This is a genomic window from Kovacikia sp. CALU 1929 (assembly GCF_056784235.1).
The window spans coordinates 57,672-114,526 of record NZ_JBXBCF010000063.1; the positions used below are offsets into that span (position 1 = coordinate 57,672).

At 50.6% G+C, this 56,855-nt stretch carries 54 protein-coding genes, 2 tRNA genes and 1 other annotated feature (2 of these 57 cut by a window edge); of the genes, 23 read left to right on the forward strand and 33 right to left on the reverse strand.

Features of this window, described 5'->3' with window-relative positions; all coding sequences use genetic code 11:
• The 3 genes from AC1S52_RS10835 to AC1S52_RS10845 all read right to left on the reverse strand — a co-directional run.
• Positions 1–74, reverse strand: the beginning of a protein-coding gene (locus tag AC1S52_RS10835; RefSeq protein ID WP_482029015.1) for an NYN domain-containing protein. The gene continues 1,285 nt to the left of window position 1, outside the view; 74 of the gene's 1,359 nt are visible here — the first part of the coding sequence; the start codon lies at positions 72–74; the stop codon falls past the left edge of the window.
• Positions 75–136: 62 nt separating this feature from the next.
• Positions 137–1,198: a DUF6765 family protein gene (locus tag AC1S52_RS10840; RefSeq protein WP_482029016.1), complete on the reverse strand. Its 1,062-nt coding sequence runs from the start codon at positions 1,196–1,198 to the stop codon at positions 137–139.
• A gap of 377 nt (positions 1,199–1,575) precedes the next feature.
• A tRNA-Phe gene (locus AC1S52_RS10845) sits at positions 1,576–1,648 on the reverse strand.
• A 170-nt stretch (positions 1,649–1,818) separates the two neighbouring features.
• Here AC1S52_RS10845 and AC1S52_RS10850 point away from each other — a divergent pair.
• Positions 1,819–2,583, forward strand: a complete 765-nt coding sequence (locus AC1S52_RS10850) for a DUF1350 family protein (protein ID WP_482029017.1) — start codon at positions 1,819–1,821, stop codon at positions 2,581–2,583.
• A gap of 122 nt (positions 2,584–2,705) precedes the next feature.
• The gene (locus AC1S52_RS10855) at positions 2,706–3,095 is read left to right on the forward strand and encodes a hypothetical protein (protein WP_482029018.1); all 390 of its coding nucleotides are present in this window, start codon (positions 2,706–2,708) and stop codon (positions 3,093–3,095) included.
• 121 nt (positions 3,096–3,216) lie between these two features.
• Here AC1S52_RS10855 and dnaK read toward each other — a convergent pair whose 3' ends face one another.
• The 4 genes from dnaK to pdxH form a co-directional block, all read right to left on the reverse strand.
• Positions 3,217–5,130, reverse strand: coding sequence for a molecular chaperone DnaK (dnaK, locus tag AC1S52_RS10860; RefSeq protein WP_482029019.1), 1,914 nt, complete (start codon positions 5,128–5,130; stop codon positions 3,217–3,219).
• A 311-nt stretch (positions 5,131–5,441) separates the two neighbouring features.
• Positions 5,442–5,993 (reverse strand): Hsp20/alpha crystallin family protein, encoded by a 552-nt coding sequence (locus AC1S52_RS10865; RefSeq protein ID WP_482029020.1) that lies wholly within the window; start codon positions 5,991–5,993, stop codon positions 5,442–5,444.
• 252 nt (positions 5,994–6,245) lie between these two features.
• On the reverse strand, positions 6,246–6,809 hold the full coding sequence (locus AC1S52_RS10870) for a DUF1499 domain-containing protein (RefSeq protein ID WP_482029021.1): 564 nt from the start codon (positions 6,807–6,809) through the stop codon (positions 6,246–6,248).
• A gap of 130 nt (positions 6,810–6,939) precedes the next feature.
• Positions 6,940–7,581, reverse strand: a complete 642-nt coding sequence (pdxH, locus tag AC1S52_RS10875; protein WP_482029022.1) for a pyridoxamine 5'-phosphate oxidase — start codon at positions 7,579–7,581, stop codon at positions 6,940–6,942.
• 240 nt (positions 7,582–7,821) lie between these two features.
• Here pdxH and AC1S52_RS10880 point away from each other — a divergent pair, with 240 nt between their 5' ends.
• Positions 7,822–8,835 carry a DNA-methyltransferase gene (locus tag AC1S52_RS10880; RefSeq protein WP_482029023.1) on the forward strand — a complete coding sequence of 338 codons (1,014 nt, stop codon included), beginning with the start codon at positions 7,822–7,824 and terminating at the stop codon, positions 8,833–8,835.
• Here AC1S52_RS10880 and AC1S52_RS10885 read toward each other — a convergent pair.
• The 3 genes from AC1S52_RS10885 to ppsA all read right to left on the reverse strand — a co-directional run bounded on the left by AC1S52_RS10885 (position 8,810) and on the right by ppsA (position 12,332).
• On the reverse strand, positions 8,810–9,079 hold the full coding sequence (locus AC1S52_RS10885; RefSeq protein ID WP_482029024.1) for a YciI family protein: 270 nt from the start codon (positions 9,077–9,079) through the stop codon (positions 8,810–8,812). The genes AC1S52_RS10880 and AC1S52_RS10885 overlap by 26 nt on opposite strands.
• Before the next feature lie 82 nt (positions 9,080–9,161).
• The gene (locus AC1S52_RS10890; RefSeq protein WP_482029025.1) at positions 9,162–9,662 is read right to left on the reverse strand and encodes a universal stress protein; all 501 of its coding nucleotides are present in this window, start codon (positions 9,660–9,662) and stop codon (positions 9,162–9,164) included.
• 228 nt (positions 9,663–9,890) lie between these two features.
• Positions 9,891–12,332: a phosphoenolpyruvate synthase gene (gene ppsA / locus AC1S52_RS10895; protein ID WP_482029026.1), complete on the reverse strand. Its 2,442-nt coding sequence runs from the start codon at positions 12,330–12,332 to the stop codon at positions 9,891–9,893.
• A gap of 435 nt (positions 12,333–12,767) precedes the next feature.
• Here ppsA and AC1S52_RS10900 point away from each other — a divergent pair, with 435 nt between their 5' ends.
• Together AC1S52_RS10900 and AC1S52_RS10905 are read left to right on the forward strand one after the other, a co-directional pair.
• A complete protein-coding gene (locus tag AC1S52_RS10900) occupies positions 12,768–16,094 on the forward strand; it encodes a response regulator (protein ID WP_482029027.1) in 3,327 nt (1,108 codons plus the stop codon).
• Positions 16,095–16,294: 200 nt separating this feature from the next.
• Positions 16,295–16,690, forward strand: coding sequence for a response regulator (locus AC1S52_RS10905; RefSeq protein ID WP_482029028.1), 396 nt, complete (start codon positions 16,295–16,297; stop codon positions 16,688–16,690).
• Positions 16,691–16,810: 120 nt separating this feature from the next.
• Here the strand turns inward: AC1S52_RS10905 and AC1S52_RS10910 are convergent, their stop codons facing one another.
• The 6 genes from AC1S52_RS10910 to AC1S52_RS10935 form a co-directional block, all read right to left on the reverse strand.
• Entirely contained in the window at positions 16,811–16,906 is a 96-nt protein-coding gene (locus AC1S52_RS10910) for a hypothetical protein (protein ID WP_482029074.1), read from the reverse strand.
• A 63-nt stretch (positions 16,907–16,969) separates the two neighbouring features.
• Positions 16,970–17,518, reverse strand: coding sequence for an NYN domain-containing protein (locus tag AC1S52_RS10915; RefSeq protein ID WP_482029029.1), 549 nt, complete (start codon positions 17,516–17,518; stop codon positions 16,970–16,972).
• A gap of 89 nt (positions 17,519–17,607) precedes the next feature.
• Positions 17,608–18,300: an energy-coupling factor ABC transporter ATP-binding protein gene (locus AC1S52_RS10920; protein ID WP_482029030.1), complete on the reverse strand. Its 693-nt coding sequence runs from the start codon at positions 18,298–18,300 to the stop codon at positions 17,608–17,610.
• Complete coding sequence (locus AC1S52_RS10925; RefSeq protein ID WP_482029031.1) at positions 18,297–18,566, reverse strand: UPF0367 protein family; 270 nt, start codon at positions 18,564–18,566, stop codon at positions 18,297–18,299. The genes AC1S52_RS10920 and AC1S52_RS10925 overlap by 4 nt, the downstream gene beginning before the upstream one ends.
• Before the next feature lie 141 nt (positions 18,567–18,707).
• Complete coding sequence (locus AC1S52_RS10930; protein ID WP_482029032.1) at positions 18,708–18,971, reverse strand: hypothetical protein; 264 nt, start codon at positions 18,969–18,971, stop codon at positions 18,708–18,710.
• 98 nt (positions 18,972–19,069) lie between these two features.
• Complete coding sequence (locus AC1S52_RS10935; protein WP_482029033.1) at positions 19,070–19,822, reverse strand: hypothetical protein; 753 nt, start codon at positions 19,820–19,822, stop codon at positions 19,070–19,072.
• A gap of 312 nt (positions 19,823–20,134) precedes the next feature.
• Between AC1S52_RS10935 and AC1S52_RS10940 the strand changes: the two genes are divergently transcribed.
• Positions 20,135–20,902 (forward strand): hypothetical protein, encoded by a 768-nt coding sequence (locus AC1S52_RS10940; protein ID WP_482029034.1) that lies wholly within the window; start codon positions 20,135–20,137, stop codon positions 20,900–20,902.
• Between the two features lie 96 nt (positions 20,903–20,998).
• Here AC1S52_RS10940 and acsF read toward each other — a convergent pair whose 3' ends face one another.
• On the reverse strand, positions 20,999–22,075 hold the full coding sequence (gene acsF, locus AC1S52_RS10945; RefSeq protein ID WP_482029035.1) for a magnesium-protoporphyrin IX monomethyl ester (oxidative) cyclase: 1,077 nt from the start codon (positions 22,073–22,075) through the stop codon (positions 20,999–21,001).
• Positions 22,076–22,544: 469 nt separating this feature from the next.
• Between acsF and AC1S52_RS10950 the strand changes: the two genes are divergently transcribed.
• Positions 22,545–23,246 (forward strand): NINE protein, encoded by a 702-nt coding sequence (locus AC1S52_RS10950; RefSeq protein ID WP_482029036.1) that lies wholly within the window; start codon positions 22,545–22,547, stop codon positions 23,244–23,246.
• Positions 23,247–23,391: 145 nt separating this feature from the next.
• Positions 23,392–24,099: a DevA family ABC transporter ATP-binding protein gene (locus AC1S52_RS10955; RefSeq protein WP_482029037.1), complete on the forward strand. Its 708-nt coding sequence runs from the start codon at positions 23,392–23,394 to the stop codon at positions 24,097–24,099.
• On the opposite strand, the gene AC1S52_RS10960 is transcribed toward AC1S52_RS10955, so the two are convergent.
• From AC1S52_RS10960 to AC1S52_RS10970, 3 genes are all read right to left on the reverse strand, one after another.
• Positions 24,085–25,560, reverse strand: coding sequence for a peptidoglycan DD-metalloendopeptidase family protein (locus AC1S52_RS10960; RefSeq protein ID WP_482029038.1), 1,476 nt, complete (start codon positions 25,558–25,560; stop codon positions 24,085–24,087). The genes AC1S52_RS10955 and AC1S52_RS10960 overlap by 15 nt on opposite strands.
• Before the next feature lie 245 nt (positions 25,561–25,805).
• Positions 25,806–26,714 carry a TlyA family RNA methyltransferase gene (locus AC1S52_RS10965; protein ID WP_482029039.1) on the reverse strand — a complete coding sequence of 303 codons (909 nt, stop codon included), beginning with the start codon at positions 26,712–26,714 and terminating at the stop codon, positions 25,806–25,808.
• Positions 26,715–26,737: 23 nt separating this feature from the next.
• Positions 26,738–29,125, reverse strand: a complete 2,388-nt coding sequence (locus AC1S52_RS10970; RefSeq protein WP_482029040.1) for a bifunctional serine/threonine-protein kinase/ABC transporter substrate-binding protein — start codon at positions 29,123–29,125, stop codon at positions 26,738–26,740.
• A 407-nt stretch (positions 29,126–29,532) separates the two neighbouring features.
• On the opposite strand from AC1S52_RS10970, the gene AC1S52_RS10975 reads away from it, so the two are divergent.
• On the forward strand, positions 29,533–29,808 hold the full coding sequence (locus AC1S52_RS10975; RefSeq protein ID WP_482029041.1) for a GlsB/YeaQ/YmgE family stress response membrane protein: 276 nt from the start codon (positions 29,533–29,535) through the stop codon (positions 29,806–29,808).
• Positions 29,809–29,943: 135 nt separating this feature from the next.
• On the opposite strand, the gene rplL is transcribed toward AC1S52_RS10975, so the two are convergent.
• The 8 genes from rplL to rplS all read right to left on the reverse strand — a co-directional run bounded on the left by rplL (position 29,944) and on the right by rplS (position 34,097).
• Positions 29,944–30,336, reverse strand: coding sequence for a 50S ribosomal protein L7/L12 (gene rplL, locus AC1S52_RS10980; RefSeq protein WP_482029042.1), 393 nt, complete (start codon positions 30,334–30,336; stop codon positions 29,944–29,946).
• Between the two features lie 119 nt (positions 30,337–30,455).
• The gene (gene rplJ / locus AC1S52_RS10985; protein WP_482029043.1) at positions 30,456–30,989 is read right to left on the reverse strand and encodes a 50S ribosomal protein L10; all 534 of its coding nucleotides are present in this window, start codon (positions 30,987–30,989) and stop codon (positions 30,456–30,458) included.
• A gap of 49 nt (positions 30,990–31,038) precedes the next feature.
• Positions 31,039–31,198 (reverse strand) — a sequence feature (ribosomal protein L10 leader region).
• A 64-nt stretch (positions 31,199–31,262) separates the two neighbouring features.
• A complete protein-coding gene (gene rplA, locus AC1S52_RS10990; protein ID WP_482029044.1) occupies positions 31,263–31,976 on the reverse strand; it encodes a 50S ribosomal protein L1 in 714 nt (237 codons plus the stop codon).
• A gap of 198 nt (positions 31,977–32,174) precedes the next feature.
• Positions 32,175–32,600, reverse strand: coding sequence for a 50S ribosomal protein L11 (gene rplK, locus AC1S52_RS10995; RefSeq protein ID WP_482029045.1), 426 nt, complete (start codon positions 32,598–32,600; stop codon positions 32,175–32,177).
• An 8-nt stretch (positions 32,601–32,608) separates the two neighbouring features.
• Positions 32,609–33,247, reverse strand: coding sequence for a transcription termination/antitermination protein NusG (gene nusG, locus AC1S52_RS11000; RefSeq protein ID WP_482029046.1), 639 nt, complete (start codon positions 33,245–33,247; stop codon positions 32,609–32,611).
• Positions 33,244–33,465, reverse strand: coding sequence for a preprotein translocase subunit SecE (secE, locus tag AC1S52_RS11005; RefSeq protein ID WP_482029047.1), 222 nt, complete (start codon positions 33,463–33,465; stop codon positions 33,244–33,246). The genes nusG and secE overlap by 4 nt, the downstream gene beginning before the upstream one ends.
• A 66-nt stretch (positions 33,466–33,531) precedes the next feature.
• Positions 33,532–33,604: transfer RNA gene (locus AC1S52_RS11010), tRNA-Trp, on the reverse strand.
• 130 nt (positions 33,605–33,734) lie between these two features.
• A complete protein-coding gene (gene rplS / locus AC1S52_RS11015; protein ID WP_482029048.1) occupies positions 33,735–34,097 on the reverse strand; it encodes a 50S ribosomal protein L19 in 363 nt (120 codons plus the stop codon).
• Between the two features lie 199 nt (positions 34,098–34,296).
• Here rplS and AC1S52_RS11020 point away from each other — a divergent pair, with 199 nt between their 5' ends.
• The 9 genes from AC1S52_RS11020 (at position 34,297) to AC1S52_RS11060 (ending at position 44,345) form a co-directional block, all read left to right on the forward strand.
• On the forward strand, positions 34,297–35,163 hold the full coding sequence (locus AC1S52_RS11020; RefSeq protein WP_482029049.1) for a DUF4382 domain-containing protein: 867 nt from the start codon (positions 34,297–34,299) through the stop codon (positions 35,161–35,163).
• A gap of 76 nt (positions 35,164–35,239) precedes the next feature.
• The gene (locus tag AC1S52_RS11025) at positions 35,240–35,680 is read left to right on the forward strand and encodes a carboxypeptidase regulatory-like domain-containing protein (protein ID WP_482029050.1); all 441 of its coding nucleotides are present in this window, start codon (positions 35,240–35,242) and stop codon (positions 35,678–35,680) included.
• Positions 35,681–36,331, forward strand: coding sequence for a cobalt transporter CbiM (cbiM, locus tag AC1S52_RS11030; protein ID WP_482029051.1), 651 nt, complete (start codon positions 35,681–35,683; stop codon positions 36,329–36,331).
• Positions 36,332–36,333: 2 nt separating this feature from the next.
• Positions 36,334–37,176 (forward strand): cobalt ECF transporter T component CbiQ, encoded by an 843-nt coding sequence (cbiQ, locus tag AC1S52_RS11035; protein WP_482029052.1) that lies wholly within the window; start codon positions 36,334–36,336, stop codon positions 37,174–37,176.
• A gap of 19 nt (positions 37,177–37,195) precedes the next feature.
• Positions 37,196–38,014, forward strand: a complete 819-nt coding sequence (locus AC1S52_RS11040) for an energy-coupling factor ABC transporter ATP-binding protein (RefSeq protein ID WP_482029053.1) — start codon at positions 37,196–37,198, stop codon at positions 38,012–38,014.
• Between the two features lie 134 nt (positions 38,015–38,148).
• The gene (locus AC1S52_RS11045; RefSeq protein WP_482029054.1) at positions 38,149–40,992 is read left to right on the forward strand and encodes a M16 family metallopeptidase; all 2,844 of its coding nucleotides are present in this window, start codon (positions 38,149–38,151) and stop codon (positions 40,990–40,992) included.
• A gap of 569 nt (positions 40,993–41,561) precedes the next feature.
• Positions 41,562–42,350, forward strand: coding sequence for a Tic22 family protein (locus AC1S52_RS11050; RefSeq protein ID WP_482029055.1), 789 nt, complete (start codon positions 41,562–41,564; stop codon positions 42,348–42,350).
• A 72-nt stretch (positions 42,351–42,422) separates the two neighbouring features.
• The gene (locus AC1S52_RS11055) at positions 42,423–43,487 is read left to right on the forward strand and encodes a N5-glutamine methyltransferase family protein (RefSeq protein ID WP_482029056.1); all 1,065 of its coding nucleotides are present in this window, start codon (positions 42,423–42,425) and stop codon (positions 43,485–43,487) included.
• A gap of 249 nt (positions 43,488–43,736) precedes the next feature.
• On the forward strand, positions 43,737–44,345 hold the full coding sequence (locus AC1S52_RS11060; protein WP_482029057.1) for a DUF3318 domain-containing protein: 609 nt from the start codon (positions 43,737–43,739) through the stop codon (positions 44,343–44,345).
• Between the two features lie 23 nt (positions 44,346–44,368).
• Here AC1S52_RS11060 and AC1S52_RS11065 read toward each other — a convergent pair whose 3' ends face one another.
• Positions 44,369–45,055, reverse strand: coding sequence for a signal transduction histidine kinase (STHK), LytS (locus AC1S52_RS11065; protein ID WP_482029058.1), 687 nt, complete (start codon positions 45,053–45,055; stop codon positions 44,369–44,371).
• 155 nt (positions 45,056–45,210) lie between these two features.
• A complete protein-coding gene (locus AC1S52_RS11070) occupies positions 45,211–46,050 on the reverse strand; it encodes a hypothetical protein (RefSeq protein WP_482029059.1) in 840 nt (279 codons plus the stop codon).
• 647 nt (positions 46,051–46,697) lie between these two features.
• On the opposite strand from AC1S52_RS11070, the gene purN reads away from it, so the two are divergent.
• Positions 46,698–47,375: a phosphoribosylglycinamide formyltransferase gene (gene purN, locus AC1S52_RS11075; RefSeq protein ID WP_482029060.1), complete on the forward strand. Its 678-nt coding sequence runs from the start codon at positions 46,698–46,700 to the stop codon at positions 47,373–47,375.
• Between the two features lie 120 nt (positions 47,376–47,495).
• On the opposite strand, the gene rnc is transcribed toward purN, so the two are convergent.
• The 3 genes from rnc to AC1S52_RS11090 form a co-directional block, all read right to left on the reverse strand.
• Positions 47,496–48,206 (reverse strand): ribonuclease III, encoded by a 711-nt coding sequence (gene rnc, locus AC1S52_RS11080; RefSeq protein ID WP_482029061.1) that lies wholly within the window; start codon positions 48,204–48,206, stop codon positions 47,496–47,498.
• 184 nt (positions 48,207–48,390) lie between these two features.
• A complete protein-coding gene (locus AC1S52_RS11085; protein WP_482029062.1) occupies positions 48,391–50,280 on the reverse strand; it encodes an EamA family transporter in 1,890 nt (629 codons plus the stop codon).
• A gap of 231 nt (positions 50,281–50,511) precedes the next feature.
• A complete protein-coding gene (locus tag AC1S52_RS11090; RefSeq protein WP_482029063.1) occupies positions 50,512–51,360 on the reverse strand; it encodes a lysophospholipid acyltransferase family protein in 849 nt (282 codons plus the stop codon).
• A 259-nt stretch (positions 51,361–51,619) separates the two neighbouring features.
• Here AC1S52_RS11090 and msrB point away from each other — a divergent pair, with 259 nt between their 5' ends.
• The 4 genes from msrB to AC1S52_RS11110 all read left to right on the forward strand — a co-directional run.
• Entirely contained in the window at positions 51,620–52,120 is a 501-nt protein-coding gene (gene msrB, locus AC1S52_RS11095; protein WP_482029064.1) for a peptide-methionine (R)-S-oxide reductase MsrB, read from the forward strand.
• 244 nt (positions 52,121–52,364) lie between these two features.
• Positions 52,365–55,262: a CHAT domain-containing tetratricopeptide repeat protein gene (locus AC1S52_RS11100; protein ID WP_482029065.1), complete on the forward strand. Its 2,898-nt coding sequence runs from the start codon at positions 52,365–52,367 to the stop codon at positions 55,260–55,262.
• Between the two features lie 248 nt (positions 55,263–55,510).
• Positions 55,511–56,122: an SET domain-containing protein gene (locus AC1S52_RS11105; protein WP_482029066.1), complete on the forward strand. Its 612-nt coding sequence runs from the start codon at positions 55,511–55,513 to the stop codon at positions 56,120–56,122.
• A gap of 36 nt (positions 56,123–56,158) precedes the next feature.
• On the forward strand, positions 56,159–56,855 hold the 5' end (the start) of the coding sequence (locus AC1S52_RS11110) for an ATP-binding protein (RefSeq protein WP_482029067.1). It continues 1,538 nt past the right edge of the window; the window shows 697 of its 2,235 coding nt (coding positions 1–697); it begins with the start codon at positions 56,159–56,161; its stop codon lies off the right edge, out of view.

The window sequence follows — 56,855 nt, forward strand, 5'->3', positions numbered from 1 at the left end:
CGCCAAGCGGCAAAACTCAGCCCCAGACTGACTCCCGCGACAACGAAACCTGCTAATATCCAGCGCTTATTCATTCCTCACTCTTTACTCTCAACCTCAACTCTCAACTCTCAACTCTCAACTCCCTCTCCTCCTCTTAAGCCACACAAATACCGTACCGGGGAAGCAACTCGTGGGTAATATAAAAGTGATGCGCCTGTAAAGCATCGTGGAAGAATTTCCAATCGCTGGTTAAAAAGCTTGGGTTATAGGGATATAGTTCATTCCGTTCAAAGTCGTCCCTGGTACCAAGAGCCTGATACTTCCAGGATCCCTTGCCATTGGGAATGTAGGCAATGTGAGCAGAACCAAAGCTAAACTTTCCAGCCGCGATCGCATCTATCCATTGGTGATGCCGGTTCGCTCCATTATGATCGACGATGGTTTGGAACATGGTTGCAATTAAGCTTTTATCGGGTTCGGGCAGTCCTGGCACAATGGCATCGGGTTCACCTAGGCGGTAGCGTTGCATTGCCTGACATAGGTGATCTGCCGCTTCTAAAAAATCTTTGGGATTATTTCTGCTAATCTTCTCCCCGCGTCCGTTGGTGTACCCCCAGCGCAAAAAGGGCTTATCGGGGTTGCTCAAAACTGCCCCATGCCCCAGGGGTAATGCCTCACCAATGAAAAATCCTTTTAGCCGATTAACCAGGGCGCGATCGGGCTGTCCATTACCATCCACTAAACTGCGAGCCTCATTCACCCGATGATTGACTCCAGCAAAACCCTGATGTGCCCAGGTATCCGCGTAAACATGCATTGTGATGCCCAATCGGTGCAGCCCATAAGCAGTTTGACGGCGACAGATGCACTCTCTCACCATTTCCTGGGCTACATGGCTATTGGGGCGACAGATCAATTTATCAATAAAGGTGCCTTCTGGCTCCTTGTCCACAGGTAGACCACCGTTTCCCGGCAGGAAGTGGAAAGGAATCCACACCTGGTAGTTTGCTAGTTCCCGGAAGTTACGATAGTCCAACATCTTGTGGGCAGAACTGATCCGGTCAAACATGGCTCCGTTATCAAACCGGATGGTACCCGCGTTAATCGCATCATCTACATACTGGGCAGAATAGGCGATCGTATTGGCTGCTAGATGATCAAACCCAGCTAAACGGGCACACACATAGGTCACGCCATGATGAAAATCAATTTGCATGATGAATCGGCAATCTGAATCCTGAAGAAATCGGTGAAGTTACACCCTATAACCAATGCCCGGATACTGATTCATACAGATAGCCCAGATCATCGTAGCCAGGGTTAACCTGATTCCAGGCAAAAGAGAAATATCAATACCTTAGAGGTTGATCTTCCTTCTTGCCCCGCTTTGACATTTTTTGTAAGACTTTACAATCGGTTTTAGGAGATTTCTATAAAAGGAAATACCAACATTGGGCTACCGGGTGGTAAAGCGCGATCGCCGCAAACGGGAAGTTAGGCAAGTTGTTTTACTATGGCTGGCAGAACTGGCAATATAAAACCTATGTTCTGGCAACTTTATTTAGTTGCTGGAATGATTATTCTAAAAAGCTATGCCAGGAACCGGACTTGAACCGGTGACACGAGGATTTTCAGTCCTCTGCTCTACCAACTGAGCTATCCCGGCAGGGATACTTATCTTCAAGCGCTTAACCAACTTAGCAAACCAGAGTCACACTTTGCAAGTAAAAACTGGACTGTGTTAGAGAAATTGAGCTGCAAAGAGCAAACCCTATTTACCCATTACCTGCTTTCAACTGCTACAAACAGGGAAGAACCCTTAATGAGTAGAGACTGATGGACTGGTGGGAAATTTCTGGGAACTGGGTTTTGATACCCCAGAGACCAACGGCAATTGTGCATTTTTTGGGTGGGGCATTTGTGGCAACGGCTCCACAGTTGACCTACCGGCGTTTGCTGGAGCGGTTGGCACTACAAGGGTATGTAATCGTTGCAACGCCCTTTGTGAATACCTTTGATCACGAAGTCATTGCCCAAACTGTACTGCAAAATTTTGACCGTACTCTAGCCAATCTCTATGCCACTCAGCTACGCAGGCGATCGCTGCCGATCTATGGCATTGGGCACAGCATGGGCTGCAAGCTTCATTTGCTGATTGGTAGTTTGTTTTCCGTCGAGCGGGCGGGAAATATTCTGATTTCCTTTAACAATTTTTCTGCTCGTAATGCTGTGCCACTGGTTGAGCAGTTTTCCCCGGTCTTCTCTGTCGAATTTACTCCTTCTCCGCTGGAAACTAACCGGATCATTGCCCAGAAATATCAGGTGCGCCGAAACTTGCTGGTCAAATTCACCAACGACACGATCGACCAAACGACTGCCCTGACCGATTTGCTTCAGACTCGGTTTCCGGGCATGGTGGTTGCTCAAAACCTTCCAGGTAATCATTTAACGCCCCTGGGACCGGATGCTAACTGGCAAGCAGGGAATATTTTCACCCCCTTTGATGCGATCGCCCAATGGATGCGTCAGGAAGTTTATCGAGAACTGCATCAATTAGAGGGGGCAATTCTACGCTGGATGAACCCACTAGCGTCCCTTTAAGCACCTGCGGCGAGTCACCCACAATTGCGGGTGGAGGGATGGAGGGGTGTTGGGATATATCCTGCGGCAAGGGCAAAGGAGGGGGCGAGGACAATAAAGATCCCCAAAGAAATAGAGTTAGGATGAGTTACATAGGAGTATTGAGGGCAGAGCGTGTGAAGCAGCCAATTACCTACCAGGCAATTTTGCAGGAAGCAAGAGACCAGGGAGTACAACAAGGTTTATTAACAGTCGTCCTCAATATGGTGAGGGCAGAGATGGATGTCTTACAGATAGCAAAACTAACTGGACTGACTGTGGAGCAAATCCAAAGCTTGACGATTAACGGAGAAACCCCACTCCCTCAAAAAGATCCACTGGTGAACTTTATTGGCGCAGTGTCTCATGGTTCACTGACTCAAGAACTTGATTTAGCGCTTTATGGCGATATGGATGAACTGGGTATAGAACAAGTTCTCACTGGAGATGCTCATTTCATCCAGGTTGGAATGGGTTTCCAAAGAGTGCTCTGATGATTTCCTAACCACTCTCTGCTTCCCCCTTCCTATATCTAAGAGAAAAGGCTGATAGAGCCAGTGCCCTATCAGCCTTTTGTAGTTAAGGAGCGTTTAGTTGATCTACGTCAGCCGAACCTTATTTGGACTCGGTGAAGTCAGCGTCAATCACATCATCGTCTCCGCCCGTAGAACCGGTGGAGCCACCATCACCCGGCGGTGGCGGTGGGGGTGCGCCTGCATCGCCACCACCCGCTTGCTGGTAGATGTTGCTGCCGATGGTGTAAAGGGACTGCTGAAGTTCCGTCATCTGGGACTTGATGCGGTCAAAGTCTTCCTGGGCGATCGCATCGCGCAGATCCTTAATTAGCCCTTCCACTTTGGTCTTGTCAGCCTCAGAAACCTTATCGCCGAGTTCACTCATCTGCTTTTCAGCCTGGTAAGATAGCGAGTCTGCCTGGTTCTTCAGGTCAATTTTCTCGCGTCTCTCCTTGTCAGCCGCGGCGTTCATTTCAGCTTCACGCACCATCCGTTCCACATCATCCTTTGGTAGAGTGGACGCACCCGTAATGCTGATGGACTGTTCTTTACCCGTGCCCTTATCCTTCGCGGTCACATTCAAAATGCCGTTTGCGTCAATATCGAAGGTGACTTCAATTTGCGGCACGCCACGGGGAGCCGGAGGAATACCATCCAGACGGAAGGTTCCCAAACTCTTGTTGTCATTTGCCATTTCCCGCTCACCTTGCAGGACATGGATTTCCACGTTGCTCTGCCCATCCACTGCCGTGGAGAAGACTTCCGACTTCTTGGTAGGAATAGTGGTGTTGCGAGGGATGATCTTCGTCATTACACTCCCCAGGGTTTCCACACCCAGAGACAGGGGAGTCACATCCAACAGCAGAATATCTTTCACTTCACCCGCCAGCACACCCGCCTGGATTGCAGCTCCCACCGCAACCACTTCATCGGGGTTCACCGTCTGGTTCGGATCTTTACCCAATACCCGTTTGACCAGTTCTTGCACAGCGGGGATCCGGGTTGAACCACCCACCAGCACCACTTCATCAATCCGGCTCTTGTCTAGCTTGGCATCCCGCAATGCATTTTCAGCCGGCACACGGCAGCGATCAATCAAGTCAGAACAGAGTTCTTCAAACTTTTGGCGGGTCAGCACCGTATCCAGATGCTTGGGCCCGTCTTGGGTCGCGGTGATAAAGGGCAGGTTGACCTCTGCCTGGGTGACACTGGAGAGTTCAATTTTGGCTTTTTCAGCCGCTTCTGTAAGCCGCTGAAGTGCTTGCTTGTCTTTCCGCAGTTCAATCCCTTCCGCCTTTCTGAACTCCTCAGCCAGGTAGTCCACAATCTTTTTGTCGAAGTCGTCACCACCCAGGTGAGTGTCGCCGGAGGTTGCCAGCACTTCAAACACGCCATCGCCCACTTCCAGGATGGATACGTCGAAGGTACCGCCCCCTAAGTCAAACACCAGAATGGTTTCGTTGCTCTTCTTGTCCAGACCGTAGGCGAGGGAAGCTGCCGTCGGCTCGTTGATAATCCGCAGCACTTCAACGCCTGCAATCTTACCAGCATCTTTGGTTGCTTGCCGCTGGGAGTCATTGAAGTAGGCGGGAACAGTAATCACCGCCTGGGTTACTTGCTCACCCAGATACTTACTGGCATCGTCAACCAGTTTGCGTAATACCTGAGCAGAAATTTCTTCAGGGGCAAACTGCTTGCCCACAGAAAGGCAGTCTAATTTGACGTTACCGTTGACATTCAAAACCTTGTAGGCAACTTCGGTCGCCTCATGGGTAATTTCGTCAAATCGGCGACCAATGAAACGCTTGACCGAGTAGAACGTGTTCTCCGGGTTCATCACTGCCTGTCGCTTGGCGATTTGACCAACCAGGCGATCGCCATTTTTTGCGAAGGCAACGACCGAGGGGGTGGTGCGAAAACCCTCAGCGTTGGCAATGACAGTGGGCTTGCCACCCTCCATCACCGCGACACACGAGTTAGTTGTACCTAAGTCGATTCCGACAACTTTTGCCATTTGTGCTTCGGCTCCATCACTACATAAAAAATTACGGGGGTGGCAACTAGCCAGTTCGTTTGAAACAGAAAGATTAAGAGAGCGTCAGGTTAGAACTCAGCGATCTGCCAGGTTCCCCTCCCGCTGCGAGTTACCCACAGTTCTCCTACTCTCTATAGTGCTTGTGGTTGGCTGATTTAATGAAGGCGTATTTACCGAACAAAGGGTGGGACGGTTGGGAGGGGAGGTAAGGAGTGAGGAGTGAGTTAGAGCCATTTACTTCTGAACTTTCAACTCTCAACTCCCCACTTTCAACTCTCAACTTTCAACTCTTAACTTCTTTCCGCCCACACGTCACCTGTTTCCACTTGCTCAGTCGATTCAGGAGTGTGACCATTCTGACCCGGTGTCAACACAGGCTCAGTGGTGTTGCCATTCAGGTTGATTTTTACCACTTTAGGGCGATCGGCTGCCAATTTCGGTAGGTTAAGCGTGAGAATTCCATCTTTGAATTCGGCTTTCACCTGATCGTTGCGCACTGCAACCGGCAGGGGAATCACCCGATGAAAGTGACCGTAGCGAAACTCGGAACGAACTACCCGATTTTCTTCGGTCTTTGTTTCAGATTTGTACTCGCCAGAGAGGGCGATCGCCTCACGGGTGACTTGAATATCCAGATCTTTGGCAGCAATACCCGGCAGTTCTGCCCGCAGTACCAGTTCGGTGTCAGCATTGATGAGTTCAATTGCAGGAGACCAGGGATTGCGGTTGCCGTAGTTGACCAATTTAGGGCGGGAAACCGGAGCCAGGTCATCAAACAATTGATCCATCTGATGGCGCAGGGTTTCCATTTCTTGCCAGGGTTGCCAACGAATCAATGCCATAGGGAAATGTCCTCCAAAAACTGTTGAAATGGATGAAAGATTGCTGAACTAAATGAGGTGAATAGGTGCTGCTGTTCAGTATTCAATCAGCATCAGAAAACTTAAGCTGAGTCATCAGTGAATCAGAAGTTGTTCATTGGAATCAGAACAGTTTCATATTGTTTTTCTGAATTTGTCCTGATGTTTCCAATTTAAAGAGGACAGGGGTTTATGGCATTGAGGTAAACCGTAAAGTAGGGGAGTAGTTCCCGATTATGGTTGGTTTAACGCTGCTCGAATGGCTTCAATTCGCTGACGATTCACCCCTAAGTCGGACTCGCCTAAACGGGAAGCCGACCGAACTTGAATGGCATTTGCATCTTCATCTAAGAAAAACTCAACGTCATCTACAAATCCCATCAAAGCGCTGGTGAATTCGGCATAGAGATAGTGGTCGGTTTCAGTCATGATTTGGGCGGCAGGTAGCGCTTGAATGATTGTTTTCAATTGGCTAAATGCCGTTTCCGGTGAATTGCTGTAGCGCAGAGGGGCAACCTCATGGGTTGCATCCGGAGTGAGGCTGCTGACACAGTTCGGTGTAGAAGGACAGGGTGCCAATTTTCCATCCTGAATTCCCAGATTGGTGGGACGAGTTCCTGAAAAGTGGAGCAGCGAAGCCATCATGGGAGTCGGCAAGGGCAGGGCGATCGCAACCGACGGAATGCTGAAACTAAAGAATATCCACAGCAGCCCCCCACATACCGCAGAGGTAGCCAACCTTTTCAGGTATGAAACAATCGCATTCAATTTTAGAGTCGTCATGGAAGTAGTCATCATTGCTGTCAAAGAATGGGAGTTAAATGTCCACAGCTAAATCTTGACAGATCACTCAGCAGGCGAACACCCATCGCCCCATCTCTCCATCGCCCCATCCCCGCCACTAACGCAAAACTTCTGCCCTAAAGCACTAGGGAGCAAGCCGTTCAATGACCCACTGAGACCCTTCCAGTCGATAGCAGAGGCGATCGTGCAGGCGGTTGGGTCGTCCCTGCCAGAACTCAATCAGGTGAGGAACTACACGGTAGCCACCCCAGTGGGGGGGACGGGGGATTTCCTGATTCTCATATTTCTGCTTCAGGGCTTGGAAGCGTTGTTCCAGGACCTCACGATCAGGAATCACCTGGCTCTGGTCAGAAGCCCAGGCACCCAACTGACTTTCTAAAGGACGGCTATGGAAATATTCGTTAGCTTCTTCATCAGACACTTTTTCAATGGCTCCTTCAATACGCACCTGACGTTCTAACAGCTTCCACAGAAACACCAGAGCTGCCTGAGGGTTTCTAGCCAGTTCGTGACCTTTACGGCTTTCATAGTTGGTGTAGAACACAAACCCACGCGGATCAACGCCCTTGAGCAACACAATTCGCGCCGAAGGAATTCCATCCCTACTGGCAGTCGCCAGGGTCATGGCATTGGGTTCTGGTAATTGGGCACTCACCGCTTGTTCAAACCAGGTTTGAAATTGCTGGATGGGATCGGGATCGACCTCTGACTCATTCAATTGCTGACGGGTGTAGTTAAGGCGCAGCTCGGCGATCGCAATACTCATAGGGCAGGGGTGAAGGGAGTTGTTGGTTGTTGGTTGTTGGTTGTTAGAGAGGGGGGAGGGGGAGGGGTGGGAGCGGGTTTTGCGTTTTCTAATTTGCCCTACCCCCGATTGCTAAAGCTTCAACCCAAATTTTCAAACAATATGCGCCCTTTGGGTGGGGTTAGGCAATAATTGGCGAGTCTCCTATGCTTCAGGAGCGAATCCCCTAGAGACGTTGTATCAATTTGCTCCTAACCTCCTATGAACAACAGCCCATCAAGAGCGGATACAGCTTGTAAGCCGGTGCGAGCACCGATGAATCGCACCCTGGAGTTGACCGAGGGTGATCGCACCAGACTGTCTCCCCACCTGCTCAAATATCCCCCTGCCAAGGGTTTTACTGAACCACCCCAGGGAACCATACATGGCGATTGCCTCCAGTGGGCAAACCATCTTCCTCAAGGCTTTGTAGATCTGCTGCTACTGGACCCACCCTACAACCTGAATAAAACATTTAACAGTCAAAAATTCACCCGGCAGACCGTAGAGCAATACACCCAGTGGCTTGATCAGGTGGCTACGGCTCTGATCCCATTGCTGAAACCCTCCGCCTCCATTTACATTTGCGGCGACTGGTTTTCATCCCCCTCCATCTTTGCCGTTGCTTCCACTCACTTCATCGTCCGCAACCGGATTACCTGGGAACGGGAGAAAGGGCGCGGCTCTCGCTCCAATTGGAAAAATGCCAGTGAAGACATTTGGTTCTGCACCCACTCTAACGACTACACGTTTAACGTCGATGCCGTCAAACTACGCCGTAAAGTGGTTGCGCCCTATCGCCTGTCCGATGGCACTCCCAAAGATTGGCAGCAAACCTGCCAGGGCAATTTTAGAGATACCCATCCTTCTAACCTTTGGACTGATATCACCATTCCTTTCTGGTCAATGGCAGAAAACACCCACCACCCAACCCAAAAGAGCGAAAAACTGATTGCCAAACTCATTCTTGCCAGCACGAATATGGGAGACACCGTATTCGATCCGTTTATGGGGAGTGGCACCTCTTCAGTTGTGGCTAAAAAACTGGGCAGACGCTATTTGGGTATTGAACTGGATGAGGACTATTGCCTGATGGCTGAGAAGCGGTTAGAACTGGCAGAAGATGACCCGACAATTCAGGGGTATACCAATGGAATTTTTTGGGAACGCAACACCTTAGCCGCACAGACTGGGAAACAGCCCCAGGTACTCATACCGCCTGAATCCATTCCTTGACTTCGTATTCGGTCCAGATTCCATTTTGCCAGTAAGGGTCAGCTTCAATCCTTTGCCGGACAGTTGCTTCATCGGCTGCTTCGTAGATCCCAAAGCATTTGGTCAGGTCTTTCGTAGGTCCGATAGTGAGCAAAATGCCATCTTCTTTCTGTTTTGCAAGACCATCTAGATGCGCCTGACGATAGGGGGCACGCTTTTCCAGCACACCCTCGCAATAGTTACTCCACATAATGAACTTTGGCATAATTTAATTCAATCTTAGAGTGTTCAATGGGCTGATGCCAGGGGACATGGCTATCAAATCTTTAGGCAGGTCTGGTAAAGCCTCAGGCGACTTCTGCATCGCTGAGTGTTTTGCCCTGCAACGCCAGCACCGAACAGGGCGCGTGGTGCAGAACGTAGTTGCTAACGCTGCCGAGAATCAATTCGCTTAACCCAGAGTGTCCCCGCCGACCCAGCACAATCAGGTCAGCCTCCCATGCCTGGGCAAGCTTGCAAATGACCCGACCGGGATCCCCCACATTCTGACTGAACTCCGTCGCAATACCTGCGGCGAGCGCTTTCCCATTCAACTGACGCAGCATTTCCAGCCCCTTCTGCTCAAAGTCCTGCCATTGCCGAGCATAGAGCCGAATCGATTCATCATTCCCTGGATACACACTATCCGGTCCCGGATAAATGGGCATTGGATAGCCCTCCTCCATCGGTGAGAGAACATGCAGTAGCATTAACGCCGCATCTGTTGTTTTTGCCAGAGAAAAAGCTTCTTCAAACACCTGCTCACTCAAGGGAGACCGATCCAGGGCAACCAGTATTTTTTGAAACATAGATTCAATCCTCCAGATAGAAAGGGGGATGGGGGGAGTTTAGAGTTTAGAGTTTAGGTGTTTGGTGGTCAGTAGTCAGTGATGCTCAGTCATCGGTCATTGGTCATTGGTATTTGACAAAGGACGAATGACCAATGACCCATTCATTACCGATTACCGCCCTTAACTTTTAACTCCCAACTTTCAACTTCTAACGCCTTCTCCCATTACTCTACACCTCACCCGAATTTAGAACTTCTCGGCTTCAGCAATCTCAAGCATTGTTTTCAACACAGAGTCGGGATTGAGGCTGATGGAGTGGATGCCTTGTTCGACCAGGAAGCGGGCAAATTCAGGGTAATCGCTGGGAGCTTGACCGCAGATGCCGATCTTCCGACCTTTGACTTTGGCAGTGCGAATTACATCGCCGATCATGCGCTTAACGGCACGGTTACGCTCGTCGAACAGGTGTGCCACCAGGGCAGAGTCGCGGTCTAAGCCGAGGGTGAGTTGGGTCAGGTCATTGGAACCGATGGAGAAACCATCGAACACCTCAGCGAATTCATCCGCCAGCATGACGTTGCTGGGAATTTCGCACATGACGTAAACCTGTAAGCCGTTCTCCTCCCGCTGGAGTCCATATTTTTCCATTTCTGCCAAAACTCGCCTGCCTTCATCAGGAGTGCGACAGAATGGAATCATCAGGATAACGTTGGTCAAACCCATCTCATCCCGGACTCGCTTCATTGCTTTGCATTCCAGGGCAAAACCTTGACGGTACTTTTCGTCATAGTAACGGGATGCTCCCCGCCAGCCAATCATCGGGTTTTCTTCGTGGGGTTCAAATTCTCTACCACCCAGCAGGTTAGCGTATTCGTTACTCTTAAAGTCCGACATGCGGACGATTACAGGTTTGGGATAGAATGCCGCCGCGATCGCCCCAACTCCCTGAGCCAGCTTATCGACAAAGAATTCGGGCTTGTCATCGTATAGCCTGGTCAGTTCCGCAATCTTGTATTTCGCCAGTTCATCCTTCAGGTCTTTGTAGTGAACCAGTGCCAGGGGGTGTACCTGAATCTGGTTGGCGATGATGAACTCCAACCGAGCCAGCCCCACGCCATCATTGGGAATGGCAGCCAGACTGAAGGCTTCCTCTGGGTTACCGACGTTCATTAAGATGTGGGTGCGAGTGCGGGGCAGATTACCCAATACCACTTCCTTCACCTCAAAGGGCAGCAACCCTTCATAGACCTTACCATCATCCCCTTCGCAGCAGGAGATGGTGATGTTTTGTCCGGTTTGCAGAAGTTCGGTCGCATTCTCACAACCGACGATCGCCGGAATTCCCATCTCACGGGCAATGATTGCGGCATGGCAGGTGCGTCCACCCTGGTTGGTGACAATGGCGCTTGCCCTTTTCATGATCGGTTCCCAGTCAGGATCCGTGCGGTTGGTGACCAGCACCTCACCAGGTTTGAACTGATCAATTCGGTGAACGTCCAGAATCACACGGGCAGATCCCTGACCGACCATTTCACCCACGGCACGACCCGTCACCAGAACTTTGCCCTTTTCAGTCATGCTGTAGGACTTGAGCAGATTACCGGACTTTTGCGACTGCACCGTTTCTGGACGCGCCTGGACAATAAACAGTTGCCCGGTCAAACCATCCTTTGCCCATTCAATATCCATCGGGGTGTAGGCACCCCGTACCTGGGTGTAATGGTCTTCGATGATGCACGCCCACCTTGCCAGTTGCAACACTTCATCATCGGTGATGGCAAACTGTTCGCGATCGCTTTGGGGAACAGGTATATTCTTCGTCAGCTTAGAACCGCCCACGTCATAGATCATCTTGATCTCTTTCGTGCCCAACCGCTTCTTGACAATCGGACGAAATCCCTTCTTCAAGGTCGGTTTGAAGACAAAGTACTCATCGGGATTGACCGCTCCCTGCACGACGTTTTCGCCCAAGCCATAGGCAGACGTGACAAATGCCGCATCCTTAAACCCCGTTTCCGTATCAATTGAAAACATCACCCCCGAAGCTGCCAGGTCAGACCGCACCATTTTCTGCACCCCCACCGACAGAGCGACATTGAAGTGGTCGAAGCCCTTAATCGTGCGGTAGGAGATTGCCCGGTCGGTGAAAATGGACGCAAAGCAACGATGGCAGGCATCCAGCACCCCTGTGAGACCATGTACATTCAGGTAGGTTTCCTGCTGTCCAGCAAAGCTGGCATCGGGCAGATCTTCTGCTGTAGCACTGGAACGAACGGCAACATCCGTGCCCTGTCCGTATTGTTCACAAAGCTTTTGATAAGCGGCTGCGATCGCCACCTGCAAGTCCTGTGGAAAAGGAGTTTGCAACATCAGCATTCGGGCTTGCTTACCCACTTGCCGCAGGCTGTTGACATCCTCTACATCCAGATCCGCAAACAAGAGCCGGAGTCTGTCCTCTAGTCCTGCTGATTCAATAAAATAACGATAAGCATAGGCAGTTGTGGCAAAACCATTCGGCACACTCACCCCTTTGCCCGATAGCTGCTGAATCATTTCACCCAGCGAGGCATTCTTGCCGCCGACAAGGGAAATGTCTTGAATACCAACTTGTTCAAACTCCAGAATCAGCACCTGTTCCCTGGAGACACTCAAACTTTCTGCTTGAGGGTTGATAGGAGTGTTAACCATAACCTTTTCCTCTTAGTCCGGCTGAACCCCAGCGCCTGAAGCGCCCTCTCTGAAGTTCAGTAGCTATAGCAGGTGGCAGAGAAAGAAACGGGGAGCTATCTAGAGTTGTGTGTCTACGATTTGTTCTACCCCTATAGTTACTGCGATGTATGCTGCTGAACCCCACAACTCACTTGTAGGAAAAAAATTTGAGGAAGTTGTGAGGAAATGACAGGGTTAGGGGTTGGAGGAGGTAAAAGAGGAAAGGGGGAAGGGGAGTGAAGGGGAAAGAGGATGGATGAGTTGAGGGGGAGCAGAGAAGAGTGAGAGTGACAAATTAAAAGTTTTAGACTGCTGACCACTGACCCTTGACTAAGGACCACTGACCACTGACCACTGACTACTAATAGCCCCCGCCACCTATCACCTACACCTACCACCTATCACCCGCCCTCCATGAGAATCCTGGTTGTTGAAGACGATGAACTGACCGTACAGGCGCTAATGACTGTCTTGACCCAGCAAAATTATGCTGTGGATGTGGCTACCGATGGCGAGGCAGGCTGGGCGCTGGCAAATTCCTTTGACTTTGACTTGATTTTGATGGATGTAGTGCTGCCCAAACTAGATGGCTTGGAGCTTTGCCGTCGATTGCGATCGCACCACTATCAAACTCCCATTCTGCTTCTCACAGGACGAGATAGTGGGCACGATAAAGCCATTGGGTTAGATGCGGGGGCGGATGACTATGTGGTCAAACCGTTTGATTCAGAAGAACTGGTCGCCCGGATCCGGGCACTGCTGCGTCGGAGTACGATCACCGCTCAACCCCTGCTGGAATGGGGAAATTTGCATCTTGATCCCAGTACCTGTCAGGCAACCTATGCCGAAAAACTTTTGCCCCTGACCCCCAAAGAATACGCCCTACTGGAACTATTCATGCGGAACGGTCGCCGAGTGTTTAGCTGCGGTGCCATTCTTGAGCATATCTGGGCATTTGAGGACATCCCTGGGGAGGAAGCGGTCAGAACTCACATTAAAGGGTTACGGCACAAGTTGAAAGCCGTCGGAGCATCGGCAGATTTGATTGAAACGGTGTATGGCATTGGGTATCGGATGAAGCCCCTGGCAGGGGATAGGGAACAGAAGCCAGCAGCCGAAATGCCAAGATCCAGAAGTCGGCGGAACAAACCATCTAAACTCAACGATCCCCAATCTGAACAGCCTGCGACTTCTGGAATGCCAGCCCAGCAACAAACCCTGGACGCGATCGCCCGCGTCTGGGAACGCCTGAAACCAAAGACCCTGGAGCAAATTAATCTTTTGCAGCAGGCAAGTCATGCGCTGGCAACCCAATCATTGGAAGATGCTCTGCATCAGCAAGCACAGCGGGAGGCTCATTCCCTGGCAGGTTCCCTGGGTACCTTTGGCTTTGCCCAGGGGTCTAAGCTGGCGCGGGATCTAGAAACCTTGCTGAAGCAGAAAGCGCTGGATGCCTCCGAGGTAAACCGTTTGCGATCCTTAGTAGACGAACTCCGGCAAGCCATTGATCCGCCAGCCTCCGTCTCTGCTGCAACTTCTCCAACAGCATCCATGTCAGAGCCTTCCTTCTGCGCTACCGTCCCAATTCCGTTCAACCATGCGCCTATTGCCGCCAGGGTGCTGGCAGTGGATGATGATCCCAAAATTCTGGCAGTTTTGCATGAATTACTGGAACCCTGGGGGGTTAGCCTCACAACCCTGGAAGACCCCCGCCAGTTTTGGCACGTTCTCTCTGAAACCCAGCCAGATTTGCTTATCCTGGATTTGCAAATGCCTTACCACGATGGCGTTGATTTATGTCAGGCAATTCGGGAAAGCGATCGCTGGAGTAGCTTGCCCATCATGATTCTGACTGCCCACAATAATGCAGCCACAGTCGATCAGGTCTTCTCTTCTGGTGCCGATGACTTTGTCAGCAAACCCATTATGGGTGCAGAACTGGTTACCCGGATTGTGAATCGCCTGGAGCGGGTCAGGTTGCTGCGTCGGTTGAGTGAGAAATCGGAGACAGGGGATAGGGGACAGGAGTCAGGGAAATCATTGCACGAAAAATCCGCTTCCCCTGCCTCGTCGGCTCAGGAAGAACGTTTCTTCAACCTCTCCCTAGATATGTTCTGCATTGCTGGTTTGGATGGCTACTTCAAAAGAGTCAATCCTGCATTTGAACAGGCTTTGGGCTACAGCCGCGAGGAACTGCTGGCTCTACCATTTTCTGACTTCGTTCATCCAGATGACCAGGCAAAAACCTTGACTGAGATGGAACGGCTATACCGTGGACTGCCGACGATCGATTTTGAAAACCGTTACCGCTGTAAGGATGGTTCTTATAAGTGTCTGGCATGGCGCTCAATGCCAGCCTTGGAAGAAGGGTTGGTGTATGCAATCGCCCACGATGTTACCCAACGCAAGCAAAATGAGGCCGCCTGGCGCAAAACCCGTGACGAAATTGAACTGCGGGTTGCAGAACGCACGGCTGAACTGGTCAGCCTCACCCATCGGCTTCAGAAAGAGTTGGACACTGCCAAACGCTTGGAAGAAGATCGCGATCGCGTCGAAGCCGATTTACGGGTATCCCAGGCACGCTTTGCTGGAATTTTGGAAATCGCAGACGATGCCATCATTTCGATTGACATGCGCCAACGCATCACCCTTTATAACCAGGGAGCCGAAAAAATCTTTGGCTACAGTGCTGAGGAAATTATGGGAAAATCCCTTGATGTCCTTCTGCCATTGGGTGCCATACAGGCTCACCGTCAGTACGTCAGCGAGTTTGGCAGTGGAGTTGCCCAGGCTCGTCGGATGGGAGAACGCCGCCCCATCTTTGGACGCCGCAAGGATGGCAGCGAGTTTCCAGCGGAAGCCTCCATCTCTTGCCTGGATCGGGGCGACGAAAGGGTGTTCACCGTCATCCTGCGCGACATTACCGAACGTCAAAAAGTAGACCGAATGAAAGACGAATTCATCTCTGTTGTCAGCCATGAACTTCGGACACCGCTTACCTCCATCCAGGGTTCCCTGGGAATGCTTGCCAGTGGGCTATTAGCCGCTGACTCAGAACGCGGTAAGCGCCTGCTAAAAATTGCTGTAGACAGCACCGATCGCCTGGTTCGCCTGATTAACGATATTCTTGACATCGAGCGAATTGAATCGGGCAAAGTGCAAATGCAGATGCAAGCCTGTGACATCAGCAAAGTAATCAACCGTTCGGTGGATGAAGTACAGAGCATTGCTGATAAAGCTCAAATTAGCCTGTCTGTCTCTAATCTCGCTATTGAAGTGATAGCAGATGGCGATCGCATCATCCAGACCCTGACCAATCTCCTCAGCAACGCCATCAAATTTTCCAATTCAGGCAGTACAGTCTGGTTGAGCGTCGAGATAGTAGATAAAACGCCAGAAGAACTTACCACTCAAAACTCTCAAGTCTCAACTCAAAATTCTCAACTCTCAACTCTCAACTCTCAACTCTCAACTCCCTCCTGCCCTGCCCCCCTTCTCCTCTTCACGATTAAAGACCAGGGACGTGGCATTCCTTTAGACAAACTCGAAGCCATTTTTGAGCGGTTTCAACAAGTCGATGCTTCCGACTCTCGCCACCACGACGGCACGGGATTAGGTTTAACCATCTGTCGGAGCATTGTCCAACAGCACGGCGGACATATCTGGGTAGAGAGTGTATTAGGCGAAGGCAGCACGTTCTATTTCACCCTGCCGATTCAGAAGGAGAGGAGTGAGGAGTGAGGAGTGAGGGGTGGGGACCGAGGTGGGGTTGTTAGTTGCTAGTTGTTAGGCGATTGAAGAATTTCTCCCCCCTGCCTGCCTTCTCCCTTTCTCCCTCTGACCCTTGCGCCCTTCTAACAACCAACACCCCCCGCCCCATGCTCTTCGGGAAAGCAGAACCTTCATCCCTCATCCTTCCTCTTCCATCCTTCCCCTCCCCCATGTCCAAACACATCCTGATCATTGACAACGAACCCCACATTCAAGAAGTCACTCAAATCTGCCTGGAAACGGTAGCTAACTGGAAGGTGATTACTGCCAGTTCTGGGCAGGAGGGTTTGCTGAAGGCTGAAACAGAACAACCAGATGCCATCCTATTGGATGTCATGATGCCTGATATGGATGGACCAAGTACCTTTCAGAAGCTCCAGAAAAACTCTGCCACTAAAAACATTCCAGTTCTTTTTCTAACTGCCAAAGTCCAATCCTCTGATCGTCGCCGTTATGCCGAAATGGGAGTTTATGGCGTAATTGCGAAACCCTTCGATCCGCTACGACTGGCAGAACAGATCGCGCAAATATTGGGATGGGAGATCTTTTATCTTGTAACTCCTTAGGCAGCAGGAACAGCTATGACATTAAGACCACGAGATCGCAGCAATTTAGCGACTAATGCTGACATATTCTCATCAGTGTACAGAGTTGGTAAGAGCGTCACGATGCTCCCCATACAGCCTTTACAGATGGGTGTACCAATTACCTAGCCGCCACAAACCAACAATGGCGCGGACAAATGTTCGATTCCCTACAACGATTGGCTCTCTCCCTAAAATTTCAGGATTGCGAGTAACGTAGCGTGGAGAGTTTCAGCAGGCATAGAAGTAATTGTAAAGTAGTCACTTGTTGCCAAAACGAAGCTGGTGCAGTCGTTTTTGAGCGTCCGGATCAAGGGAGTGTGCCAGAAAGCGCCCAGAGGATTTACGTTCAGGTTTCTGTCTGTGCTGCACTCGCCGGTTAACCGCCGCTACGTCAGCCTCTAACTTTTCTGCCGACATCCACTCAGCCCCATACCCTACTACCGTTAGTTGCTGTGCCCGGTCAGATGTGGCGACAATTAAACGCTGATTGAACTTGCGGATGTCATACCGGAAAGCCGCACAAGCTTTTTCAATATAAGTGTCTGCGGTTTGCCCAAAGTCGGTATAGCAAATGCAGAGGTGCGAGGCGAGCACTTCCCGGTTACCTGCGGCATCCCGATACTGGGAATCAAAGACCAGTTGAGTGTCATAGCCCTGAAAGGCACTGTAATTGATCAGGATTTCGGCTAACTGGCGGCGAGATTCTTCCAGTCCGTCCCGATCGCGCACTCGCCGCAGCTCAGCCCAAGTTCCGACGACATTGTAGCCGTCTACTAATAAAACCGCCTGGGGAGAGGAGCGGGGCATAGCTCAGGGAGGAGTGGGGGAAAAGATTAAAGTGCAATTTGTGCATTTTCCTGACCATTCCAATCATCCCACATTTCATTAAAGAAATGTTACAGGGTTGAAATTTGCATCAACCGTTGTCTCAACCGTTGGGGGTTTCCCTGGTCAACGACCTTTCCCTGCTCCAGCAGAAATGCACCATCACAATAGTCTAACTCTCCCAAGCGATGGGTAACCCAGAGTGCAGTCAAGCCTCGTTGCTTAACCAGACAACGAACTTGATCTACCAGATCAAGCTGGCTGTCTGGGTCTAGCAAAGCAGTCGGTTCATCCAACAGCAAAACCTTGCAGTGACGGGCGATCGCGCCAGCGATTGCCACCCGTTGTTTTTGCCCCCCACTTAATGCGTAGATAGGGCGTCTCTGCAACGGCAGCAAATTCACAACATCCAGCGCTTCCTCCACCCGTTGGCGCACCTGGCACAAGGGCAAATGTTCATCTACCAATCCAAAGGCAACATCTGCCCCCACGGTTGGCATGACTAACTGATGATCAGGGTTCTGAAAGACAAAACCAATCGGGGGCTGAATGGCGATCGACCCCGTCTGGGGCTGAAGCAATCCTGCCAACAATTTGAGTAAGGTTGATTTGCCACTGCCATTTGTCCCCAGCAACATCCAGAATTCGCCTTGTGGCACATCAAGAGAACAGGATGACAACACAGGACTGCCTCCATCCCAGTGAAAGCCAAGATCCTGGACATGAATGGCAGAAAGATTGGCAGTAGAAGGCAAAGCACTCATTCAACCAGAGCAGCAAAACCGGGTGGTCTACCAGATGAAGTGGCTGAGGTCGATTTCTCAGAAACTTGGACAGCCGAAATTTCGCTGCTCAATACACTGATTTTTTTTCCTTGCTGATGCTCACAAACAAGCTCTAGCACTTTGCCATTGCCCGATGAAACCGCTTCGACAACCTGCTTATATACTCCCTCTGCATCCTCAAGTGCCTTACGCTGCACAGAGAGGGTAGCGGGCGTACTTTTCAACGTAACGTCAATAATGAACATGGGCGGAATGAGTCACGAAACCAGACTCTAGTATCGCAAATCTCGTTACTTCCTGGGGAAGTTCGTTGAATAATTGCTTGGGATCGGAAAGGAGTTATTGTTTTAGGGTTTTTAATCCACAAAATAATTCTTGACAGACCACTACTGGGGTTGAGCAGGAGCCAGTTCAGGCAGCGATCGCCAATCGACTTCAGCCGGAAATAGCCGTCCGGTGGTGACGTAGTTGTAGCCAAAATACCCAATGCCTGCTAACAGAGCAATTGCCAGCAGCGCCCCCAGGATGCCATCCCCCGACAGTGCCCGCGACCGAGCCAGGCGATCGCGCTGCCCATCCCGGTATCCTCTGAGATACTCTGGGCTTTCAACCACCTCTGGCTGTTCAGGCTGTTTGACCGTTCTTCGCATAAAAACCCTCAGAACTCGCCGATATTGTTCTAAAACCTTAGAAGCATTCTTAAGATTAGTGGTCCTGCACCGAGATTTCCTCTATCTAAAAGCTGAAATCAGAACATCCATTCCAGTCCCACTCCAACCCGGCTATCCTTACGCTGCCGTGCATTTTGCTTCTGAATATCGGTTGAAAGCCGCAAATTTCGGGTCAACGCATAGCCAAACGAGAGGGTAGTTAGCCCCACTTCCTCATCGGTTCCAGGAGAGACCCAACTCTGGGTCAGGGAAATATCCGCTGCCCCAGTCCGGGAGGGCACCAGTAATAACCGTGCGCCCACATGCAGCCCTTCAGTTGTGTAACGGGACGTTTCCAGGTGCCGATAGCCCAGAACAGGAGCGATATTGATATGGCTGCCCAAAGGACGCACATAGTAGCGCAAATCAGTCCCCCATGCTTCACGCTTGCCGTTAAAGGATGCCTGGTAGTCGGCACTGAGCGTCAAGCCTGTTCGTCCAATAAAAACATCCTCTAACCCAATATGCCAGCCCCCTGCCCTGTTAGAGGAGGGAAAGGAGGAATAGCCTAGACGCAGGCGGGTACGAAAGCTGGGATCTCGTTTGATATCTTCCAGCACATCGGGCACCTGGTTAAGCCAGCGTTGCAGTACCGGACTGGATTCAATCAGTTGGGGGTCTAGATCAAGCGGTGGGGTAGACGGAGAAGGAGATTCGAGAGTTTGAGCGGTTGTCGGAATGTCAGCGATCGCCTCGATCTGTCTGATCTGTTTTTGCTCGACCAGATCGCTGGCAGAGGATGAGACGGGTGGCAATCCCATAACTGGAAAGGCTGGAGCAAACCAACCCATCAGGAGCAATCCATAAACAATAATTTTTGAACGATACTTTGAACAAATCCTCAAATCTAGCCAATCAGAGGAATGGAGTTGCAACGGTCTTTTTTGCCTCATAACTACCCAATCATTTCATAACCCCAAATACTCCTACTAAACTAGTGGCGATTCCCCCCAAACCACAACCACAATGGGCAGTTCGTCTTCTGCCTTTAACCTTATCGCAACAGGGCTTTAGGTACATAGAACTAAAAAATCAGAAAGTTTTCCAGATTTGCCTGATTTTATTTGGTTAAATAAAATCAGACGCTAAGCTTCGATAAAGATATGCTTTCTACCAAATTACAAACCACCCTTCTCGCGACTGCACTTTTTCTGTCTGTGCCGCCGGTTATGTTCGCGCCAGCAACCGTCCTTGCTCAGAGTAATATCCGTACTCAGCGGGTTCAGTTCAAACCTGGTGCCACCGGTGCCACAATCCAAGACTCAATTAAGGGCTACCAGACCGTAGACTATGTCCTCAACGCCAAACAGGGACAATTTGTGAATGTCAGCATGTCTACAAATAACAGTGCCAGTTATTTTAATATTCTGGCACCCGATGAAACTGAGGTAGCCTTTTTCAACGGATCTATAAATGGGAACCAGTATGAGGGTGTCCTTTCCAAGAGCGGTGACTATAAAATTCGGGTTTACATGATGCGAAGTGCTGCCCGCCGCAATGAAGTCGCAAATTACCGGCTTGAAATGATTGTCTCAACCCCTGACCGTACCAGCGGTGATGGGGATGCGATAGTTCCAGGCACAAATTACAACGCAACGGGTAATATCCCATGCTCGATGGGTGGTGGGCAGCCTACTGTATCTTGCACTTTTGGTGTCACTCGCCAGGGGAAGGGAAATGGCACTGTCAGGGTTAAGAAGCCCGATGGCACCACGCGCACTATTTTTTTCAACAATGGAAAAGCTGCTGGATATGACCAAAGTCAAGCAGATCGCGGCAGATTCAGTGCAACGAAGCAGGGAGATCTCAATATCATTCGCATTGGTCAGGAGCGTTACGAAATCCCAGATGCCGTGATATTTGGTGGTTAACTCCCAATTACCCATTTTCGGCAAAAAAACGGCTCTGCACTGTTAGTTTAGAGAACAGGGCAAAGCCGTCAACAACCAAGGGGCAACTGTATCAATCTAACGGACAGTTCCTTCTAAGGACTTAGCATCAACAGGTTTGATCAAGTACAAACGCAGGAGGTGCCATCCGTTGGAGATGTAATAAGGCAGCTTCTGGAAGAACTGCACAAACTTAGGCTCTCCAGAATTCACAATTTCTGTCAGCTTCGCATTATTGCTCACACAGACTTCCAAGCGCTCGTAAAACTCTGGCGTGTCAACATTTAGGGTCAGTGGGAAAACACGCGCCGCCGTCTCGTTGGTCTTCTCAATCACGTACTTATCATATTCCCTTGCATCCAGACCCAGCACCTGGTAAAAGTCAGCCCGCTGGACATCGTTCAGATACATGGTGGCAAAGACCGAGAGCAGGAAGAAACGACTCCACAGCCGTGCTTTCCAGTCAGCCAAAAATTGGGGCTGCGCCCGCATGATGGCATCAAAGAAATCGCCGTGCCGGTTTTCATCCTGACACCAGTTTTCAAAGAACCGGAAAATTGGGTAGATCCGGTTTTCTGGGTGAGCCTCCAAATGGCGGTAGATGGTGATATAGCGCCAATATCCAATCTTCTCAGAGAGGTAGGTGGCATAGAAGATGAACTTGGGCTTAAAGAAGGTATATTTACGACTCTTGGTGAGAAAACCCAGATCAAGGGTCAGGTTAAAGTCTGACAATGCTTTGTTCAAGAAACCGGAGTGGCGGGCTTCGTCACGGGACATCAACGTGAAGCACTCGGCTAAGGTTGGGCTTTTGTCTTTCAGCCGCCGCCCTAACTCTTTGTAAAGCAAGAAACCAGAAAACTCAGCCGTACAGGAGCGTTCTAAAAACTCGACAAACAGCCGACGAGTATCACCATCAATGTAGTCCCACGACTGTTCAAATTCTTCATCTCGGACAAAGTGGTGACGGTTGTAGTCTGCCCGGAACTCTTCCAGAATTGCTTGTAACTCGTCTTCATTGGCGGAGATATCCATCTTCGCCATTTCGTCGAAGTCGGTGGTATAGAAGCGGGGGGTGAGGATTGTTTCCTTCGCAGGAACCTTTACCCCAGGACGCATCTCTTCAAAAGCAGGTTTCTTAAGGGAATCTACCATGTGTCGCTCGTTCGTTTCGGGATTCTACAGGCTCAGGACAATGTGCTCGATCTTGGTGTGCTAGACCTTAACAAAACATCACTGCTTTGAAGGCATCACTGCTCTGAGGAGGGTTGCAAGAGAAGAACGTTGCTTTTGCCAATCCACTTTTTGCGGAATGGCAGCAATCGATTACGAAATCAAGTCTATCAGGCTCTGTGTTATCGAATAGCAGCGATCGCGTTAAGAGTTGCAACACAGCTTCAACTTTTGTTACCAAGCGAGTCTGACTCTATCCAGGGACGCTGCCAACTTTGTTTAAAGTCCTTATGATTAGAAACTAAAGCACTAAAGTGTTTTTAGACTACGTCAAATACTCTGCTTAAGGTATTTTTGGCGGCGATTACGCCTCAAAGTCTTCCAAAAATTCATTCCCAATTGTCCTTCAACCCTATCCTCCATCTTGAAGTTGGCAAAGCACCACCACGGTATGAATGACGGTATAAACAACGTTGGCACCGCCTATGTTCTCTGGCTCGGTTGCCTGCTTCAATTGCATGGGCTACATCGCCTCTACAACGGCAAGATTTTCACTGGCTTGCTCTGGATGTTTAGCTTTGGCTTATTTGGCGTTGGGCAACTGGTGGATTTATTGCTGATCCCCAACATGGTTCAGGAGCATAATGACAAAGTGAGGGAGAGATATGGGCTTTCTCCAGCCGGTGCTCCGTTGATCAAACCTGAGGTTCAAAAAGTCATTCTCGATCAACCTAGACCGACAGAACGGCTGGCTTCTTCTCAACTGATGGTGCAGTTGTTAAAGGCAGCAGAAAATCGAGGGGGAAGGTTAACCGTTGCTCAAGGTGTCCTGGAAACTGGAGCAAGTTTTTCAGAGGTCGAAACTGCCATTCGGGCTATGGTTCAGTCTGGCTATGTCGAGATCAGCCATGAGCCAACCCGGAGTGTGATTATTCCTGAATTTAAATCTCACACCAACCAGCTTACGGTTGAACTCCTGAAAGCCGCCTATGCCAGGGGGGGCAAAATTTCTGTCACTCAGGGTGTCATGCTAACGGGGCAAAGCTTTGCTGATGTTGAATCGACGCTTAAAGATATGGTCCGAACTGGATATGTGGATGTGGGCAATGATCCTGAAAGTGGCGTAGTGATGTACGAGTTTAAGGAGTTATAGGGGATAGGGAGTGCGTGGTCAGGAGCCTGTAGTTAAGTGTCAGGTGCCTGGAACCTCAATACTCTTAACTTTCAGTGCTCAACTCTTTCTTCTCCCTATCCTCATGGCTTTCTCCCTTGATCCCTCCCTCCAACCCCCTTGCTCGATGTCTCAGTCTCCAATCATTGCCATTGACCAGGTCAACCATTATTACGGCACCGGGCGGTTGCGAAAGCAAGTTCTGTTTGAGGTGACGGCGGAGATTCAGTCGGGGGAGATTGTCATCATGACGGGACCTTCCGGTTCCGGCAAAACGACCCTCCTGACTTTGATTGGAGCACTGCGTTCGACCCAGGAAGGCAGTATGAAAGTGTTGGGGGAAGAACTGCATGGTGCCCCTCCAGGTAAGCTCGTCGAGTTGCGGCGCAACATTGGCTATATCTTTCAGTCGCATAACTTGTTGAACTCCCTGACAGCCCGACAAAATGTGCAAATGTCAACCCAGTTGCACGGACACCTGACGGATCAAGAGCGTTGCGACAAAGCGGAAGCGATGCTGGCAGCGGTTGGTTTAGGCGATTGGATCAATTACTATCCCCATGAGCTTTCTGGTGGGCAGAAGCAGCGGGTTGCGATCGCCCGTGCCCTCGTCAGTCAACCCAAGATTGTGCTGGCGGATGAACCCACCGCAGCCCTGGATAAAAAATCGGGTCGTGATGTGGTTGAAATCATGCAAAAACTGGCAAATCAGCAAGGTTCAGCCATCCTGCTGGTAACCCACGACAACCGCATTTTAGACGTAGCTGATCGCATCCTTCATATGGAAGACGGTTACCTGTCGTCTCTTTCAGCCACACCATCAATAATTATGTAAGAAGTCGAATTTCTGGGTTGGGGGGGGTGGAATTGCCGCAAAGGGTTGGGGGAGTGGCATGGTCTGAACTTGAGAAGGAGCTTGAGCGATTTGCATTGCTTTGACTAGCATGGTCTGAGCCATTTCCATCTGAATACCGGGATCGATCGCTAACCAACCGCTATCGGTCATCTGGTGTAATTCAAAATGGAGGTGTGGTCCAGTGGAAAGTCCGGTTGTCCCCACCCGCCCAATCAAGCTGCCCTGCTCGATCACATCTCCGGGCTTGACAAAGATTTCTGATAAGTGGGCATAGAGAGTCTGGGTTGAGTTGGGGTGGGTGATGATGATGGTCATCCCGTATCCCCCCATCCAGTCAGCAACTTCGACCTTACCAGAGAAGGCGGCAACGACCGGAGTGCCCAGCGCAGCCGCCAGGTCGATTCCCCGGTGAAAGCGGCGATCGCCCGATATAGGGTGAACCCGCCAGCCAAAGCCAGAGGTTAACTGGGTCGGAAATGGGAGGGGAAACGCCAGCCGAAGGTTGCCATTTCCCAACTGCCAGCCCAGTTGGCTGAGCCGAAGGTTGCTACCCAGCACAGGACCCGGAAGGACATAGCTTGGATAAGTCGGTGCCGTTTGAAGGGCGGACTGGCTTTGAGGCGATCGGGTGACCTGAACCGTCAGCTTCGGTTCAGGTTTTGGGGCAACAGGCTGCCTTTTTTCCAGGGTATCGATTTGGGTTTGCAGGGCAGTTTGTTCGGCTGGCGTTAGTGCCAGGTCTTTAGCCGTGGCGCGAGCCTGTTCTATCTGTCCTGCCTCAGCCTGCCTGACTGCGATCGCCTTCAGGTTTTGGCGCATCCGTTCTTCTTTCAAGGGCTTTTCCCTGGCAACAATTTCTGCCAGTTTTTGATCGAGCAGTTTGAGCCGCTCTGCTTTTGCATCTTCAAAAGCCCGTCGCTTTGCCTCCTCTGCCAGGGTTGGGGTGGTTGGCAGTGAGAGAGAGTTTCCCTCTGACTGTCCACCGTTGGACAAGCGACCTTGATTAGCCTGACCATTGATTTTTTGGGCTGGTTGGGCGATCGCCTGAGTTGCCTTCTGACTGAGGTTACTGATTGCTTGAGCTGGCTTAACCTTAGAAGCCTTAGACGGAGGCAGTTGGCTGGCAACTGTATTTTTAGGTGTATTTGCAGCCTGACTGGGTAGGCGATTGGCTTTTGCTGGAGCAGTCTGAGGCGTTTTTTGTTGCGTGGGTGAAGTCGCCGCCGCGGCAGGCTTCGTCCCTACCAGCGGCAGCATGACGGTAGACCGCTGAGTTGTCATCTTTAAAGGAATAGACTCTGGAGCGCTAACGGTAGGGTTTGGCAACGGTATTGCAGACTGTTGGGGGGCAGACTGCTCCACAGTGGGAGGCTCGACCTTGGTAGATTCAGCCAGTTGCGATGCCTGGGGGGGAAGGGCAGAAAGAAGTACGTCTATCATGCAAAAAAGCGGTTGCCAAAGGACACAATGATTTCATTCCAATTGTCTAGTAGTGTGTCAGGAAGCTTTGTCATCATTACCAGATTTTCATAAACGTAAAGAGGAGAAATAGCTATCTGGAAGGCAAGAGTTGGGTGACTGGTACAGGTTAGGTGCCGGATGTCGAGAGAATTAAGTGTTGTAAATTAAAAGTTTTGAGTTGAAAGTTTTGAGTTGGGAGTTTTGAGTCAGGGATATTGACGGCTTCACTTTTCACGCCTCTCTTCCTTGCCTCCTAATGCCCGATGGGCAGCGTGGGTGATTTGTTGAACCATCGCTAAACCAACCGTCAGCTCTGCATTTTGAATCGGTTGTGCGGGATCAGATGGTTCCTCCCCCAGAACTTTTGGAACAGCCCAGGTCTGTGAGTTCTCGTGACTCTTTAACCACAGTAAATACTCAATGTTTCCTGCTGGACCTGGTAAGGGAGACCAGGTCACTCCTTGATAGCCCCAACCCAGAGCTTGAGCTGCTTGCAACACTTGTAGGATGGCAGTTGCCTGATCGTTGGGGTCGCGCACCACGCCATGTTTTCCCACCTTCTCTCTGCCGACTTCAAATTGGGGTTTGACTAATAGAATGACTTCACGGGGCGGTTGAAGCAATTGCCATAAGGCAGGCAATACCTTGGTCAGCGAGATAAAGGACACATCTGCTACCCCCAGATCGGCTTTGGGCTGATCGGCGCTATACAAATCTGATGGAGTTAGATGACGAAGGTTGGTACGTTCCCGCAGCGTGACACGGGAGTCCTGCCGCAGGTTCCAGGCAACCTGTCCGTAGCCCACATCCACACCATAGACGTGTTTTGCCCCTGCTTGCAACAGACAATCGGTAAATCCGCCCGTAGAAATGCCTCCATCCAGGCAAATTCGTCCGGTAGTTGAAATAGCAAATTCTGCCAGTGCCTTTGCCAGCTTTTCACCCCCTCTGGAAACATAGGGCGATCGCGCCTTTACCTTTACCTCTGCCGCAATCTCCACTTCTGTGCCTGGTTTATCCACCACCTGCCGATTGACCATCACTTCTCCAGCCCGAATCCACCGCTGTGCCTGCTGGCGGGTTGGGCAAAGGTTAAGTTCTACCAGAAGGGTATCGAGTCGTTGTTTGGGCACAGCTCAGGTGCAGGGATAATTTCTTACTTGGAACTGTTTTTGGAAGGTAACGGTTTGAAGTTGTAGGTGCCAGATTTATCTGAACCGACAGGAGCGACCGTCATCAATTCAACCCCCCCTTTGCGATCGCCTGTAGGCAGAAAACTAACGGTACCAGTTGAACCTTTGGCTGTAAAGTCAGGCTGTCCCATCACCCGCTGAATTCCCGTGCGGGTTGAGTCCCTCTCCAGCGCTGTGATCAATGCCGCTGTTGCATCATAGCCCAGGGCTGTGCGCCAGCTTAAGGGAAAGTTTTTTCCCCAGAGGGCGGTAAAGCTCTGGCGAAACCCAGGCTCGGTTAGATCCGCCGGCACAGCAATCACCATATCAGCCGCACGTTTTCCAGCAAGTCTCAGCATGTTCTGTGAAAACAGGCTTTCGCCCGCCAGCAGTTTGAGCCGACCGTTATTGACCCACATGACCTGAATCGCTCTGTCCGATCGGGTATGGTCAGATGCCAGCATAATCGCTTCTGCGCCTTCTGCGATCGCCCGATTCACACTTTCAGCCGGGTCAAAGTCAGGGCGGGCAAGGTCAAATTCTTCTACGGGTTCAATGCCCGCACTGTAAAATAGCGCATTTCTAAATTCATTTTTGAGGGACTTGCTGTACTCGCTGGCTGAGTTGAAAAAAACAACCACCTTTTGCTGCTTCATCTGGTTCAGCAGATGATTGACCAAAGCCCTTGCCGTGAGCTGATCGCTGGGAATCGTCCGAAAAACGTAACTACCGAGGTTGGATAGCTGAACGGCTGAACTGATAGGAGCGACCATCACCAGTTTATGCTTCTGGTAAATTTCAGCAGCGGCGATCGTCGTGTCGCTGATAGTGTGCCCCACCACCCCTAAAACGGCAGGGTTACTCGACAGTGCCTCTGCTAATTCGCGGGCAGTTTCGCGCCGATTGCCATCATCCACTAGCCTGACTTTCAGCGGTACGCCATTAATGCCCCCTGCCCGGTTGACTTCATCCTGAGCCTGAGCCACCCCCCGCAGCACTTCCAGTGCCGATCGCAACGCATCATCTCCCAATGGAATCGCGACTGCGGCAATTTCATAGGATGGGCTTGTGCCAATGCGGGCATTGTTGAGATAGATCAGCGTCTCTGGATCGGTCGGATCGGTCTTCAAAGCTGCCTCAAAGGCTTCCGTCGCCTCTGTATAGTTACCTGCGGCAAACTGTTCTACTCCCTCTTGCTTCTTGGGATTGGTCTGCCATTGGTTCAATGTCTTTTCACCTGTACTGGTCCGTTCTGCCAAAAGTACCGCTGCCTCAGGCGGGAGTGACTGAATCGGAGATTCACCAAGGACAGCCAAGTCAGGAAGCAAAGGCATCTGGGAAACGTTGCGGGCAAACAGGGAAATGGCAAGCGTGGCGGCGATCGCGCTTCCCGCAATCACCATCACTTTCTCAGTCGTGGATAATAACCTTCCTCCTGGTCTCGATTTCTGGCGTTCTGAAGTTTGTGCCTGGGTATCAGGGGATGGAATCATGGTGGCACTGACTCGACTGGCAGGATTGCCTAAGTGAGTCATCACGGTTGGGGAATCAGAAATGATTTGCCGGAGTGCTTGCAATGCTTCTGAAGCCGTTTGATAGCGGTGAAGAAAGTGATAGGCAACCATCTGGTCAAGGAAGGTTGCTAGAGCATCGCTTACCTGCACTTGGTCACGCCAGATCACCTCAGAGGTATTAAAATCTTGCGGGATCTGCGAAGGACGAAGCCCAGTCAGCAATTGAATCGCAACCATCCCCAGCGAGTAGAGATCACTGCTAAACCGGGGTCTACCCAGGCACTGCTCACTTGCCCCATAGCCAGAGGTATAGATAGGTACACTCAGATTGGTTTCCCCCGTTGCCTCTGCCACCGTGCTGCTGATCGTCTTGACCGCTCCAAAATCAATCAGAACAAACTTACCGTCTTGATGGCGACGAATGAGGTTGTCTGGTTTAATGTCGCGATGGATTACACCCTGGCTATGGACAAAGACCAGAATTGCCAGCACATCATCCAACAGAGCAATGACCTGGTTCTCAGTAAAACGATTTCCCCCCGCAAATTCATCGCTGAGCGCACGCCCTTGAATAAATTCCTGAACCAGGTAAAACTCCCGATTCTCTTCAAAATAAGCCAACAGTTGAGGGATTTGATCATGCTTGCCCAGTTTTTCCAGGGTTTCTGCCTCAACTTGAAACAGCCGCCGCACCTGGTTCAAAACGGCTGTATTTGGGCTGGCAAAGGTGAGATGTTTTAATACGCAGCGGGGGTTGCCTGGTCGCTGGGTATCTTCGGCAATATAGGTATGCCCAAAACCTCCCGATCCCAAAACCTCAATTACTTTGTAGCGTGCACCAAGAAGTTCGCCTAGCATCTCACTCACAAAGCACAGCAGACTCTCCAGTAGGAGCTTACGCCGGTAATGGGTATTAAGGGGGAGAGTTAAGAGTTAAGAGTTAAAAGCTTCAGACTACTAACTACCGATACCCCACGCCCTGCATCCAATACCCTGCCCCCACCACCTAATCTTTTAACGTAAGTCCTGTCCTATTGACTCTACCGTGACGATGGGAATCCTGCCAGGTTGATTCTGCCAGCCTTAAGGAGATAATCGATACTTTTCAAACATTCAGAAAGTCGGAGTGTTAAAACTAATCGCTAAACTGTGGTTTTTTATCGAATTTGTGTTAAATCGTATACTACAACTTGTATAAAAATCTGCGGATTAATTTGCTAAATCAGCAGATGCTTTTCATTCAAAATGTTTGGGAGAATTGGATTATGTGGAATCTCATTGCTTGGGCTATTTTGGGTCTGCTGGCTGGTGCGATCGCAAAAGCAATTTACCCTGGAACTCAGGGCGGCGGCATCCTTGCCACAATGATTCTGGGGATTGTAGGTGCCTTTATTGGAGGCGCTGTATATTCCCTTTTGACTACAGGAACACTAGCATTTTCAGCCGCAGCTCCCTTTAGCTTCTGGGGCGTTGTGGTCGCTGTACTTGGCGCTATTATCGCCATTTGGCTGTGGGGGCTGGTCACCCGTCGTGCTGCTTAATGATGGTGAAATAACCGTGTCGGGTTAAATGGTGGCGAAATCAACCAAATTAACTCCCCAGCTTTTTTGAAAAAGCTGGGGAGTTTTGTTGATAGCTCAGTATCGCTTCTATAGAAGATCTCGGATTGAGCTTACTTACTTAATCGATACCTTCGCACCAGCTTCCTCTAGCTGTTTCTTAGCATCTTCAGCATCAGCCTTAGCGATGCCTTCCTTGACTGCTTTAGGTGCAGCTTCTACCAGATCTTTAGCTTCCTTCAGACCCAAACCAGTCAGGGTACGAACCACCTTCAGAATAGCAATCTTCTTGTCAGCGGGAAATTCATCCAGAATGACATCAAATTCGGTCTTCTCTTCGACTTCTTCAGCCGGAGCCGCTGCGCCTGCGGGAGCTGCCATAGCAAATCCAGCCACGGGTGCAGCAGCGCTGACACCAAATGCTTCTTCAATTTGCTTCACCAGATCTGCGGCTTCTAGCAGAGTCAAGGTCTTTAACTTTTCCAAAATTTCATCGGTTACTGCGGACATGGGTTAACTCCTTTAAGTCATTGGTCATTAGTCAGTAGATAGGTGTGAGGTGTGGGGTTGTTATTTGGCGGTCAGTGGTCAGTAGCCCTCTGCCCCCCTTCCTCTGCCTTCTGGAATACCTAAGCGGCATCTTGCTCTTTGTCAGCGATCGCCTGAATCGCACGTGCCAGGGAAGCGGGAACCTGGTTGATCCCCACCGCTAGCTTGGTTGTCACGCCATTGATGGCACCAGCAACCTGAGCCATGAGCTGTTCCTTAGATGGCAGGTCAGCGATCGCCTTTACATCTGCGCTAGAGAGGGCACGACCTTCCATCACGCCGCCGCGAAGTTCTGTCTTCTTGGAAGCCTTCTGGAAGTCCTGGTATGCCTTGAGGGCACCTCCAATGTCATCCTTAATCAGGAGAAAGGCAGAAGACCCCTTCAAAAACTCATTCATGGGTTGCCAGTTCTCGTCACCCTCAACGGCAATGCGCATCAGAGTGTTCTTTGCGACGGCGCAGGTGCTTCCCGTAGGGAATAAACGCTTACGCAGATCTGTAATCTCAGCAACCGTCAAACCTTTGTAATCAATCACGACTGCCAGTTGCGACTGACTCAAGTTTTCCTTGAGTTCTGCCACCATTGCCTTTTTTTCTTCCAACGTTCTACCCATTTGTCTCTCACCTCCTTAATCGGGCTGTTCGTTTTCAAGCTTGATTGGGAAACCCACTAAAAAAACCCTGACGGTAGTGCCAGGGTTCATATCCAAATTCAGATGCTGCAACACTCATCAACAGACGCAGCAGTCTGAATTGGGAAGAAACCTGGGCAGGATATTAAGCATAAAGCGCCTGCCGTCTCTGGCTCCGCTATTTAGTTTTGAGGGTTCAAATTTGAGTTATAGAGCTAAGATCTGATAACCCATGACTTAAAACCCTTCCCTATTTCATGCAGCCTCTCCAAGTTTCAAATCACGTAAACCGCTTATATCCACCTGAATGGAAGGACCCATCGTAGCGGCAACAAACACACTGCGCCAATAACGACCCTTTGCACCAGAGGGACGATTCCGGTCAATCGTTTCCTGCAATGCCTTCAAATTAATCAGCAAATCCTCTGCGGGGAAAGATGCCTTACCAAACATAACATGGACAATCCCTGTCCGATCTGCCCGGAATTCCAGCTTACCTGCTTTAAATTCAGAAATTGCCTGGGGCAGATCGAAAGTCACCGTACCGCCCTTAGGTGATGGCATCAAACCACGAGGGCCCAGTAACTTACCCAGCTTTGCCACCTGGGGCATCATGTCAGGGGTTGCAATCAGCAGGTCAAAATCCATCATCCCCTTCTGAATCTCGTTAATCAATTCCTCTGAACCGGCTATGTCAGCTCCAGCATTGCTTGCCTCTGTTACTTTTTCACCCCTTGCAATCACCGCCACTCGAACTGTTTGCCCCGTTCCCTTGGGCAGTGCAACAGTTGTTCTCAATTGCTGATCGGTATATTTAGGATCAATCCCCAGACGAATATGGGCTTCTGCCGATTCGGGAAACTTTGCGGTGGCAGTTTCTTTCAGCAGATTGAGCGCTTCTAATGGTTCATAGAGGCGATCTTCAACCTTCTTATGAAGCTCTTGCAGTCGTTTAGATAGTTTGCTCATTGTTGGTATCTCCTGGGGTCAATAACGAGGTTCGACCTCTCCCCCTTGAATAGGTGGTCATGGTAGGGATCAGGTGGTGGGTGGTGGGGATGAGGGAGTAGGGGCTGAGAGAAAAAGCTTTGTGTTTTTCACTTTTAATCTTTTAATCTTTTACTCTTTGCGATTGCCTTACTTATTCCCCATTTCCTACTGTTACGCCTAATCTTTTACAGCGATGCCCATATTACGGGCAGTCCCTTCGACAATCTTCATTGCTGCTTCGATGTCGTTTGCATTCAGGTCGGGCATTTTAGCTTGGGCGATTTCTTGCAATTGACTACGGGTAATTGAACCCACTGTCTTGCGGTTTGGTTCGCCAGAACCTCTCTCGACCCCGGCAGCTTTAGCAATGAGCTTGGAAGCAGGGGGTGTTTTGAGAATGAAGGTAAAACTCCGATCTTCATAGACCGAGATCTCTACCGGAACAACCATCCCTACTTGGTCGGCAGTTCTGGCATTATATTCCTTACAGAACATCATAATGTTGACCCCGTGCTGACCTAGCGCGGGACCAATGGGAGGGGCAGGGTTTGCCTTGCCAGCGGAAATCGCCAGCTTAATCACTGCAGCTACTTTCTTTGCCATTGACTCTATTAGCTCTCTTTCTGAACCTGGTTAAACTCTAACTCTACAGGGGTATCGCGCCCGAAGATAGACAGCAGGGCTTTCAGCTTACTACGTTCTGGGCTGACCTCAATCACTTCCCCTTCAAAATCCTTGAAGGGACCAGAAAGCACCAGGATTTTGTCTCCTGCTCCCATGTCGATCTTGACGACAGGCTCTTGCTCTTGGGTCTGTTTAAAGATTCGCTCAACCTCTGAATGCCCAAGCGGCATGGGCTTGACGTGCCCCCGCCCGCGTCCGTAGCGACGCTTTTGCTCTGCCCCAACAAAGTTAATTACGTTTGGGGTGTTTTTGACGACCTGCCAGGTATCGTCATCCATAATCATGTTGACCAGGACGTAGCCAGGAAAAACTTTCTCTTCAGTATTCTGGCGAGAACCATCCTTACGGAGCTTAACGGCAGGAGTTTGGGGAATCTCGATTTGAAAGATTCGGTTTGCCACATCAAGGGTTTCAATCCGCTGCTCCAGGTTTGCCTTGACCCGCTTTTCGCAGCCAGAAGCAACCTGAACCGCATACCAGCGACCGCTCTTACGCGAATACTCAGCCTCTGCGTATTCGGCATCGGCTTGAAGGAAATCTTGGAATTCGTCTGAGGTATAGGTCATCCGAACACCTGCTGCGCTGCCCACGCAAAAAAGTTATCGAAAAGGTAGATCAGACTAGCTGAAAGAGTAACCATCAGGATGACGGCAATGGATTCGCTGATCAGTTGCTGACGGCTAGGCCAAACAACTTTGTCCAACTCGTCCTTCGTCTCTTGAAGGAAAGTGGCGGGGTTAAACTTGGAATTCTCTTCTTGCACCTTTGCATCATCTTTTGCCACAGCCGCTTTCCTCCCCTTTGGAATCGCTTTCTAAACCAGGATTTACTGGTTTGCCAAATTGCTCAGCGCGCCCTGGAGGACTTGAACCCCCGACATCAGGTTTTGGAGACCTGCGTTCTACCAACTGAACTAAGAGCGCACGAACTAAGCCCTTTGGGCTTGCTTATCCAGTTTAACAATTTATCAGGGGCAATTTACAAGGGTTAGATATGAGGTAGCAGAATTATCTACTACCTATCCTACCTATTCCTTCTAAACCTACCACCTCACTAGAGGGCCCGGTCAAACCGTTGCTTGAGGCGGGTTGCCTTACCGACGCGATCGCGCAGGTAGTAAAGTTTGGCACGGCGAACCTTCGCCCGACGTAATATTTTGATGCTTTCAATGCGGGGGGAGTGAATCAGGAAAACCCGCTCAACTCCAACACCCTGGAAAGTGCGCCGAACAGTAATGTTCTGATTAATGCCAGCTCCTTTTTTGGAAATGACAACGCCTTCGTAGGGCTGGGTGCGCTCTTTACCACCTTCCTGAATGATGACACCGACTTTCACCGTGTCACCAATGTAGATGATAGGTAGATTTGTTTTCATTTGCTCCGCTTCAATGGAGCGGATAATTTCCTGGGCGTGCATAGGTCTGGCAAAAACTCACAGTCTATAAATATAGCGTGAGATGTTTTAGAAAGTCTAGAGGCGATAACTATATGTTTTGTTGAAATCACCTGTTTTTTTTCCTTCACATCCCCCCTTGGAGGATTGTAATCCTATCAGTGGAGCGATTTACTGGCGATGGAAGACTGTGTCAGGGTTTTTAGTTGAGGATTGAGTCCGCATGAAACAGCGAGTAGTGGTTTTGGTGAGTGCAGGGTTTCTGATTTTGGGAGGCATTCAGGGTTGTACGAACAACCAGACAGCCAGCACCCCCTCACCTGCTGGCGAATCTTCGCCAGCAGCAGCCCCGTCCACAGACGATAGCGGCACCTTAGAAATTCGTGCTAACGGGGAAGACTTTGTGCGTCAGGGGTTTACTTCTAAGGATGGCTGGCAAATCAGCTTTGAAAATGTTTACACTACGCTGAGTGATGTGACTGCCTACCAGACCGATCCCCCCTATGACCCTCAGAAAGATCAGGAGCTAAAAGCAAACCAGCAGGCGAGCCTGGATAAAACACAGACGATAGATCTGGCTGCCGGGGATGAAAAGGCTGACCCGGTGGTGGTAGGGGAGGTGAAAGCCCCTGCCGGACGCTACAATGCGCTTTCCTGGAGGATGGTGAAACCGACTGAAGGAGCTGCCCAGGGTTATCCTCTATTCCTCAGAGGGAGAGCGACCAAAGATGGCAGGACGGTTGATTTTAATCTCAAGATTGAACAGGAGATGGCGTTTACCTGTGGCGACTTTGTGGGGGACGATCGCAAGGGGTCCTTAGAACCGGGCGGAAAAGCAGACCTGGAGACAACCTTCCACTTTGATCATCTGTTTGGCGATGCGGATACCCCCGCAGCGGATGAACTAAACCAGCAGGCACTCGGATTTGAGCCTTTAGCCGCGATCGCGCAGGATAACAAGCTGGATGTGGATATGGCGGCACTGAGACAGGCACTTTCGCCAGAGGATTTCAAAAGGATAGAGGCAGTTCTTCCCTCTTTAGGGCATGTGGGTGAAGGACACTGCAAGGAAACTGTGCTTCAAACCTGATACGAATTTAAACCTGATATTGACAGATGATGACATGAGGAAATGCCAGGAAATGTGGAAATGCCAGGAGGCTAAAGTGGTGAAGTGGTTAATTCCGGTCGTTTGCCTGATGGTGATGGGGCAGGCGAAGGGAGTGATCGCCCACGGGGTTGAGATTCAGTACCAGTCAACCCAGGCGCTCAACATCCAGGCAAACTACGACACTGGAGAACCGATGAAAAACGCCCAGGTGACAATTTATGCACCGGGTAAAGACGATCCCTGGTTGACTGGAAAAACTGATGAAAAGGGACAGTTCACCTTTGCCCCTGATACCTCTCGACCGGGGAGTTGGGAAGTCAAAGTGCGTTCGGCGGGGCATGGAGCAATTCTGGCAATTCCAGTTGAATCTAACCAGGTTGGGGGGGCGATCGTCCAGGGAAGTACTGGCTACACCTCTTTACAGCAGGGAATCATGACTCTATCAGTCATTTGGGGTTTAGTTGGCACGGCGCTCTTTTTTTCTCGGAGGAAGTAGATGCACGTCCCCGATGGCATTTTGCCAGCTCAGGTTTGTGTGGGAGGCTACGCCTTGGCGGGTCTGGTCACCTGGTATTCCCTGCGTCAAATTAACCGCCTGAGAGACCCAACCCAGGGAGTTCCTAAAGCCGCTCTGCTAACAGCAGCATTTTTTCTGACCTCGCTGATTCACATTCCGATTCCCCCTGCCAGCGTTCACCTGGTATTAAACGGGCTGCTGGGTTGTGTCTTGGGGTTTTATGCCTTTCCAGCGATTTTAATTGGTCTGTTTTTTCAGGCAGCAACTTTTGGGCATGGTGGACTCAGCACCTTGGGGATCAATGCCCTGATTATGGGTGTACCAGCCCTGCTGGCGTACTATCTGTTTCAATTGCGTCAGCAGGTGGGCAGTCGGTGGAAACCGAAGGTTACTTCTGGGGTTTTTGCTTTCCTGGCAGGTGCGTTCAGCTTAAGCATTTCAGCGCTGCTTTTTGTCACGATTGTGGTGACAACCATTCCTTCTAATTTAGATGCTGCAACCGAACGGGCAGCAGTTTTTGCATTGCTGCTGGCACACATACCGCTGGCGATCATTGAGGGGGCTTTTACCGCATTGATAGTCCTATTTTTGGAGCGCGTGAAACCAGAACTGCTACAGAATGAGTGGTAAAGATGGGAATGCGATTCAATCTGGATGCTCACTCCTCTGGATCTTCTCTAATTCATCGCTGGCAACCCCAGCAAAAGCTGATTGGTTTTGCTGGGCTGATTTTTGCGTTTGCAGCCGTGCATGACCTGCGCCTCGTGCCTGCCATGCTGGTAGTGACCGGAGGTTTCTATGCGGCTTCCGACTTGCCACTCTCTTTTCTACTAAATCGCCTGCGCTATCCTGGGTTTTTTCTGCTGGGCATGGTTTTGTTGTTACCGTTTTTGTCTGGGGAAACGGTGATCTGGCAATGGGGTTTCCTGTCCCTGCGGCAAGAAGGTGGGTTGACCGTTGTGCTGATTGCTGCCCGGTTTTTCTCTATTCTCACGCTGGGAATTATTCTGCTGAGTACAACCCGGTTTTCGGTTCTGATTCAGGCGATGCGATCGCTCGGACTCCCTCCCATCCTGGCAGATATGACTCTGCTCAGCTACCGCTATCTATATGACATTGCCGACAATCTAGCAACGATGCAGACGGTCATGCGCCTGCGCGGTTTTGGACAATTCCAGAAAACGGGGTTCCTCCACCCCAACTGGCAGACGATGAAACAACTCGCGGCGCTGGCTGGAACGTTGCTCATTCGCAGCTATGAACAGTCTGAACAGGTTTATCAGGCGATGCGGTTGCGGGGGTATGGGGCAGAGGAGGAGACGGGGAGACGGGGAGACGGGCAGAGGAGGAGACGGGGAGACGGGGAGACGGGCAGAGGAGCAGAGTTCAGCACCGTGATTCCCTGGAGTACAATCGCTCTCTGGTTGACGTTACTAATGGCTGCCGGTTTTGTGATGGCTGAGATTTTGTTTTAGTGTTTCATGGATGACACCAATGAACCAACTGCTTGAGCGACAACCGCAAACGTCCATAACGGAGGTAGCGATCGCGGTGACCAATTTGGGGTTTTCCTATCCCGATCTGCCGGATGTCTTACAACAGGTAAGCCTCAAAGTTCAGCCAGGGGAGCGAATTGGGGTGATTGGGGCAAATGGTTGTGGGAAGACAACTCTGTTCAAGTTGCTCTGTGGTGTGCTGCGCCCCACCGGGGGAGAAATTGTGTTGTTTAACGAACCCCTGGTACCCGGAGTATTTCGCTCGGATATGGGGCTGGTGTTTCAGAATCCCGATGATCAACTGTTCTCTCCTTCAGTTTGGGAAGATGTGGCATTTGGACCGCAAAATATGGGTTTGACACCTGCCGAGGTGGAAGAACGGGTCAGCATGGCACTGGCGCTAACGGGTGTACAGGCATTGAGACACCGTCCACCGCACCACCTTTCTGGTGGGGAGAAAAAACGGGTGGCGATCGCGGGAATTTTGGCAATGGGTCCCCAAATCTTGCTACTGGATGAACCTTCTGCCCAATTGGATCCCCGCAGCCGCCGCCAGCTTATTCAACTGTTGGATACTCTGCCCTTGACTCAGTTGATTGCTACCCATGATCTAGATCTGGCACTGGATTTATGCGATCGCACCATCGTTTTAAGCCAGGGGCAGATTGTTTACGACGGAGCTACCGCAACTATCCTGAGCGACTCAGAACGGCTGGAAGGATATTCTTTAGAACGCCCCCTGAGCTACAGTCGCCCCTACTGTCAGCTTGACCATGTCCCATTGGGGGTAGTACGGGGTACGGAGTATGGGGTATAGGCTACGGGGCATAGGTTACGGGTAGTTGAGGAACAGTTGTGATCGAGTTGAGCTACGATCGAGCTTCGCTTCAAAGACCCTAGCGCAACAAAAAAGTTGTGCCAGAAATCTAAAATTGTTAGGTGTTCGCAGGTATGTCCTTGCCAAAATGGTTTAGTCGCTACGGTATGTTTGGGTTTCTGTTTAGTCTCTGTCTCACCCTTGTTCTGGTATCAGGATTTCCCGCTGGTTCCCAACTGGCACCACCAGAGAGCCTCACCCAGAATCGGGAGATGGCTCAGTTGCCAGTGGAGCAAACTAGCTCCTCCGATGTCCTGACCCAGAATGTTCGCAAGACAGTGCTGGACAATGGGCTGACCGTGTTGACCAAAGAAGTCAATACTGCCCCAGTTGTCACAGTGCAGGTGTGGTATCGGGTTGGATCTCGCAATGAAACACCAGGCATTAGCGGGATTGCTCACCAGCTAGAGCACCTCATGTTTAAAGGGACTGAGGAGCGACCGATTCAGTTTGGGCGTTTTTTCAGCGTCCTGGGCAGCGATTCAAACGCTTTTACCAGCTATGACCAGACGGCATACTTTGGCACGGTTGAGCAGGATAAGTTAAAGGCATTGCTTGTCCTGGAAGCCGACCGGATGAAGAACTCAGTCATTGATGACAAGGAATTGACTACTGAGAAGCGGGTGGTCATTTCCGAACTGCAAGGCTATGAAAACAATCCGGGCTATCGCCTGGGTCGAGCCGTGATGCGAGCCGCTTTTCCTAACAGTCCTTATGGGTTGCCCGTAGGAGGCACCAAGGCAGATGTCGAGCGCTTTACGGTTGAACAAGTGCGCGACTATTACCAACGCTACTATCGTCCTGACAATGCCACATTGATTATTGTAGGCAATTTTCAAACTGAGCCAACGCTGGCAATCGTCAAGGAGATCTTTGGCAAGATTCCTCCTGAAAATCAGCCGTTGCCCGCCGATCAACCTGTCCCACAATCTGGATCGCAATCTGGAACCAGGATTCCTGCCTCGGTTGCGTCAAAATCTCCCATTGTCCTGCGGGAGCCAGGCAGTGCTGCCCTGTTAAATGAGGTTTACCCCCTCCCCAATGTCAGCCATCCCGATGTCCCTGTATTACAGGTGATGGACTATATTTTGACGAGTGGACGGAGTTCGCGGCTGTATCAAGCTCTGGTAGAGACGGGGCTGGCCAGTAGTGCCAGTGGTTACGCGGCAAACATGATTGGCGGCGGCTGGTATGAGTTTTCTGTCACGGCTGCTCCCGGTAAGGAGCTAGAACAAATTGACCAAGTTTTGCAGAAGACGCTGGCTGATCTGCGTGACCAGGGAGTTACTCCAGAAGAGTTGGAGCGAGCAAAGACGCAGTTCCGGGCTTCTATTCTGCTCCGCAATCGAGACATTGCAAGTCAAGCGTTGCAGCTTGGTGATGACCAGACCGCTACTGGGGATTACCGCTTTACCGATCGCCTTCTGAATGCGATTACCAAAGTTACAGCAGTAGACGTGCAGCGAGTTGCCCAAACCTATCTAACCCCTGCTCAACGAACCGTTGGCTTTTTTGAACCGACTCAAATTCAAGCCAATGGGGAAGCCCCCGGCAGTTTCTCCCAAACCAGTGAAAACTTTAGCCCAGGTGAACCCGTTGATCCATCAGAGGTGGCAAAGTACCTGCCGCCTTCATCCACCACCACTGCTCATCCCGAACAGCCGCTACCCGAAAAGCTGACCCTGGCAAATGGTCTTCAGGTGTTGCTGTTGCGCGATCGCAGCACTCCCACCGTCACCCTCAGCGGTTTCATTACCGCAGGCAGTTCCTATGACCAACCCCAAACCGCTGGACTGGCAAACTTAACCGCTGCCAACCTGATGAATGGGACTCAAACAAAAAATGCCCTGGAACTTGCCAAAATCTTGGAAAATCGGGGAGCCAGTTTGTCCTTTAGTGCCGGTCGTGAAGGCGTTGGCATTTCTGGTAACGCGCTAGCATCCGATTTGCCCACGATGACTCAAGTGCTGGCAGATGTATTAAAAAATGCCAGCTTTCCCAACAATGAACTGGAGCTGAGCCGCCAACAGGCATTGAGTGCCCTGAAATTGGAGCTAGATAATCCTGGACGGCTGGCACGGCGAGTCTTCCAGCAGACTATTTATCCAACCAATCACCCGTTCCATACTTTTCCCACGGAAGAAAGCCTGAATCGAATTACCCGTGATGATCTGGTGCAGTTTTACCAGCAGCATTATCACCCTGAGAGGACGGTGCTGACCCTGCTGGGTGACTTTGACCCGGTTCAGGTGCGGAACCTGCTCAACCAGGAACTTGGTCAATGGCAGAACCCAACGCAAGACTCCAAACTAACCTTTCCATCCGTGCCATTGCCTGAAACAACGGTTCGGGTAAACCCAGCACTACCGGGCAAGACGCAATCAGTCATCTTCCTGGGCTACAACGGTATCCACCGGACTGACCCCCGCTTTTATGCCTCAGAGGTGCTGAACCAGATTTTGGGAGGGGATACCCTATCGAGCCGATTGGGAACTGAAATTCGCGATCGCCTGGGGCTAACTTATGGCATCTACAGCTACTTTCAGGCAGGCATGAGCCAGGGTCCATTCCTGATTACGATGCAAACCTCGCCGGAGGATACGGAGCGGGCTATCGCCAGCACAGTGAGTTTGTTGAAGCAAGTCCGGGAGCAGGGAGTAACCGAAAATGAAGTGGCGGTAGCTAAGCGATCGCTGACCAGTAGTTATCCGGTCGGACTAGCAGAGCCTGACACTCTAGCCGACACGATTCTGATGAACGCAGTTTATGGTTTAGGTATCAACGAACTGCGGCAGTACACCGATAAAATCTCGGCAGTTACCCCTGCCCAGGTTCAACAAGCCATTACCGAACTGCTGCATCCGGAGCGGATGGTAATTGTGACCGCCGGACCCCCGATGGTTTCCTCAGAAAAATAGTCCTGAAAAGTGGACTGGGCATTGCTGTTTTTGGGGGTAAAAAGGGTGCAGGATGCTGGACTCAATTCAGCATCCTGCCAGCAATACCCGGACTGAATTAGACATAGGGAACTCTCATCCCTGCCCAGCGTCCCTCTAAATGTCCCTCTCACAGTAAGGACTCTAATTCATTCAAATTCTCAACAGATCTCAAAGTTGCCGCGATAAGCTAAAGCAGGATGCCATCCAGGGAAGGGGCGATCGCGTAACCACTTCCAGGAATGTCACATTTAGATTGGGAAAGACAAGTTAGGCTATGCAAGAATGGCTTCCCGTAATCGGTCAAAAATATCAGGTCCAATTATTGCGGTGAATTTACAAAAGAGAGGGAATACCGCAGAATGATTAGGCAAATCTGCGCAGTTGAGCTTTAGTTTTCAGACCCAGTTCACTGCCTTCCCAATGGGTCAAGCGCCTATCCGAAAGACTTGCCTGGTTCAGTACCAGGCTCTGGTCATGAGGGCTTTTCGGATGGGCTTCAAGTCCGGTTCCCTGTTCAACCCTTAGAGTGTCAAATGCCAGGAGCAGTCATGAAATCATTTCTTCGTCGGAGCGTAACGGCTGGTCTAGTTGGAAGTGCCCTGTTAGGTTCAGTACTGGCGGGAGCCATGCAGGTACTGGCGCTGCCCAAAGATCAAATTCTGCAAAAGTTGCGCCCGGTTCCCGTTTTTACCATTGCTAACTCGCAGGGCGCTCCGCTAGTTGCCTCGCCACCCCAGGGGCAAAAGGGTCAACCGGTAGCTGGTGTCTTCATCAGCCAGAAAGATGCCCAGGCATTTCTTGAAAACCTTAAATCCAAGAATCCTGAACTGGCTAAGGGGGTGAGTGTAGTTCCAGTTTCTCTAGCTGAAGTTTATCAACTGGGGTTAGATAACAAAGGTAAACCTGACGGCTTAGGTTTTGCGTTTGTGCCATCTCAGCAGCAAGTTGCCTCTGCGACCACCTTGCTCAAACAGACAGGTCAGCAGGCACAGCAATTTAATGGTACCCCTCTCTTCGTTGCCCGGGGTGGGAAAGAAAAAGGCTACCTGACCATTCAGCAGGGAAACCAATCGGTAATTCCTATGTTCTTTAAGAAAGAGGAACTTCAGACTCTACTGGAGCAGTTTAAGAAGCAAGAACCCAACATGGCTTCTACGATTGAAATTCAAGTTCTCAATCTGGAGGGCTTGATCCAGGTGCTACAAGAGAAGAACGATCCTCAACTCAATCAGATTGTCCTGGTGCCCTCTCAAGAGGCAGTTGATTACGTGCGATCGCTCGCCCCCGCTGCTGGGCAAAAACCTGCTCCTGCACCCGCGAATGCTCCTAAGAAGTAAGGGCTGAGGGATCACGTTTGAGCGATGAGTTGAGAAGAATCGGTTCACTGCTCAAATTTTTCTCTCGTAGCTATGTCTTTCTCAAAACCATCTACCAATTCTCTCTCGCCTTCCTTTGGGGGGCGAGAGTTTGTCGTTTCTGGAGCAACATTGTGGGAATGGTGGAAAGCTGCCCGCCAGGAGGCGATCGCCGCTGCCATTCCCCCCACTGAAGTGGACTGGCTTTTACAAGACCTGACCGAACTTGATCGATTAGCACTGCGGCTAGAGTCCTTTAAGACTCTGCCAGCAATTACACTCAAGCTCTCCCTGGTTGAACTGCAACGCCTCTGGGATAGGCGAATTCAGGCACGAGTACCCGTACAATACCTGACCGGCATTGCTCCCTGGCGGCAGTTCCGCCTCAACGTTTCACCCGCCGTCCTGATTCCACGACCAGAGACCGAGTGTGTAATTGACTTGGCAATAGGGGCAGGGGGGCAGAGGGGCAGGGGAGTGGAAGAATCCATTCAATCGACTAACAACCAACCCCTAACCACTAACACCCCTACCCTGGTCCCCACCTCTCACCCCTCACCCCACCCTACGGGAACGCCAAAGGCGAACACCCCTCACCCCTCACCCCACTGGGCAGACTTAGGCACAGGCAGCGGTGTGATCGCCCTGGGGTTAGCGACGGCATTTCCGCAGGCGACGATCCATGCGGTGGACTGTAGTGAAGCAGCCCTGGCGATCGCCCAATCCAATGCGGCATCCTATCACCTGCAACAGCGGATTCATTTCTATCAAGGTTCCTGGTTTGAGCCACTGGCATCGCTGCAAGGGCAATTAAGCGGCATTGTCTCAAATCCGCCTTACATTCCCAGCGCGACTGTAGCAGAACTCCAGCCAGAGGTTGCCCAGCATGAGCCTCACCTGGCGTTAGATGGAGGAGCCGATGGTCTAGACTGTATTCGTCATCTGATTACAATGGCACCCATTTACCTGCACCCTGGGGGTATTTTGCTGTTTGAAATGATGGCAGGTCAGGCGGAAATTGTCTCTGCTCTGCTGCACCAACAGAATAGTTATCACTCGATCCAGATTCATCCAGACCTGGCAGGGATCGATCGCTTTGCCCTTGCCTACCGTACTTGAACCCTTTCTTGTCACTTTTGCCCTCAGAGTTGGATCTGCAAGCCTTTGTCTTTAGGGTTTATCATGCAGAATGAGTCGTCTGACACGCACTCCAGTATTACTGATAGTTGGGCGTGGGTTAGGTGTGCGGGAGAAGCAGGTGACAGAACCTATAGCCACAGCCTCTACCCCTCACCAACTACCTTTTACCCAATTCCTAACTCAAAACTCAAAACTCTCAACTCGCAACTCTTAACTCTCTCCCCCCCTATGGAGCCTGATTTTGAAATCCGCCGCCTGCTAGAAGTGATGCCTGCTTCCGGGCGCATGATGACCAAACTAAGAAGCAAGCCAGAGCAGTCTGTCGTAATTGATAGTCCGTTTCCAATGCCCTGGATTCAGGAGCGCCCCATTTGGATTAATTTTGACCTGTGGGGACGTTTAGCCAAGTCGCAAAGGGATTTGCTGGTTCTGCGGACGGTGAGCTGGCTAATTGGGGTGAAATGGTTTCGTCCTAATCTTTACCAAGGACTAGTCGCGGCGGGTGTAGCAGGAACTATTGTTGAACTTTTGCAGGCAGATCCGGTGGGCATGATTGTGGCAGGTGGACTGACAGCGATCGCGGGTACCCAGGTCTGGCGTAATAACCGCAGCCCAGAACGCGAACTGGAAGCCGATGAGGCAGCACTCAAAGTTGCTCAACGACGGGGTTATAGTGAATCTGAGGCTGCCCACTCCTTACTCACGGCAATTGAAGCTGTGGCTGACCTGGAAGGTCGCCCTAGCCTGAACTTCACGGAATTGCTCCGGTGCCAGAACTTGAAGGCGATCGCGGGCTTTTCCTCTGTAGGAGTTCCCGATCGCCTTCGACAAAATTAGTTTCAGTCAACTAGCTCACTGCTCTACCGAACTTCCTTGCGGTGATCCACAATAATGACCTCAGGTTCACCATCATTGTCCAGGTCGCGAGTATCCCGAACCGCTTTTTGGCTCTCAACTCGTTCCTGTCTGGGTCCATTTTCAGTCGTTCCTAAATCGGGAGCATGATATGTCTGGTAACCTTCAATCCGCCGATCGCGCAGGATTGACTCAATCTGGCGCAACTCCTGCTCTGTTCCACTGACTATCAGCAGATATTCACCCGCCTTAACGCGATCGCTGTATTCCCTTGCGTGATCTTCAGGTATCCCCAAGCCAACCAGCGCTCCAATAATGCCGCCTGACGCAGCACCAATCCCGGCTCCTGCCAGGGTGGAGGCGAGGGCATTGATTTCGGCTCCTGCGGCAAGAATAGGACCAACACCAGGAACCGCTAACAACCCAACTCCGACCAGAAATCCACCAATACCGCCTAAAACCGCACCTGTGGTTGCACCTGCTGCGGCACCTTCCTGGGCTTCATTTCCTTGATGAATGTCCTCAGTTCCTTCTACAGCTTCCACATTGCGTGCAATCAAGGAAACTTTGCTCATATCAAAATTGGCATCTCTCAAAGCTCGCAGCGCGTCTTCCAGGTCTTCGCGCCGTTTGAAAGTACCTACAGCACGTTTGTATTGACCTGTTTTGGAAGTCATTTGTCTGTTATTCATGGTTTTTCCTTTCATTTCGTTTCATTTCGTTCAATGGACTGTTGTTAACCCACGCCGATTCGAGCCTGGGCAAAAAGCACTCTTACTAAAAAAGGTGCTTGAACCTTTACGCAGGGGGCGTTACAGAGATTTGGCGGCAACGAACCCGATGACCATTAGTTGCCAGGTGCAGGAGAAACAGCAGAGGGATAGACCCCATCCGCTACCACCACTGGTCTATTGGTGTAGCGGGATTGAAACTCTTGAATTTGTTGGTCATTCCAACCCAAGTTAAATTCCCTGGCAAGTTCAGCGCTGAATGGACGAGTTACACCAGTAACAACCACGTTTCCACCCTCCTCCAGGGGAGTGCCTTTAGCCTTAAGGTCACCATCAACTCCAACAACTAGCACTCCAACATCATCAATCCACCCTTCCTCATACAAAGCAAATGCATTAGGCGTGTAGTCAAGTTTTCTTAGTTCCCCTTCTACAGCAATGGGTTGATTGGCAAAATAGCCATCAGGCGCTGCCGCGAGATCTTCTGGTTTAGGAGCCAGGGCTAAGGATTGGGCAATAATCGCGGGTCTATTCTCGTATTCTGAGTACAGATTAGGCTCCAATTGGATCCCGTATTTGCTCTGAATTTGAGCAAGGTTAAAGGTCTCAACTCGCCCTGTTACCTGCAAGGGGATCTCGCGCTCAGGCGGCAATTGGAAACCATTACGAGCTGGATTAATAACCAGGATAGAATTGCCATCATTAGTATTCATAATGAGTCCATGGGTTCCAATTTTCTCCCCTGGCATACTTCTGATCGTGATGGTTTGTCCGATGAGTTGTTCAGCCGTAGCTTGATCTGCAACATCCTGGGCTGTCACTGTGGGCTGGCTTTCATCACGAGCCTGATTCCATCCAGCACATCCAGGAACGAGCAATGTTACTAATCCCAAGGCGATCGCACCCAACGAAACGCCAACTCTTCGGCTCCTAAAAAAAGTGTTTTTCTCTTGCATAAATCGTTCTCCTGCTTAACTGATTGTCACTAAAACTCTTGCTAAATCTGTTGAAAAATTCTTGTCATTACAAGGATTTTGCTAGTAGTTTTGACTGAATGCCATAAACTATGCCGTATCCTGGCTCCGACGAACTAATCCATCAAAAGTTGGTACGTCATAAAAGCTTGTAGAAATTGCAAATAGCTTTTAAGACTGTCAGATGAGGGATATATAGGAAGGAAGTCGTAGTCCAGGTCAGAAAGATCTCAACGCTCTAAAAAATTCTGATTCTGCTGTTGAAGCGACGTACACTGCTTTATCCCAAATGATTGGATGAAACTCAGATTCCGGATAGAGTTGTATGTTAATTGGTAACTCATTCTTAATTCTTGAGCTTCAATTTTTCTGAAGGCGCTTGGGTTTGCAATTGGTAACTACTTTGTTTCATGACTCCCTAAGACTAGGCATAATCGAAAAATTTTTACTCTACCATTAGGAGTTTATCTAGAAAGCCTAAATTTCTAACTAATGGATGATCTGCAATAAATTTGCAACGCTAAATAAACTTGCAACGTTGAATAAAAGGTTCGTGGTTATATCAACCCACTTGCTATTTCAGCCTCAATCGTTGGAACATGGATGGAACACAATCATGGAGCGTTGGCGTGTCTGAGGAGTTGACCGCAAGTTTGATTTCACCTGGCTCTTTTCCTGAGCCATCTTCCCATCTTCCGCCCATCAGGGTAGGGGTAATGGCATCCGGAGGGGGGAGTAACTTTGAAGCGATCGCCCAGGCAATTGCTGACCAGCAACTCAACGCTAAGGTTTGTGTCCTGATTTACAATAACCCTGGTGCAAAAGTTGCTGCCCGTGCTGCCCGTTGGGGTATTCCCGCAATTTTGCTCAATCACCGTGAATTTGAGAGTCGAGATGCCCTTGATCGTGCCATTGTGAAAACGCTTCAGGACTATGAGGTGGAATGGGTGATCATGGCTGGTTGGATGCGAATTGTCACTCCCGTCCTGATCAACGCCTTTCCCAATCGCATACTCAATATTCACCCCAGTCTCCTACCCAGTTTCAAAGGTGCCCATGCCGTTGAGCAGGCACTGGCAGCCAAAGTGAAAATTACCGGCTGTACGGTTCACTATGTTGTAACCGAAGTCGATAGTGGCGCGATCATCATGCAGGCGGCGGTGCCTGTACTCCCTGACGACACCCCAGAAACCTTGCACAACCGAATTCACACCCAGGAATATCGCATTTTCCCAAAGGCGATCGCACTGGCAGCCGCTCAACCGATGGGGATGGATGAGGGGTGTTCGCCTTTGGCGTTCCCGTAGGGTGGGGTGAGGGGTCTGGTAGGAGCATTGCATTGCAATGCCCCTACTACGGAACGTAAACAACAAATCTAGAACACTACCCACTTCCATAAGCAACCCACCCATCCACGATAAATATATTCAGCGATCGCTGACGGCTATAAAAGCGACCTGTGCTGCTGCCTGCTCTGCGGCTTTAATCGAACGTCCACTTCCCTGTCCCAGACATTCCCCTCGCAACCAGATTTCTGCAATAAAACGGTCTTCAGCGCCATGCCGCGCCACGGCTTCTCTCACTTTATACTCTGGCAGGATCTTGTAGTGAGCCTGACTCCACTCCTGTAGAGCCGCTTTATAATTCTTGCGTGCAGGATCCTGAAGGATCTCATTCACCAGCCTGTCCCAATGAGAATCCAGCCAGGGGCGCACCAGTTCCAGAGTGCGCGTACTGAGGTAAAGAGCAGCCAGGATCGCTTCAAAAGCCTGTGCCATGCGCGACTCATGCCCCAATTGGTCTTTCAAAGCACTGTCAGAAACGAGTAGATACCGCTCCAGATTGTAACTGACGGCAATGCTTGCCAGAACGCGATCGCTGACCAGCACCGAGCGGATCGCGGCAAACTCTCCTACAGACAAATGAGCATAGGTTTCATATAAAAACTGAGCCGCTGCCAGCCGAACCACCGCATCTCCCACAAACTCTAGCTGCTCATAGTTCTCTACAGTCGAGACAGTGGAATGGGTTAACGCCAGGTCAAGCAGTTGCCATTGAATCGGTGCCGTTTCTGGCAAACCAAGCTTTTGAATCAAATGCTCAAGCTGTTTCTGGCGGTGAGGATATTGAAGAGGCATGCCTGTAAGTCTATCAGCTCTGATCGTTTTGGGTACGATAGCAACTCAGAAGGCACGCTTGTCTGATGAAGATATTATCCCAGTTGGGATGTGCTTCATCGTTTGGTGATGCAGGGAAAATACTTGCCCAAAGGTGGCAAACCTGCTGCGAGTGTATGAGGAGCTTTTAAAGGGATTGCCCAGTTTACTTGCGTCCATTGCCAGTGGCTAACTTGGCAGGCTGGGGCTGCCCCTTCATCCGCTCAAAGCTGAGAGCCGTTACCCCGCCGGTCACCAGCAAAATGCCAAAAATTTGAATCCATTGAAGTGGGCTTTGAATAATTAACCAGGCGAGGAGTGCCGTCATGACTGGACCACTGGAAGCAATAATAGAGGCACGGGCGGCTCCCATAAAGCGCACACCAAAATTATTGGTCAGGTAGCCCACTAGCGTCAGAGCGCCTAAAACAACTCCACCCAGAATAAAACCACCTGGTTTCTCTACCTGGACGCCCATATTAAGGGGCAGGATCAGAATAATGCTAGTCAGTGTGAAAATGGTGAAGAACTGGATCAAACTAACCGGGATCGGGTGCAGTTTCTTGAACCCAAGCTGCATAAAGAGAAGATAAAAGGCGAAGGCAATCCCAGCAAAAACTGCGGTCAAAACACCCCCACCAGAAACACTGCTGGTTGTTGAAAGGTTGGGCAGTGCCGTTAGAATGACACCTAGCAAAATGGTTGCCATGACCATCCAGCGCAACCGGGTGGGGCGATCGCCAAACAATACCCATGCCAGGGGAACCGTTACGATCGGGTACATAAACAAAATGGTCACCGCAGGACCGGCACCAATGCTACCAATGGCAACATAGATCAGAATTTGGGACAGAAATAAAAACAACCCACTACCGACCACACTGAAAATGGGGCGGCGATCTGCCGAACTTACAAACCGTCGAATATCACGCCAGACCGGCGGATAAAGAAACATCGCGACCGGTATCATCAATGGCAGTACCACCAGCATCCGCAGCCACAGGATCAAAATCGAGTTGCCCAGGTTGAGCTGAATGAACCCACCCAAATTAAACAAACCAAAAACAACGCTTTCCCTGCCAATAATGCGAACCACCACGTTATGAAATGACAGGGCTACCGTCGATATGAGTACCAGTATCAGCCCTAGCTGAAACACCGAAACTTCTTTCTTGGGCTTAGAAGGTAGGGGTGCTGGGGTACCTGGGAAACTCAGTGTGGATGGCAATGCCCCCGGAGAAGAGGATTGGGCATTACGAAATTGGGTCGCAGGGCTGTCGATAGGGGAGGCAGGAGACCCATTACTGGGGGAAGGAAGACGGTTCTCTGGAGCAAGCGGTAACCCGCTATCGGAAGGGATCGGTGGATGAGGGACGCCTGGAGTGGTGGGGTAGCCTCTGTCGGATGGGGAAGCATAGCTTTCAGCGAGAGGAGGGTAATTGCTTCCGGTTGGGTAGGTTGAAGGGGCGATCGGCATCCGACCAGATTCAAATTGAAGTTGATCCCTCAAACGATTGATCAGCGCTTCTAGAATTGCCTCCCCTTGCTGCTCCAGGGTTTGCATCCGGTTGATTTGCTGGGAGAGCGAACTTTGGTAAGTGGTCAACTCCTGCTGGAGGGTCTTAAAAGTGTCGTTGAAGGTCTCATCTAGCGACGTTAGCAGCCGTTGAGCATTTTCGCTATAACCGCTAATAGCCGGAAGAGCAGACGGATTCATCTGGGGGTTGACGACTGGCTGGTTGGCTTGAGCCGCAATCTGATTCAGCCGTTCTGCTATTTGAGCTTGCAGATGGCTGGCTAAAATCTGCGCCAGTTGCTTTGCCCAAAGCTGCTGTTGGGCAACTTGCTGTTGCGAAAGAGATTCCATCTGGCGAGACTGCAATGCCCGATGGTAGGCTTGCAGTTTTTCAATATCTGACATCAGGCGAGTTTTTTCTGCCTGAAGTCGCACGACTTCTTGAGAGAGTTGGGCAATCAAGCCTTTGTGGAGACCTTGCAAGTCCTGTGTAACCGTTTGCAAAGCCTCTTTGGCTTTCCGCGCCTCTTCAGATCCCATTTCTGATTGTTCCCCGAGTTGCCCCATGTGCTCTTCCCTCTAGCCTTCTAGCCTGCCAATTGCCGATTCAGGGGGTTGAAATTGCATCTGGCTGTTCAATGGTTCAGTATTCCCAGGTCGATCGCTAGACTTATTGATTGGCACTTTCAAAGTGATCCGTTCTTACGTTACTCCTCATTTCAAGAAACGGAGTACTTGCTGGGAAAAGTTTAATGCTTGTTAAAAGCCAGTCTAAAAAACTGGGTTGCTTGACTGAGTCAGCCGATCCAGTTCTTCTTGCATGTGTGTGCAGACTTTTTCATAGCAGGCGTTGACATAGGCGCGATCGCCCGCTGCCTCTCTCCCATAACGCTCAAACACAATCGGCGCACAGATGTGGGTGTGAATCTTCACTGGAAACGGAATGTTGGGCAGGGGACCGAAGGCTAAACCCCAGGGCAAGCCCAGGTAAATTGGAAACACCACCGGGTCAATCCCAAGCAGCCAGGGCATGCCCCACTCGTGAAGTTGTTTCATCTGCTGGTAAATGTCGGTCAGGACGATCAAGGTATCGTGTGCTCCCTTTGAAATGACTGGAACAATGGGGACCTTTTCTTGCAGGGCAATCCTGATAAAAGCTTTTCGCCCATGAAAGTAAATTTGGTTGCGCTGAGAGTGGGGACGAAACACATCTTCTCCGCCCCCTGGATAGACCAATAGGCTGGCTCCCCGTCGCAGGGCTGCGATCGCCATCTTGGGATGAGCCATTAATGCCCCGGTTTTAACTGCCAGTTCTGCCAATACCGGGCTGACCTGCCAGACGTGGGGATGCATCAGACCATAGGCTGGACGATCGCAGCCAAATCGACAAAACCAGTCGTACATCATCATGAACATATCGGGTGCTGCCAAGCCCCCATTGTGAGAACCCACCAGCAAAACCTGTCCCTGGGTTGGTATATGCTCCCAACCACTGGTTTGGACCCGAAAGTAATGGTGATATTGCCATTTCCATAGGGGCATTAGCGATCGGATTACGTTGGGGTCCCGCTGCTCTAAGGACCATCCCGACTTTGGTTGAGCGCAACGTTCTGGAGGCATTCAGGCATTAGCAAAAAATTTTGTGAATTTAAGCCTACCATCTCGTTTGGACACCAGTGCAGTCAGTCATTAGTTTTGCAACATCTTACTGGTTCCTCCCGCCTCCTTGCCACCTACCAGCTACCACCTAACGACCAATTTTCAGAGAGATTGACAGAAGCCTTCATCTTTAGCTTAAGTGCAGCACAGAATTCCTTAATCGCCAGCCAATAGCATTTCCTTAAATGATTCAGAATAGAGATAGGTAAAACAAGTGATCATGAATAAGCGACATCTCTTGTTTGGTGGCGCAGCCGTTATTGGCGCGGCGTGGTTATCTCGCTATTTTCCCTGGAGGTCAGAATCGATGGCAACCGCCAACACGAACCATGAGTTTGAAGTTACCAAAACGGAGGAAGACTGGCGTAAAACTCTAACACCAGAGCAGTTTCACGTTTTACGGAAACACGGCACTGAACGGGCAGGCACCAGCCCTTTAGACAAAAACTATGATAAGGGCACCTATGATTGTGCCGGTTGTGGTCAACCGCTGTTTACTTCGGAAACCAAGTTCAACAGTGGCACCGGATGGCCCAGCTTCTATGCTCCGATTGAGGGAGCGGTGGAAACCTCTGTCGATCGCGCGCTCTTTATGACCCGGGTTGAGGTTCACTGTAGTCGCTGTGGCGGTCACCTGGGGCACGTATTTGATGACGGTCCCAAGCCCACGGGCAAGCGTTACTGCATGAACGGTGTGGCGATGGGGTTTGAAGCGGAATAGGAAGTGGGAATCCCTGATTTCCCTGCCTGACCCGACCCACAACCTTTACTCACAGGACGAAACCCCTCACCTGACAATCCATTTCTCTGAGCCAGCGAACCGCCTCATTGCTGTTATGCAGCAGGGTGTAGCCCCGCTGATCTGGAACCAGGGTTAATCCGGTGTGGGGTTTCTAAAATCTATCCCTGAATTTAGCAACGTCCAAAGGTTTGTAGAGTCGCTGGATGTTGAGTACAGCAAAGTCATGTATTTTACCCACCTGGCGCTAACCACCCTGATTGCCTTCACCCCAATCCCTAATCCTGCTGGTTTAAGCCTTCTATCCCAATCCCCTGCCCCACCAACCGATCGCGAAACCCCTGCTAAACAAGCTGATCGACTCCTGGAGCAGGGTATTCAACAATGGCGCACCAGTCAGTATCAAGACTCGCTTCAGTCACTTCAGCAGGCGTTAGCCATCTATCAAAAAACTGATGATTGGCTGAATCAAATTAAGACGTTACGCAATCTTGGCAACGTCCATTACTTGTTGGCAAATTACGACCGGGCGGTTTCCTTTTATCAGCAGAGCCTTAACCTGGCACGAAAGAGTGGCGATCGCGCCGGAGAAGCGGGAGCATTGGGTAACTTGGGAGTGGTTACCGCAGGATTGGGCAACTATCGTCAAGCGAAAGAATATTACGAGCAGGCGCTGCCCATTTATCGGCAAATTCATGACCGTCTGGGTGAGGGGCAAACCCTGGGCAATCTGGGTGAGGTTGCCTATAGTGGTGGCGACTATCCGCAGGCACTCACTTATTTGCAGCAAACCCTCGCCATCGCCCGCGAACTCAAGGATCAATCCCTGGAGTCCAATACGCTGGGTACTCTGGGTGTGGTCTATTACAGCCTGAGCGACTACCCCAAAGCGATTGAATATAACCAGCAGCAGTTGAACCGCGCCCGTGAACTGAAAGACCGACGCAGCGAGGCTTCCGCCCTCAATAACATTGCCAACAGTTATTACGCTTTAGGCGATTATGGGCAGGCGATCGCTGTCCATCAGCAGCGGCTCACCATTGCCCGTGAAATCGGCGATCGCCTCGGTGCTGCCCAATCCCTCAAAAACCTGAGTAGCGTTTACTCTGAATTGGGTAACTACCCCGCCGCTATCCAAACAGCGTTTGATAGCCTTGAGATTGCCCGCGAGATTAAAAACCCGGCGATGGAAGCATCGGTTTTAACCAACCTCGGCAACCTGTATCTCGTTTTGCAGGACTATCCCAAGGCAATTGAGCGGCACCAGCAACGGCTAGCGATGGCGTTGAAAATGGATGACCCCAGCGGCGTGGGAGTGTCCTTAATCAATCTAGGCAACGTTTACAAACGAACAGGACAGAATCAGAAGTTTGTTGAGTCCTACCAGCAGGCATTGGCGATCGCCCGCAAAATTCAAGACCGGGGCATGGAAAGCACAGTCTTGCTCAATCTAGGCATCCATTATGATGACTTGGGGCAATATGCCAGAGCCACGGAGTATCACCAGCAAGCCCTGGCGATCGCCCGCCAGATCCAGGATCGCCCTACCGAGGCGTATGTTCTGAACAATCTGGGCAATACCCAATTCAAGGCAGGTAACCAGACGGCAGCCGCCGCCACCTTAAACGCAGGACTGCAAACTTGGGAAGCCTTACGTGCCAGTTTGGGCAGCAATGACCTGAACAAAGTCTCAATTTTTGAACAGCAAGCCCGCACCTACCGCCTGCTTCAGCGTGTTCTAATTGCCGAAAACAAGACCGATACTGCTTTAGAAATTGCCGAACGGGGACGGGCAAGGGCATTTGTGGAAATGTTGCAGAGTCGAGGACGCCGCAGCGAAGAGGGGGGAGCAAGGAGCGGCGAGAGAAGCGATGCTGCCCAGGTTGCGGTAGCGACTACAACCCCGACGATTGAGCAGATGAAGCAAATTGCTAAGGCTCAAAATTCAACCCTGGTGCAGTATTCCATCACCTACGAAGACGTATGGGTGAATGGCAGGGTTGAGGGAAAAGAGGCAGAACTTTTAATCTGGGCGATCGCACCCAGCGGCACCATTCGCTTCCGGGTGGTTGACCTCAAACCGCTGTGGCAACAGCAAAAAACTTCGCTTAATGACCTGGTATCCATCAGTCGAGAAAACCTGGGGGTGCGTGGTCGCGGGTTGGCAGTGGTTGCCAGTCCAGAAGCCTCTCCAGCCGCTACTCGCCATGCCCAACTCTATCAACTGCTAATCCAGCCAATTGCCGATGTACTGCCCTCAGATCCCAATGCCCGCGTTACCTTTATTCCCCAAGGACCCTTATTTCTGGTACCTTTTGCCGCCCTCCAAAATCCTGCCGGCAAATACCTGATCGAGCAACATACCATTCTCACCGCTCCTTCGATTCAGGTATTGGCACTGACCCGGCAACAGCAAAGGAGCAGCGGGACAATGGAGCGACGGAGCCGAGGGGCAGCAGGAAATCAGACCCCACCCCTCTCTGCTCTCGTTGTCGGCAATCCCACCATGCCCACAGTCCCCGCTCGGTTTGATCAACCTGCGGAACAGTTAAGCCCTCTTCCTGGTGCAGAACGGGAGGCAGTAGAGATTGCATCCTTGTTGGGAACTCAAGCAGTCACTGGCGATCGCGCCACGAAATCGGCGATCGTCAACCTGATGCCGCAGCCGCAAATCATTCATCTGGCAACCCACGGCTTGCTGGATGATTTCAAGGGATTGGGAATGCCAGGGGCGATCGCCTTAGCTCCTGCCCCAGGAAACCCAGCCCCTACCGCAGCTAACCAGGACAATGGGTGGCTAACAGCAGACGAGATTTTAAACTTGAAATTAAATGCCACCCTGGTTGTTTTAAGCGCTTGTGATACAGGACGGGGAAGAATCACAGGCGATGGTGTAGTTGGCTTGTCCCGCTCATTCATTACAGCCGGGGTCCCCAGTGTGATTGTTTCTCTCTGGGCTGTACCGGACTCGCCCACGGCATTGCTGATGACTCAGTTCTATCAGGCGTTGAAGCGCAATCTCGACAAAGCTGCGGCATTGAGACAGGCAATGTTGACTACTATGCAGCAGCACCCAGATCCCCGTGACTGGGCAGCATTTGTCTTGATCGGTGAAGCAGAGTAATAGGTATCCATTCAAAGGGAGCTTAGTTTTAATGGCTGTTAAGCTCTATGATGAGCGACATCCCGCCCTGACTAGCATTCCTTCTGGGCGGTAGACCTGCTGATGTTTTTTAAGTAACAAAAATGGGTTTACTAAATAAACCCTGGGTGACAAAGTTTGAGCGCAAATTCCATGCTCAAATTCCAGCTCCCTTCCACCAGGTTTGATCCCACTGACTGTTTTCCTGCTCGAATGCTGTTTTGACCGCAATGATGCATCCCCACACGGAACTACGATTTATCAATGAATTAATTGGGTATGGTGTGTTTGCAACAAAGCTGATTCCGAAGGGAACAATAACCTGGATTCTGGATGATTTAGATCAAAAATTCGATGAGTCCCATCTGGCTTCCCTAAACCCGCTTTCACGGGAATGGCTAGTCAAATACTGCTATCGGGATAACGAAGGCAAGTACATTCTGTGCTGGGATATTGCTCGGTACGTCAACCACAGCTTCAACTCAAGCTGCATCGCCACCCCTTACAAGTTTGAGGTAGCCGTTAGAGATATTTACCCTGGCGAAGAATTAACGGATGATTACGGTTATTTCAATTTAGATAAGCCCTTTTACTGTTTCCCAGAACCAGGTTGTTCCCGCACTAAAGTCATGCCTGATGATCTCTTGCATTACTACCCGGAGTGGGACTACAAGGCAGCCGATGCGATGCGTTATTTCAGCCAGGTAGACCAACCCTTAAAGCATTTGATTGAGCATCAGTTTATTGATAAGGTCAGTGCAATTGCCCTGAGCAAAGAGAAAATGGATTCAATTCTTTTGTGCTATTACGATCGCAACACTGAGATGAAAGCTGCCAGCTAAGGGAATGTTTGAGTTGACGAGTAAGGGATTGTTAGCATGAGCCTGTTTTCTACCGCTGCGGACTCTAGCCAACCCCGTCGCAAGCGGGGAACATCGCTGCTGCGATCGGTCGGCTCACGACTGTTTCTTTCTGTGTTGGCAGGTTCGTTGGTGGGTTTGGTGGGCACCTCGTTTCTGTCTTACCGCGAACTGGCACGGCAGTCTGAAGCAGAACTGCTGTCTAACTTGCAGGTTAAGGCAGGTAATTTGAAGGGCGACTTTGACACTTTTGAGTATTCCACTCAGATTGTCGGGGATGCGGTAGAAACGCTCTACGCCGCCGGAGAACGACGGGAACAGGTTTACGTGAATCTAATTTACCGCTCCCTGCAAACCTCACCCCTGGGGACAGGTTTGGGCTTTGGGCAGCCGCCTAATCGTCGGTTAATTATTCCCAACCGCCGGTACGCCTATCCCTACGCTGTGCGCGATCGCAACGGTAAGGTGATTGCCAAAGGTGGAGAATCGAGTCAGGAAGATTTTGAAGCAGACTATTTCAGACTGCCGATTACGGCTGGGAAACCCATCTGGTTAGAACCAGAATCCTACCTGGAAACTACACTCAATCCACCTCAGCGGTTAGTCAGCACCGCCTATTCTCTGCCCCTTTACAGCAACAAAAAAGAACTGCTGGGAGTTTTAAGCCAGGATCTAGAGTTGGGCTTTTTAAGTCAGAAGCTGGGTGTGAGTGCCA

What these genes read in the sequence shown, in the direction of transcription:
- AC1S52_RS10840 (WP_482029016.1), bottom strand. Translation starts at nt 1,198, where the DNA reads ATGCAAATTGATTTTCATCATGGCGTGACCTATGTGTGTGCCCGTTTA.
- AC1S52_RS10950 (WP_482029036.1), top strand. Translation starts at nt 22,545, where the DNA reads ATGAATGACGGTATAAACAACGTTGGCACCGCCTATGTTCTCTGGCTC.
- AC1S52_RS10900 (WP_482029027.1), top strand. Translation starts at nt 12,768, where the DNA reads ATGAGAATCCTGGTTGTTGAAGACGATGAACTGACCGTACAGGCGCTA.
- AC1S52_RS10885 (WP_482029024.1), bottom strand. Translation starts at nt 9,079, where the DNA reads ATGCCAAAGTTCATTATGTGGAGTAACTATTGCGAGGGTGTGCTGGAA.
- AC1S52_RS11070 (WP_482029059.1), bottom strand. Translation starts at nt 46,050, where the DNA reads ATGCAAGAGAAAAACACTTTTTTTAGGAGCCGAAGAGTTGGCGTTTCG.
- AC1S52_RS10855 (WP_482029018.1), top strand. Translation starts at nt 2,706, where the DNA reads ATGAGTTACATAGGAGTATTGAGGGCAGAGCGTGTGAAGCAGCCAATT.
- ppsA (WP_482029026.1), bottom strand. Translation starts at nt 12,332, where the DNA reads ATGGTTAACACTCCTATCAACCCTCAAGCAGAAAGTTTGAGTGTCTCC.
- nusG (WP_482029046.1), bottom strand. Translation starts at nt 33,247, where the DNA reads ATGACCTATACCTCAGACGAATTCCAAGATTTCCTTCAAGCCGATGCC.
- AC1S52_RS10960 (WP_482029038.1), bottom strand. Translation starts at nt 25,560, where the DNA reads ATGATAGACGTACTTCTTTCTGCCCTTCCCCCCCAGGCATCGCAACTG.
- AC1S52_RS11100 (WP_482029065.1), top strand. Translation starts at nt 52,365, where the DNA reads ATGTATTTTACCCACCTGGCGCTAACCACCCTGATTGCCTTCACCCCA.
- AC1S52_RS11045 (WP_482029054.1), top strand. Translation starts at nt 38,149, where the DNA reads ATGTCCTTGCCAAAATGGTTTAGTCGCTACGGTATGTTTGGGTTTCTG.
- rplJ (WP_482029043.1), bottom strand. Translation starts at nt 30,989, where the DNA reads ATGGGTAGAACGTTGGAAGAAAAAAAGGCAATGGTGGCAGAACTCAAG.
- AC1S52_RS10920 (WP_482029030.1), bottom strand. Translation starts at nt 18,300, where the DNA reads ATGAGTGCTTTGCCTTCTACTGCCAATCTTTCTGCCATTCATGTCCAG.
- AC1S52_RS10940 (WP_482029034.1), top strand. Translation starts at nt 20,135, where the DNA reads ATGCTTTCTACCAAATTACAAACCACCCTTCTCGCGACTGCACTTTTT.
- AC1S52_RS11085 (WP_482029062.1), bottom strand. Translation starts at nt 50,280, where the DNA reads ATGGGATCTGAAGAGGCGCGGAAAGCCAAAGAGGCTTTGCAAACGGTT.
- AC1S52_RS11090 (WP_482029063.1), bottom strand. Translation starts at nt 51,360, where the DNA reads ATGCCTCCAGAACGTTGCGCTCAACCAAAGTCGGGATGGTCCTTAGAG.
- AC1S52_RS10870 (WP_482029021.1), bottom strand. Translation starts at nt 6,809, where the DNA reads ATGATGACTACTTCCATGACGACTCTAAAATTGAATGCGATTGTTTCA.
- AC1S52_RS10955 (WP_482029037.1), top strand. Translation starts at nt 23,392, where the DNA reads ATGTCTCAGTCTCCAATCATTGCCATTGACCAGGTCAACCATTATTAC.
- AC1S52_RS11105 (WP_482029066.1), top strand. Translation starts at nt 55,511, where the DNA reads ATGATGCATCCCCACACGGAACTACGATTTATCAATGAATTAATTGGG.
- AC1S52_RS11060 (WP_482029057.1), top strand. Translation starts at nt 43,737, where the DNA reads ATGGAGCCTGATTTTGAAATCCGCCGCCTGCTAGAAGTGATGCCTGCT.
- AC1S52_RS10975 (WP_482029041.1), top strand. Translation starts at nt 29,533, where the DNA reads ATGTGGAATCTCATTGCTTGGGCTATTTTGGGTCTGCTGGCTGGTGCG.
- dnaK (WP_482029019.1), bottom strand. Translation starts at nt 5,130, where the DNA reads ATGGCAAAAGTTGTCGGAATCGACTTAGGTACAACTAACTCGTGTGTC.
- rplA (WP_482029044.1), bottom strand. Translation starts at nt 31,976, where the DNA reads ATGAGCAAACTATCTAAACGACTGCAAGAGCTTCATAAGAAGGTTGAA.
- AC1S52_RS11020 (WP_482029049.1), top strand. Translation starts at nt 34,297, where the DNA reads ATGAAACAGCGAGTAGTGGTTTTGGTGAGTGCAGGGTTTCTGATTTTG.
- AC1S52_RS10930 (WP_482029032.1), bottom strand. Translation starts at nt 18,971, where the DNA reads ATGCGAAGAACGGTCAAACAGCCTGAACAGCCAGAGGTGGTTGAAAGC.
- cbiM (WP_482029051.1), top strand. Translation starts at nt 35,681, where the DNA reads ATGCACGTCCCCGATGGCATTTTGCCAGCTCAGGTTTGTGTGGGAGGC.
- AC1S52_RS11065 (WP_482029058.1), bottom strand. Translation starts at nt 45,055, where the DNA reads ATGAATAACAGACAAATGACTTCCAAAACAGGTCAATACAAACGTGCT.
- AC1S52_RS11055 (WP_482029056.1), top strand. Translation starts at nt 42,423, where the DNA reads ATGTCTTTCTCAAAACCATCTACCAATTCTCTCTCGCCTTCCTTTGGG.
- AC1S52_RS10915 (WP_482029029.1), bottom strand. Translation starts at nt 17,518, where the DNA reads ATGCCCCGCTCCTCTCCCCAGGCGGTTTTATTAGTAGACGGCTACAAT.
- rplL (WP_482029042.1), bottom strand. Translation starts at nt 30,336, where the DNA reads ATGTCCGCAGTAACCGATGAAATTTTGGAAAAGTTAAAGACCTTGACT.
- AC1S52_RS10925 (WP_482029031.1), bottom strand. Translation starts at nt 18,566, where the DNA reads ATGTTCATTATTGACGTTACGTTGAAAAGTACGCCCGCTACCCTCTCT.
- AC1S52_RS10890 (WP_482029025.1), bottom strand. Translation starts at nt 9,662, where the DNA reads ATGTTTCAAAAAATACTGGTTGCCCTGGATCGGTCTCCCTTGAGTGAG.
- rnc (WP_482029061.1), bottom strand. Translation starts at nt 48,206, where the DNA reads ATGCCTCTTCAATATCCTCACCGCCAGAAACAGCTTGAGCATTTGATT.
- AC1S52_RS10850 (WP_482029017.1), top strand. Translation starts at nt 1,819, where the DNA reads ATGGACTGGTGGGAAATTTCTGGGAACTGGGTTTTGATACCCCAGAGA.
- msrB (WP_482029064.1), top strand. Translation starts at nt 51,620, where the DNA reads ATGAATAAGCGACATCTCTTGTTTGGTGGCGCAGCCGTTATTGGCGCG.
- AC1S52_RS11050 (WP_482029055.1), top strand. Translation starts at nt 41,562, where the DNA reads ATGAAATCATTTCTTCGTCGGAGCGTAACGGCTGGTCTAGTTGGAAGT.
- AC1S52_RS10905 (WP_482029028.1), top strand. Translation starts at nt 16,295, where the DNA reads ATGTCCAAACACATCCTGATCATTGACAACGAACCCCACATTCAAGAA.
- AC1S52_RS10865 (WP_482029020.1), bottom strand. Translation starts at nt 5,993, where the DNA reads ATGGCATTGATTCGTTGGCAACCCTGGCAAGAAATGGAAACCCTGCGC.
- cbiQ (WP_482029052.1), top strand. Translation starts at nt 36,334, where the DNA reads ATGGGAATGCGATTCAATCTGGATGCTCACTCCTCTGGATCTTCTCTA.
- AC1S52_RS10935 (WP_482029033.1), bottom strand. Translation starts at nt 19,822, where the DNA reads ATGGGTTGGTTTGCTCCAGCCTTTCCAGTTATGGGATTGCCACCCGTC.
- rplS (WP_482029048.1), bottom strand. Translation starts at nt 34,097, where the DNA reads ATGCACGCCCAGGAAATTATCCGCTCCATTGAAGCGGAGCAAATGAAA.
- AC1S52_RS10880 (WP_482029023.1), top strand. Translation starts at nt 7,822, where the DNA reads ATGAACAACAGCCCATCAAGAGCGGATACAGCTTGTAAGCCGGTGCGA.
- acsF (WP_482029035.1), bottom strand. Translation starts at nt 22,075, where the DNA reads ATGGTAGATTCCCTTAAGAAACCTGCTTTTGAAGAGATGCGTCCTGGG.
- rplK (WP_482029045.1), bottom strand. Translation starts at nt 32,600, where the DNA reads ATGGCAAAGAAAGTAGCTGCAGTGATTAAGCTGGCGATTTCCGCTGGC.
- AC1S52_RS10970 (WP_482029040.1), bottom strand. Translation starts at nt 29,125, where the DNA reads ATGCTAGGCGAACTTCTTGGTGCACGCTACAAAGTAATTGAGGTTTTG.
- pdxH (WP_482029022.1), bottom strand. Translation starts at nt 7,581, where the DNA reads ATGAGTATTGCGATCGCCGAGCTGCGCCTTAACTACACCCGTCAGCAA.
- AC1S52_RS11040 (WP_482029053.1), top strand. Translation starts at nt 37,196, where the DNA reads ATGAACCAACTGCTTGAGCGACAACCGCAAACGTCCATAACGGAGGTA.